53 protein-coding genes and 1 pseudogene are annotated in these 56968 nt (G+C 70.7%); 31 read left to right on the top strand and 23 right to left on the bottom strand.

Going from position 1 to position 56968, the window contains the following annotated elements; genetic code table 11:
* The 3 genes from ACWC0C_RS41885 to glgB form a co-directional block, all read left to right on the top strand.
* Window positions 1-459, top strand: a 459-nt coding sequence (locus tag ACWC0C_RS41885) for an alpha-glucosidase C-terminal domain-containing protein (RefSeq protein ID WP_450869931.1), incomplete at its 5' end; no start/stop codon positions are given.
* Between the two features lie 87 nt (window positions 460-546).
* Complete coding sequence (locus ACWC0C_RS41880) at window positions 547-1917, top strand: maltokinase N-terminal cap-like domain-containing protein (protein WP_450869929.1); 1371 nt, start codon at window positions 547-549, stop codon at window positions 1915-1917.
* Window positions 1918-1936: 19 nt separating this feature from the next.
* Window positions 1937-4156, top strand: a complete 2220-nt coding sequence (glgB, locus tag ACWC0C_RS41875) for a 1,4-alpha-glucan branching enzyme (protein WP_450869928.1) — start codon at window positions 1937-1939, stop codon at window positions 4154-4156.
* Window positions 4157-4289: 133 nt separating this feature from the next.
* Here glgB and ACWC0C_RS41870 read toward each other — a convergent pair whose 3' ends face one another.
* From ACWC0C_RS41870 to ACWC0C_RS41855, 4 genes are all read right to left on the bottom strand, one after another.
* Window positions 4290-6569, bottom strand: a complete 2280-nt coding sequence (locus ACWC0C_RS41870) for a HelD family protein (protein ID WP_450869934.1) — start codon at window positions 6567-6569, stop codon at window positions 4290-4292.
* Window positions 6570-6689: 120 nt separating this feature from the next.
* Window positions 6690-7022: a thioredoxin family protein gene (locus tag ACWC0C_RS41865; RefSeq protein ID WP_449197171.1), complete on the bottom strand. Its 333-nt coding sequence runs from the start codon at window positions 7020-7022 to the stop codon at window positions 6690-6692.
* Complete coding sequence (locus tag ACWC0C_RS41860) at window positions 7019-7447, bottom strand: MerR family transcriptional regulator (RefSeq protein ID WP_450869926.1); 429 nt, start codon at window positions 7445-7447, stop codon at window positions 7019-7021. Before ACWC0C_RS41860 ends, ACWC0C_RS41865 begins: the two co-directional genes overlap by 4 nt.
* Before the next feature lie 29 nt (window positions 7448-7476).
* Window positions 7477-7998 carry an Lrp/AsnC family transcriptional regulator gene (locus tag ACWC0C_RS41855; RefSeq protein ID WP_450869924.1) on the bottom strand — a complete coding sequence of 174 codons (522 nt, stop codon included), beginning with the start codon at window positions 7996-7998 and terminating at the stop codon, window positions 7477-7479.
* A 45-nt stretch (window positions 7999-8043) separates the two neighbouring features.
* Between ACWC0C_RS41855 and ACWC0C_RS41850 the strand changes: the two genes are divergently transcribed.
* On the top strand, window positions 8044-8952 hold the full coding sequence (locus ACWC0C_RS41850; RefSeq protein ID WP_450869923.1) for an NAD-dependent epimerase/dehydratase family protein: 909 nt from the start codon (window positions 8044-8046) through the stop codon (window positions 8950-8952).
* Window position 8953: 1 nt separating this feature from the next.
* On the top strand, window positions 8954-9829 hold the full coding sequence (locus ACWC0C_RS41845) for an aldo/keto reductase (RefSeq protein WP_450869921.1): 876 nt from the start codon (window positions 8954-8956) through the stop codon (window positions 9827-9829).
* On the opposite strand, the gene ACWC0C_RS41840 is transcribed toward ACWC0C_RS41845, so the two are convergent.
* Window positions 9826-10590 (bottom strand): DUF2127 domain-containing protein, encoded by a 765-nt coding sequence (locus ACWC0C_RS41840; protein ID WP_450869919.1) that lies wholly within the window; start codon window positions 10588-10590, stop codon window positions 9826-9828. The genes ACWC0C_RS41845 and ACWC0C_RS41840 overlap by 4 nt on opposite strands.
* A gap of 110 nt (window positions 10591-10700) precedes the next feature.
* Window positions 10701-12383 (bottom strand): MFS transporter, encoded by a 1683-nt coding sequence (locus tag ACWC0C_RS41835; RefSeq protein ID WP_450869917.1) that lies wholly within the window; start codon window positions 12381-12383, stop codon window positions 10701-10703.
* 136 nt (window positions 12384-12519) lie between these two features.
* On the opposite strand from ACWC0C_RS41835, the gene ACWC0C_RS41830 reads away from it, so the two are divergent.
* Entirely contained in the window at window positions 12520-13170 is a 651-nt protein-coding gene (locus ACWC0C_RS41830) for a TetR/AcrR family transcriptional regulator (RefSeq protein WP_450869915.1), read from the top strand.
* Window positions 13171-13261: 91 nt separating this feature from the next.
* Here the strand turns inward: ACWC0C_RS41830 and ACWC0C_RS41825 are convergent, their stop codons facing one another.
* Window positions 13262-14671, bottom strand: a complete 1410-nt coding sequence (locus ACWC0C_RS41825; protein ID WP_450869933.1) for a cation:dicarboxylate symporter family transporter — start codon at window positions 14669-14671, stop codon at window positions 13262-13264.
* 121 nt (window positions 14672-14792) lie between these two features.
* Here ACWC0C_RS41825 and ACWC0C_RS41820 point away from each other — a divergent pair, with 121 nt between their 5' ends.
* From ACWC0C_RS41820 to ACWC0C_RS41795, 6 genes are all read left to right on the top strand, one after another.
* Window positions 14793-16421: an ATP-binding protein gene (locus tag ACWC0C_RS41820; protein ID WP_450869913.1), complete on the top strand. Its 1629-nt coding sequence runs from the start codon at window positions 14793-14795 to the stop codon at window positions 16419-16421.
* A complete protein-coding gene (locus ACWC0C_RS41815) occupies window positions 16418-17128 on the top strand; it encodes a response regulator (RefSeq protein ID WP_449197180.1) in 711 nt (236 codons plus the stop codon). The genes ACWC0C_RS41820 and ACWC0C_RS41815 overlap by 4 nt, the downstream gene beginning before the upstream one ends.
* A gap of 119 nt (window positions 17129-17247) precedes the next feature.
* A complete protein-coding gene (locus ACWC0C_RS41810; protein ID WP_450869912.1) occupies window positions 17248-18615 on the top strand; it encodes an extracellular solute-binding protein in 1368 nt (455 codons plus the stop codon).
* Window positions 18612-19475, top strand: coding sequence for a carbohydrate ABC transporter permease (locus ACWC0C_RS41805; RefSeq protein WP_450869910.1), 864 nt, complete (start codon window positions 18612-18614; stop codon window positions 19473-19475). Before ACWC0C_RS41810 ends, ACWC0C_RS41805 begins: the two co-directional genes overlap by 4 nt.
* A 7-nt stretch (window positions 19476-19482) precedes the next feature.
* Window positions 19483-20310, top strand: coding sequence for a carbohydrate ABC transporter permease (locus tag ACWC0C_RS41800; RefSeq protein WP_450869909.1), 828 nt, complete (start codon window positions 19483-19485; stop codon window positions 20308-20310).
* A 119-nt stretch (window positions 20311-20429) separates the two neighbouring features.
* Window positions 20430-21119 carry an XRE family transcriptional regulator gene (locus ACWC0C_RS41795; protein WP_449197184.1) on the top strand — a complete coding sequence of 230 codons (690 nt, stop codon included), beginning with the start codon at window positions 20430-20432 and terminating at the stop codon, window positions 21117-21119.
* On the opposite strand, the gene ACWC0C_RS41790 is transcribed toward ACWC0C_RS41795, so the two are convergent.
* Complete coding sequence (locus tag ACWC0C_RS41790) at window positions 21116-22141, bottom strand: ATP-dependent 6-phosphofructokinase (protein ID WP_449197185.1); 1026 nt, start codon at window positions 22139-22141, stop codon at window positions 21116-21118. The genes ACWC0C_RS41795 and ACWC0C_RS41790 overlap by 4 nt on opposite strands.
* 207 nt (window positions 22142-22348) lie before the next feature.
* Between ACWC0C_RS41790 and pta the strand changes: the two genes are divergently transcribed.
* The 3 genes from pta to pyk all read left to right on the top strand — a co-directional run bounded on the left by pta (window position 22349) and on the right by pyk (window position 27174).
* Complete coding sequence (gene pta / locus ACWC0C_RS41785; protein ID WP_450869907.1) at window positions 22349-24418, top strand: phosphate acetyltransferase; 2070 nt, start codon at window positions 22349-22351, stop codon at window positions 24416-24418.
* A gap of 23 nt (window positions 24419-24441) precedes the next feature.
* Window positions 24442-25662, top strand: a complete 1221-nt coding sequence (locus ACWC0C_RS41780) for an acetate kinase (RefSeq protein WP_449197187.1) — start codon at window positions 24442-24444, stop codon at window positions 25660-25662.
* 84 nt (window positions 25663-25746) lie between these two features.
* Window positions 25747-27174, top strand: a complete 1428-nt coding sequence (pyk, locus tag ACWC0C_RS41775; protein ID WP_449197188.1) for a pyruvate kinase — start codon at window positions 25747-25749, stop codon at window positions 27172-27174.
* A 98-nt stretch (window positions 27175-27272) separates the two neighbouring features.
* Here the strand turns inward: pyk and ACWC0C_RS41770 are convergent, their stop codons facing one another.
* The 4 genes from ACWC0C_RS41770 to ACWC0C_RS41755 form a co-directional block, all read right to left on the bottom strand.
* Window positions 27273-28658: a hypothetical protein gene (locus tag ACWC0C_RS41770; RefSeq protein WP_450869906.1), complete on the bottom strand. Its 1386-nt coding sequence runs from the start codon at window positions 28656-28658 to the stop codon at window positions 27273-27275.
* Complete coding sequence (locus ACWC0C_RS41765) at window positions 28648-29202, bottom strand: DUF6114 domain-containing protein (protein ID WP_449197190.1); 555 nt, start codon at window positions 29200-29202, stop codon at window positions 28648-28650. The genes ACWC0C_RS41770 and ACWC0C_RS41765 overlap by 11 nt, the downstream gene beginning before the upstream one ends.
* Before the next feature lie 116 nt (window positions 29203-29318).
* Complete coding sequence (locus ACWC0C_RS41760; RefSeq protein WP_449197191.1) at window positions 29319-29951, bottom strand: DUF6230 family protein; 633 nt, start codon at window positions 29949-29951, stop codon at window positions 29319-29321.
* 624 nt (window positions 29952-30575) lie between these two features.
* On the bottom strand, window positions 30576-31544 hold the full coding sequence (locus tag ACWC0C_RS41755; RefSeq protein WP_450869904.1) for a tetratricopeptide repeat protein: 969 nt from the start codon (window positions 31542-31544) through the stop codon (window positions 30576-30578).
* A gap of 233 nt (window positions 31545-31777) precedes the next feature.
* Between ACWC0C_RS41755 and ACWC0C_RS41750 the strand changes: the two genes are divergently transcribed.
* Window positions 31778-32395, top strand: a complete 618-nt coding sequence (locus ACWC0C_RS41750) for a TetR/AcrR family transcriptional regulator (RefSeq protein ID WP_449197193.1) — start codon at window positions 31778-31780, stop codon at window positions 32393-32395.
* A 25-nt stretch (window positions 32396-32420) separates the two neighbouring features.
* Here ACWC0C_RS41750 and ACWC0C_RS41745 read toward each other — a convergent pair whose 3' ends face one another.
* From ACWC0C_RS41745 to ACWC0C_RS41735, 3 genes are all read right to left on the bottom strand, one after another.
* Window positions 32421-34121 (bottom strand): acyl-CoA mutase large subunit family protein, encoded by a 1701-nt coding sequence (locus ACWC0C_RS41745; RefSeq protein WP_449197194.1) that lies wholly within the window; start codon window positions 34119-34121, stop codon window positions 32421-32423.
* An 87-nt stretch (window positions 34122-34208) separates the two neighbouring features.
* Window positions 34209-34547: a DUF3817 domain-containing protein gene (locus tag ACWC0C_RS41740; protein WP_450869902.1), complete on the bottom strand. Its 339-nt coding sequence runs from the start codon at window positions 34545-34547 to the stop codon at window positions 34209-34211.
* A gap of 130 nt (window positions 34548-34677) precedes the next feature.
* The gene (locus ACWC0C_RS41735; RefSeq protein ID WP_450869901.1) at window positions 34678-35187 is read right to left on the bottom strand and encodes a MarR family winged helix-turn-helix transcriptional regulator; all 510 of its coding nucleotides are present in this window, start codon (window positions 35185-35187) and stop codon (window positions 34678-34680) included.
* Window positions 35188-35343: 156 nt separating this feature from the next.
* On the opposite strand from ACWC0C_RS41735, the pseudogene ACWC0C_RS41730 reads away from it, so the two are divergent.
* Window positions 35344-35547: pseudogene (locus ACWC0C_RS41730) on the top strand (transcriptional regulator); the annotation flags it as partial.
* A 104-nt stretch (window positions 35548-35651) separates the two neighbouring features.
* On the opposite strand, the gene ACWC0C_RS41725 reads toward ACWC0C_RS41730, so the two are convergent.
* The 3 genes from ACWC0C_RS41725 to ACWC0C_RS41715 all read right to left on the bottom strand — a co-directional run bounded on the left by ACWC0C_RS41725 (window position 35652) and on the right by ACWC0C_RS41715 (window position 37153).
* Window positions 35652-36410: a hypothetical protein gene (locus tag ACWC0C_RS41725; protein WP_450869899.1), complete on the bottom strand. Its 759-nt coding sequence runs from the start codon at window positions 36408-36410 to the stop codon at window positions 35652-35654.
* 108 nt (window positions 36411-36518) lie between these two features.
* The gene (locus tag ACWC0C_RS41720) at window positions 36519-36812 is read right to left on the bottom strand and encodes an MTH1187 family thiamine-binding protein (RefSeq protein WP_449197200.1); all 294 of its coding nucleotides are present in this window, start codon (window positions 36810-36812) and stop codon (window positions 36519-36521) included.
* Window positions 36809-37153, bottom strand: a complete 345-nt coding sequence (locus ACWC0C_RS41715; RefSeq protein ID WP_449197201.1) for a DUF3817 domain-containing protein — start codon at window positions 37151-37153, stop codon at window positions 36809-36811. The genes ACWC0C_RS41720 and ACWC0C_RS41715 overlap by 4 nt, the downstream gene beginning before the upstream one ends.
* 160 nt (window positions 37154-37313) lie before the next feature.
* Here ACWC0C_RS41715 and ACWC0C_RS41710 point away from each other — a divergent pair, with 160 nt between their 5' ends.
* From ACWC0C_RS41710 to ACWC0C_RS41695, 4 genes are all read left to right on the top strand, one after another.
* Window positions 37314-37946, top strand: a complete 633-nt coding sequence (locus ACWC0C_RS41710) for an AIM24 family protein (RefSeq protein ID WP_449197332.1) — start codon at window positions 37314-37316, stop codon at window positions 37944-37946.
* Between the two features lie 2 nt (window positions 37947-37948).
* Entirely contained in the window at window positions 37949-38599 is a 651-nt protein-coding gene (locus ACWC0C_RS41705) for an AIM24 family protein (protein WP_449197202.1), read from the top strand.
* A complete protein-coding gene (locus tag ACWC0C_RS41700; RefSeq protein WP_450869896.1) occupies window positions 38596-39405 on the top strand; it encodes an AIM24 family protein in 810 nt (269 codons plus the stop codon). Before ACWC0C_RS41705 ends, ACWC0C_RS41700 begins: the two co-directional genes overlap by 4 nt.
* Window positions 39406-39497: 92 nt before the next feature.
* Entirely contained in the window at window positions 39498-39974 is a 477-nt protein-coding gene (locus ACWC0C_RS41695) for a MarR family winged helix-turn-helix transcriptional regulator (protein WP_449197204.1), read from the top strand.
* Window positions 39975-40021: 47 nt separating this feature from the next.
* Here the strand turns inward: ACWC0C_RS41695 and ACWC0C_RS41690 are convergent, their stop codons facing one another.
* From ACWC0C_RS41690 to ACWC0C_RS41680, 3 genes are all read right to left on the bottom strand, one after another.
* Complete coding sequence (locus ACWC0C_RS41690) at window positions 40022-41221, bottom strand: MFS transporter (RefSeq protein WP_450869894.1); 1200 nt, start codon at window positions 41219-41221, stop codon at window positions 40022-40024.
* A gap of 149 nt (window positions 41222-41370) precedes the next feature.
* Entirely contained in the window at window positions 41371-42327 is a 957-nt protein-coding gene (gene meaB / locus ACWC0C_RS41685; protein ID WP_449197206.1) for a methylmalonyl Co-A mutase-associated GTPase MeaB, read from the bottom strand.
* Window positions 42328-42364: 37 nt separating this feature from the next.
* On the bottom strand, window positions 42365-43564 hold the full coding sequence (locus ACWC0C_RS41680) for an acetyl-CoA C-acetyltransferase (protein WP_449197207.1): 1200 nt from the start codon (window positions 43562-43564) through the stop codon (window positions 42365-42367).
* A 149-nt stretch (window positions 43565-43713) separates the two neighbouring features.
* Here ACWC0C_RS41680 and mce point away from each other — a divergent pair, with 149 nt between their 5' ends.
* The 8 genes from mce (at window position 43714) to ACWC0C_RS41640 (ending at window position 53783) form a co-directional block, all read left to right on the top strand.
* The gene (gene mce / locus ACWC0C_RS41675) at window positions 43714-44154 is read left to right on the top strand and encodes a methylmalonyl-CoA epimerase (protein ID WP_449197208.1); all 441 of its coding nucleotides are present in this window, start codon (window positions 43714-43716) and stop codon (window positions 44152-44154) included.
* Between the two features lie 205 nt (window positions 44155-44359).
* Window positions 44360-48274, top strand: a complete 3915-nt coding sequence (gene scy / locus ACWC0C_RS41670; protein ID WP_450869893.1) for a polarized growth protein Scy — start codon at window positions 44360-44362, stop codon at window positions 48272-48274.
* Window positions 48275-48457: 183 nt separating this feature from the next.
* Window positions 48458-49393 carry a cellulose-binding protein gene (locus ACWC0C_RS41665; RefSeq protein WP_449197210.1) on the top strand — a complete coding sequence of 312 codons (936 nt, stop codon included), beginning with the start codon at window positions 48458-48460 and terminating at the stop codon, window positions 49391-49393.
* Between the two features lie 113 nt (window positions 49394-49506).
* The gene (locus tag ACWC0C_RS41660; protein ID WP_450869892.1) at window positions 49507-49662 is read left to right on the top strand and encodes a hypothetical protein; all 156 of its coding nucleotides are present in this window, start codon (window positions 49507-49509) and stop codon (window positions 49660-49662) included.
* A 9-nt stretch (window positions 49663-49671) separates the two neighbouring features.
* Window positions 49672-50625 (top strand): ABC transporter ATP-binding protein, encoded by a 954-nt coding sequence (locus tag ACWC0C_RS41655; RefSeq protein ID WP_449197212.1) that lies wholly within the window; start codon window positions 49672-49674, stop codon window positions 50623-50625.
* 4 nt (window positions 50626-50629) lie between these two features.
* The gene (locus ACWC0C_RS41650; protein ID WP_449197213.1) at window positions 50630-51403 is read left to right on the top strand and encodes an ABC transporter permease; all 774 of its coding nucleotides are present in this window, start codon (window positions 50630-50632) and stop codon (window positions 51401-51403) included.
* 131 nt (window positions 51404-51534) lie between these two features.
* Window positions 51535-52905 (top strand): ABC transporter ATP-binding protein, encoded by a 1371-nt coding sequence (locus tag ACWC0C_RS41645; protein ID WP_450869889.1) that lies wholly within the window; start codon window positions 51535-51537, stop codon window positions 52903-52905.
* Window positions 52902-53783, top strand: a complete 882-nt coding sequence (locus ACWC0C_RS41640; protein ID WP_450869887.1) for an ABC transporter permease — start codon at window positions 52902-52904, stop codon at window positions 53781-53783. Before ACWC0C_RS41645 ends, ACWC0C_RS41640 begins: the two co-directional genes overlap by 4 nt.
* A 7-nt stretch (window positions 53784-53790) precedes the next feature.
* Here ACWC0C_RS41640 and ACWC0C_RS41635 read toward each other — a convergent pair whose 3' ends face one another.
* Window positions 53791-54123 (bottom strand): ATP/GTP-binding protein, encoded by a 333-nt coding sequence (locus ACWC0C_RS41635; protein WP_449197216.1) that lies wholly within the window; start codon window positions 54121-54123, stop codon window positions 53791-53793.
* Window positions 54124-54345: 222 nt separating this feature from the next.
* Between ACWC0C_RS41635 and ACWC0C_RS41630 the strand changes: the two genes are divergently transcribed.
* Window positions 54346-55374, top strand: coding sequence for an LLM class flavin-dependent oxidoreductase (locus ACWC0C_RS41630; protein WP_449197217.1), 1029 nt, complete (start codon window positions 54346-54348; stop codon window positions 55372-55374).
* Between the two features lie 117 nt (window positions 55375-55491).
* Here ACWC0C_RS41630 and ACWC0C_RS41625 read toward each other — a convergent pair whose 3' ends face one another.
* Window positions 55492-55884, bottom strand: a complete 393-nt coding sequence (locus ACWC0C_RS41625) for an SCO5389 family protein (RefSeq protein WP_190188623.1) — start codon at window positions 55882-55884, stop codon at window positions 55492-55494.
* Between the two features lie 275 nt (window positions 55885-56159).
* Here ACWC0C_RS41625 and nucS point away from each other — a divergent pair, with 275 nt between their 5' ends.
* Window positions 56160-56831 (top strand): endonuclease NucS, encoded by a 672-nt coding sequence (gene nucS / locus ACWC0C_RS41620; RefSeq protein WP_449197218.1) that lies wholly within the window; start codon window positions 56160-56162, stop codon window positions 56829-56831.
* The last annotated feature ends 137 nt before the right edge of the window (window positions 56832-56968 follow it).

Genomic DNA, 56968 nt, shown 5'->3' with positions numbered 1-56968 from the left:
CCCATGCAGTGGACCCCCGACCGCAACGCGGGCTTCTCCTCCAGCGACCCGGGACGCCTCTTCCTGCCCACGATCATGGACCCGGTCTACGGCTACCAGGTCACCAACGTCGAGGCCTCCATGTCCTCGCCGTCCTCGCTGCTGCACTGGACGCGGCGCATGATCGAGATCCGCAAGCAGAATCCTGCCTTCGGACTGGGGTCCTACACCGAACTGCAGTCCACGAACCCGGCGGTGCTGGCGTTCCTGCGGGAGTACGAGGACGACCTCGTGCTGTGCGTCCACAACTTCTCCCGCTTCGCGCAGCCCACCGAGCTGGACCTGAGCCGGTTCGGCGGGCGGCACCCGGTCGAGCTGTTCGGCGGGGTCCGCTTCCCGGCCATCGGCGAGCTGCCGTACCTGCTCACCCTCGCGGGGCACGGCTTCTACTGGTTCCGCCTGCGCCGGGACGTGGCCTAGAACCCCGTGGGTGGGGCGGTTTCCGCCGTCCCACCCGGGGCACGCATCAGTAACACCCCGACGATCCGGGGAAAGGACATGACGCCCATGGCGGAAACGGTCACCACCCCCTCGTTCCTCGCCTCCCTCGACCCCTTGTTGCGCGACTGGCTGCCGAGGCAGCGCTGGTTCGCCGGCAAGGGTCGCCCGGTCACCGGGTTCACGCCCGTGGCCGCCACCGAGCTGCTGCCGCCCGACGGCCGGCTGGGCCTGTACCACCTGCTGCTGCGCGTCCACCAGCCGTCCGTGCTGGGCGCCGAGCCCCACGCGGGCGACTGCTACCAGCTGCTCATAGGCGTGCGCGAGGCGCTGCCGCCCCGACTGGCGCCCGCGCTGATCGGACATGTGGAGGACGGGCCGCTCGCCGGACGCACGGTGTACGAGGCCCTGTACGACCCCCGGCCCGCCGAAGTGCTCCTGGAAGCCCTGCGCACCCAGGCCCGCATCGGCGGGCTGCGTTTCGAGCGGGACCCGAGCCAGGAGATCCGCGAGGGCCTCGTGGCCAGGCTGATGACCGCCGAGCAGTCCAACTCCTCGGTGGTCTACGGCGATACGTTCATCCTGAAACTGCTGCGCCGGGTGGTGCCCGGTGTCAACCCCGACCTGGAGATACCCCTGGCGCTGGCCCGCGAGGGCTGCCCCCGGGTGCCCGCGCCGACCGCCTGGCTGCACGCCGAGCTGGACGGCGAACCGGACGCGGCCTACGTCCTGGCGGTGCTCCAGCCCTTCGTCAGCGGTGCGAGCGACGGCTGGGAGCTGGCGCTGCGCGAGCTGGCCAAGGGCGAGGACTTCGCCGCCGAGGCGCGGGCCCTGGGGCGGGCCACCGCCGAGGTGCACACCGCGCTCGCCCGCGCCCTGCCTACGGTCACCCTCGGCCATGTGCAGCTGGGGGCGCTGGCCGACGGGATGACACAGCGGCTGGCGGCGGCCGTGCAGGCGGTGCCGGCGCTGCGGCCGTACGAGAGCGGGCTGCGCTCGGCGTATCGGGCGCTGGCCGGTCTCGCCACGGAGGGCCGCACCTGGACCGCCCAGCGGATCCACGGCGATCTGCACCTGGGCCAGTGCCTGCGCTCGCCCTCCGGGGAGTGGACGCTGATCGACTTCGAGGGCGAGCCGGCCCGGCCGCCGGCCGAGCGGCGTCTGCCGCAGCCACCGGTGCGGGACATCGCGGGGATGCTCCGCTCCTTCGACTACGCGGCCCACACCGTGAGCCCGCCCGCACCGGACTGGGCGCGCCTGTGCCGGGCCGCCTACTGCTCCGGGTACGCGGAGGTGGCCGGCCGCGATCCGCGCACCGACGCGGTGCTGCTGCGGGCCTACGAGACCGACAAGGCGGTCTACGAGGTCGTCTACGAGGCCCGCCACCGCCCCGACTGGCTCCCCGTACCGCTCTCGGCGATCCGTCGCCTCGCCGCGTGAAGACCAGGAGGCTCCGTTCGTGACGACCAAGAAGCCGGCCACCTCGAGGACCACCCCGGCTGTCACCGTTCCCCTCGCCGAGCGCGAACGGCTGCTGCACGGCACCCACCACGACCCGCACTCGGTGCTGGGCGCGCATCCGGTGCCCGGCGGCGTCGCCTTCCGGGCCTTCCGGCCGTACGCGCTGTCCGTCACGGTCGTCACCGGTGACCTGCGGGCCGAGCTGCACGACGACGGCGACGGGTTCTTCTCGGGGTCGCTGCCGCTCAGGGGCGTGCCGGACTACCGGCTGCTGGTGGCGTACGAGGGGAGCGTCCTGGACATCCAGGACGCCTACGGTTTCCTGCCCACCCTCGGGGAGCTGGACCTGCATCTGATCGGCGAGGGCCGGCACGAGCAGCTGTGGCGGGCGCTCGGCTCGCACGTCACCACCCATCAGGGTGTGCCCGGCACCCGGTTCGCGGTGTGGGCGCCCAACGCGCGGGGGGTGCGGATCGCGGGCGGCTTCAACTTCTGGGACGGGACGGGCTTTCCGATGCGCTCGCTGGGCTCCAGTGGGGTGTGGGAGCTGTTCGTGCCGGGGATCGGCGCGGGCGAGGCGTACAAGTTCGAGATCACCCGCCCGGACGGCTCGCGCACCCTGCGCGCCGATCCGCTGGCCCGCCGTACCGAGGCCCCGCCCGCCACCGCGTCGATCGTGCACGTCCCGCACCACGAGTGGGCCGACGCCGAGTGGATGGCCCACCGGGGCGACACCCCGGTGCACGAGGCGCCCCTCTCCGTCTACGAGGTCCACCTGCCCTCGTGGCGGCCGCTCACCTATCGCCAACTGGCCGATCAACTACCCGGCTACGTCAGGGAGATGGGCTTCACCCACGTGGAGCTGATGCCGGTCGCCGAGCACCCCTTCGGCGGCTCCTGGGGTTACCAGGTCACCGGCTTCTACGCCCCGACGGCCCGGCTCGGTACCCCGGACGACTTCAAGTACCTGGTGGACAAGCTGCACCAGGCCGGTATCGGTGTGCTGATGGACTGGGTGCCGGCGCACTTCCCGCGCGACGACTGGGCGCTGGCCGAGTTCGACGGGCGCCCGCTGTACGAGCACCACGATCCGCTGCGGGCCGCCCATCCCGACTGGGGCACCCTGGAGTTCGACTTCGGCCGCCGTGAGGTGCGCAACTTCCTGGTGGCGAACGCCGTGTACTGGTGCGAGGAGTTCCACATCGACGGGCTGCGCGTGGACGCGGTGGCCTCCATGCTCTACCTGGACTACTCGCGCGAGCCGGGCCAGTGGACGCCGAACGAGCACGGCGGCCGGGAGAACCTGGACGCGGTCGCGTTCCTGCAGGAGATGAACGCCACCGTGTACCGGCGCTGCCCGGGCGTGGTGACCATCGCCGAGGAGTCGACGGCCTGGGACGGCGTCACCCGCCCCACCCACCACGGGGGCCCGAGCGGCTTCGGCGGGCTCGGCTTCGGCCTGAAGTGGAACATGGGCTGGATGCACGACTCGCTGGAGTACATGGCCCACGAGCCGGTGCACCGCAAGTACCACCACCACGAGATGACCTTCTCGATGGTGTACGCGTACAGCGAGAACTACGTCCTGCCGATCTCCCACGACGAGGTCGTGCACGGCAAGCGGTCCCTGGTGTCGAAGATGCCCGGCGACTGGTGGCAGCAGCGCGCGAACCACCGCGCCTACCTGGGCTTCATGTGGGCCCATCCCGGCAAGCAACTCCTCTTCATGGGGCAGGAGTTCGCGCAGGGCGCCGAGTGGTCCGAGGCGCACGGCCCCGACTGGTGGCTGCTCGACCCGTCCTACGGTGCCGAGGCCGACCACCGGGGCGTACGGGATCTCGTACGGGACCTGAACGCGCTGTACCGGGCGACGCCTGCGCTGTGGCAGCGGGACACCGACCCGGCGGGCTTCCAGTGGATCACCGGCGACGCGGCGGACGACAACGTCTTCGCCTTCCTGCGCCTGGACGCCGACGGCACCCCGCTCCTCGCGGTCTGCCACATGTCCCCGGTGGTCCGGCACGACTACCGGCTCGGGGTCCCCGAGGACGTACCGGCCTGGCACGAGTCGTTGAACACGGACGCCGCGCGGTACGGCGGCGGCGATGTCGCCAACCCCGACGTCATCAAGCCGGAGCCCCAGGGGTGGCACGGCCGCCCGGCGAGCATCCGGCTGACCCTGCCCCCGCTGGCGACGGTGTGGCTGAGGCCTGCCTGACCGGCCGATCAGCGCGCGCCTTAGGGGGCGGCTCCCACGGAGACCGGGCCGATCCCGTGGACCCTCTTCGAGCCCTCCTCGCTGCACCCGAGCTGCCCGCCGCCGTCGGCGACGGGCAGCTCCTCGCCGAGCGCTACGGCCCGGTGACGCCCGTGGCCAGCGGCTGAGGCAGCCGGTCCGTGTACAGCACCCCGAGCCGCTGGGTGGCGCGGGTCAGGGCGACGTACAGGTCGCTCGTGCCGTAGCGGACCGGCTCCACCACCAGCACCGAGTCGAATTCGAGGCCCTTGGCCTGGCGGGGGTCGAGCAGAACGACCGTACGGGTCAGGTCGGGCTCGCCGCCCGCCGTGACGCCGTCCAGCCGGGCGGCCAGCGCGCGGTGCAGCTCGCGCGGGGCGATGACCGCGAGGCGGCCCTCGGCCGGGGTGAGTTCGGCGACCGCCTTGGCCACCGCCTCCGGCAGGTCGCCGCCGGCCTGCCGCACCCAGGGCCGTACCCCGGTCGTGCGGACCGAACTCGGCGGTTCGAAGTCCGGGTTCTCGGCGCGGACCACGGCCGCGGCCAGCTCCATGATCTCGGCCGGGGTGCGGTAGTTGACGCCGAGCCGGGTGTGGTCCCAGCGGTCCTCGACATAGGGGGCGAGGATGTCCGCCCAGGAGCCGACCCCGGCCGCCTCGGCGGTCTGGGCGGGGTCGCCGACCAGGGTCATCGAGCGGGTGGGGCTGCGCCGCATCAGCAGCCGCCAGGCCATCGGCGACAGCTCCTGCGCCTCGTCGACGATGATGTGCCCGAACGCCCAGGTGCGGTCGGCCGCCGCGCGCTCGGCGGCGCTGCGGTGGTCCGCCTCCTCCTGCCGCTCGGCGAAGCGTTCGGCGTCGATGATGTCGTGGGCCGACAGCACCTCCGACTCCTCATCGTGCTTGTCCTCGAACTCGTACGTCCGGGAGGCGTACGACACGTCCAGCACGCCCTGGGCGTAGGCGACCTGGGTCTCTCGTTCGCGCTCGGCACGGGCCCGTGCCGAGCGCTCGTCCTCGCCGAGGAGTTCGGCCGCCTCGTCCAGCAGGGGGACGTCGGCGACGGTCCATGCGCGGGTCACCGGACGCCGGATGGCGGCGGCGTCCTCCTCGCTGACGTACCCCTCGGGCTTCGCGAGGAAGTCCGCGACGAGCCGCTGCGGGGTGATCCGGGGCCACAACTGGTCGATGGCGCCCCAGACCTCGGGGTTCTCGGCGAGTTCATCGCGGATCTGCGTGATGTCGGAGGCGTCCAGCAGGCTGCTGCCGTCGTACGGGTCGGTGCCCACGCGTTCGGCGTACAGCTCGGTGAGGGTGTTGAGGATGTACCCCTCGAAGTACTCACGGGCGGCGTTGTGCGGCAGCTTGGCGGCGCGGGTGCGCTCGCGGGCGACGCCCACGAGCCCGTCGTCGAGCATCAGGACCTCGCGGTCGTGCTCGATCGCGATCACCGGGTCGGGCAGGGCCTGCCGGTCGCGTACGGCGGCGGCGAGCACGTCGGCCATGTCGGCGCGGCCCTTCACGGCGGCCGCCTGCGGGGTGTCGGTGGCGGTGGCCTTCACCCCGGGGAACAGCTCGCCGACCGTGGCCAGCAGCACCCCGGTCTCGCCGAGCGAGGGCAGCACCTCGCCGATATAGCCGAGGAACGCCGGGTTCGGGCCGACGATCAGCACGGCGCGGCGGGCCAGCAGCTCCCGGTACTCGTAGAGGAGATAGGCGGCGCGGTGCAGCGCGACCGCGGTCTTTCCGGTGCCGGGGCCGCCCTCGACCACCAGCACCCCCCGGTACGGCGCCCGGATGATCTCGTCCTGCTCGGCCTGGATGGTCTGCACGATGTCGCTCATGCGGCCGGTGCGCGCCGAGTTCAGCGCGGCCAGCAGCACGGCATCGCCGTTGTGGTCCTCGTACCCGGTGCGGGTGGCGTCGCCGAGGTCGAGGATCTCGTCGTGCAGGGAGGTCACGCTCCGGCCCTGGGTGGTGATGTGCCGGCGGCGGCGCAGGCCCATCGGGGTGTGACCGGTGGCCAGGTAGAAGGGGCGGGCGACATCGGCCCGCCAGTCGATGAGGACCGGGGTGTGCTCGGCGTCGTCCTCGCGCAGCCCGATCCGGCCGATGTGGTGGCCGGTGCCGTCGGCGAGGTCGATCCGGCCGAAGCACAGCGAGCCGTCGACGGCGTTCAGCGCGGCGAGCAGCCCCGAGCGCTCGGCGACCAGGATGTCCCGCTCCAGCCGGGCCTGCATGGGCTTGTCGCCCTGGGCGAGCGCGTCCGCGACCGAGGACTGGGCCTCGCCGCGCAGCACGTCCACGCGCGCGTACAGTCCGTCGATGAATTCCTGCTCGCGGCGCAATTCATCGTCTGGAAATTCGGTGTTTGACAATTCCGCTCCCGCCCGGATATACTGTGCCAGTGAACTTCCCCGCGACTTGTTCAAAATGAAGTCGCGAACCACTGAATATACGCACAGAAATCCCCCGAGCGCAATTGCTCAGGGGATTTTTTAGTGGGCGGCTCCGCCTCAGAGCACGTCGGCCAGCTCCTCCAGCAGCCGCCGCTTGGGCCGCGCCCCCACCATCGACCGCACCGGCTCACCGTCCCGGAAGACCATCAGGGTCGGCGTGGACAGCACCCCGTAGGCGACGGTCGTCCCCGGATTGCGGTCGACGTCGATCTGCACGATCCGCAGCCGGTCCCCCTCCTCGAAGGCGATGTCCTTCAGCACCGGCGCGAGCTGCCGGCACGGCCCGCACCAGTCGGCGGTGAACTGCACCAGCACCGGCAGCTCGGCCCCGATCACCTCCGCCTCGAAATCGGCGTCCGTCACCTGTGCCAGTCCGCTCACCAAGCTCATCGCGAAAGCCCTCCCAGCTCGCATACGGGCTCCGGACCCCCCGGAACCAGCGCCTCGGCGGCCAGCGCGTCCCGCGCCTGCTCGGCCCGCCGCAGCTGACCGGCGACCGTCTCCCGCACCGCCGACAGCTGCCCGATGAGCGCGTCCAGCTCCGCCAGCTTGCGCCGGTAGACCACGAGCGAGGCCGGGCAGGAGTCGCCCTCCGGGTGCCCGGCGCGCAGGCACTCCACGAAGGGCCGCGTCTCCTCCAGCTCGAACCCGAAGTCCCGCAGCGTCCGGATCTGCTCCAGCAGCCTCAGGTCGGCCTCGTCGTACGTGCGGTGTCCGTTGCCGTCGCGCCGGGCCGGCAGCAGCCCGCGTGCCTCGTAGTAGCGCAGGGTGCGGGTCGTGGTCCGGGCCCGTGCGGCCAGCTCGCCGATTCGCATGCCTACGACCGTAGGTGTTGACGTCGGCGTCAAGGCAAGGCGGGCGGCAGGAGCGGCTTGCCGCGCACCGGCGAGGACAGCACGATCGACGTCGTCGTCCGGCCCAGCGCCGAGGTCTGCTCCAGGACCTCCTCCAGATGCCCGGTGTCCGTGACGGCGACCTTGAGGATCCAGCAGTCCTCGCCGACCACGTGGTGCACCTCGGTGACCTCCGGGCGGTCGAGCAGCTCCAGGGTCCTCGGGTGCTTGAGGGTGTAACCGCCGTGCGGGTTCACCCGGATGAAGGCCTGGATGCCGTAGCCGAGCCGGGCGGGCGCGACCCGGGCGCCGTATCCCTCGACCGCGCCCGCCGCCTCCAGCCGGCGCACCCGCTCGGCCACGGCCGCCGGGCTCAGGCTGACCCGCCGCCCCAGCTCGCTGAGCTTGATCCGGCCGTCGGTCTGCAGCAGGTCCAGGAGCTGCCGGTCGACCGTGTCGAAGGCCACTGGTGTTTCGTTGGCGACGGCCCGCAGATGCCGTTGTTCTTTCGGTGCGGTGACCGCATCTCCCATGTCTCCCCCTTCAGGAACGGCTGTGACGCCCGGAGAATTATGGGCATGCGAAAGGCACGAGAGGTACTGGTCATCGGCGGCAACCGCTATTTCGGCAAGCGGCTGATCGGGCGGCTGGTGGCGGCCGGCGACCGGGTCACGGTCCTGAATCGGGGTTCGTCGGCGCCACCGCCGGGTGTGGCGCACCTGGTGGCCGACCGTGACGACGAGAAGGCCCTTGCCGAGGCCGTCGGCACCCGCGAGTTCGACGTCGTCCTCGACCAGGTCTGCTACACCCCGCGCCAGGCGGCGATCGCCCGCCGCGTCTTCGCGGGGCGCACCGGCCGCTATGTGATGACCTCGACGGTGGAGGTGTACGAGCACGAGGACTCCGAGGTGCTCGTGGGGGAGGGCGCGGTGGACCCGGGCACGGTCGCCGTGGACCTGGAACTGCCGTGGGACGACCCCGGGTTCCTGGAGTCCCATTACGGCGAGGGGAAGCGGCAGGCGGAAGCGGTGTTCGAGGGCTCCGGTCTTCCGTTCGCGTCCGTGCGGGTGGCCCATGTGCTGGGCGGTGACGACGACTTCACGGGCCGCCTCGACCACTACGCCGACCGTATCCGCACCGGCGCACGCATCGCCGTACCGCCGCTCGTGCACCCGGCGACGTACATCCACGTCGAGGAGATCGCGGACTTCCTGTTCTGGGCGGCCGGCGCGGACTTCACCGGCCCGGTGAACGCCGCCTCCCACGGCCTGCTGACCCTCGACGAGCTGTGCACCGCGGTGGCGGCACAACTCCCGGGGGGCGAGGTACGGTTCGCGGCGACCGAGTCCGCCGAGGTCTCCCCCTTCGCCTTCCGCCGCCGCTACGGCATGGACAACTCCCGGGCCCAGCGGCTCGGTTTCACCTTCGGGGACGTACGGCAGTGGCTGCCGAAGGCCGTCGCCGAGACGCTCGGAAAGGACCACTGACGTGCACTACCGCATTCTTGGCGGACTGAAGGCCGGCGCGGTCGGGCTCGGCGCCATGCCGCTGTCCATCGAGGGCCGGCCGGACGAGTCCCGTGCGCTGGCCACGATCCATGCCGCCCTGGACGCGGGCGTGACCCTGCTGGACACGGCCGACTCCTACCACCTGCCCGGCCAGGACCCCGGCCACAACGAGCTCCTCCTCGCCCGCGCGCTCGCGGCCTACGGCGGCGACACGGACGGCGTGCTGGTGGCCACCAAGGGCGGCCGGGGCCGGCCGGCCGACGGCAGCTGGACGGTGACGGGCACGCCCCGGCACCTCAAGGCGGCTGCGGAGGCCTCCCTGCGGCGGCTCGGTGTCGAGGCGATCGGCCTCTACCAGCTCCACAAGCCCGACCCCGCCGTCCCGTTCGAGGAGTCCGTCGGCGCCCTGCGCGACCTGCTCGACGAGGGCAAGATCCGCCTGGCGGGCCTGTCGAACGTGACCTGCGACCAGATCCTGCGGGCCCGTACGATCCTCGGCGACCGCCTGGTCTCGGTCCAGAACCGCTACTCCCCCGAGGTCCGCGACAGCGAACCCGAGCTGCGGCTGTGCGCGGAACTCGGCCTGGCGTTCCTGCCCTGGAGCCCGCTCGGCGGAATCTCGCGCAGCTCGCTGGACGGCCCGTCGGGCCTGGTGGACGACGGCCGCTTCGCCGCCTTCCACCAGGTGGCGGGAGAGCGCGGGGTGACCCCCCAGCAGGTCTGCCTGGCCTGGCTGCTGTCGCTCTCCCCGACCGTGATCCCGATCCCGGGCGCGAGCCGTCCGCAGACGATCCGGGACTCGGCGGGGGCGGCGGACCTGACCCTGACGCAGGAGGAACTCGCGCGGCTGCCCTAGACCGCGACCCCCGCCGACTCCTCCACCTCCATCAGGGAGGCGCTGTGCCGCTCCTCCTCGAACTTGCGGCGGCCGCCGCGCAGGCCGAACAGGCGCTTGGCCAGGGCGATGTAGAGGACCGCGAGGATGTTCAGGACGAGCGTGACGATCTTCAGATAGCTGACCTTCTCGCTGAGCTCGTAGATCTCCAGCGGGAGGAACGCGGCGGTCGCGACCACGGTCAGGTACTCGGCCCAGCGCTTGGCGTACCAGAGGCCGACCGCCTCGACCAGCTCGATCAGCGCGTAGGCCAGGAGAAGGGCGGCGACCAGCAACAGCGTGGAGTGCTTGTAGCCGAACGCCTTCTGGATGGAGCCGACGACCGGTGAGTGATCGAGGTCGTAGTGGAAGTGCCTGAAGACCGGGCGGAAGACGTCCAGGTTCTCGTTGAAGAGCCGGCGCACCGAGTCCTGGCTGTTGCTGAACTTCCACACGGCCACCGCGACCAGCACGATGAACACCCCGCGCACGGCCCGCTCGATCGAGAGGAAGCGCAGGATGAACAGATCCCGCAGCACCTTCCCGCGCGGCACCAGCGGGGCATCGGCGGCCGGCCCCGAGCCGTGCGGCTCACCCAGCACGAAGTCACCGCAGCGCAGGCAACGCCAGACGTCGCCCAGCGCGGTCTCGGCGTGCAGCCGCATCCGCAGCCGGGGGTCGTCGGGTGCGTAGGTGACATGCCCCTTGCGCGCGCAGGTCCGCCGGTCCCAGTCGATCTTCATTTCCCCCGTGCCTCCATCTTCACGTACTGACATCCGTACTGACGCCACGCACGAACGTGCCGTTCCGGTTGATCCGAAGCGGCACGCTAGTGGACGGGAGTGAAGAGTGCTCAGTCGGCCGCGCTGTGCGCCAGTTCCTTCGCCTCGGTCTCCTCGGTCTTCACCTGTGGGGAGGTCTTTTCACGGCGTGGCAGCAGAACCGCCACCAGGACCGTGCCGATGCCGAGGATCAGCGCGCCGACCAGGCTGGTGTGGGCGACGGCGTCGGAGAAGGAGGAGCCGACCGCGTGGGCCATCCGGCTGGCGCCGGCGGCGAGTTCGGTGGCCTGCTGCTTGAGCTGGGCGGCCTGGTGGGGGTCCTTGGCCTGGGCCGCCTGCGCGGCCAGCGCGTGGGCCTTGTCGCCGATGCCCTGGGCGACCGCGTATCCGGCGCCGACCGAGTCCTGCGCCGTCTCCAGGGCGCTCGCCGGGAGCTTGCTGCCCGCGGTGGCGTCGCTGAGGTGGTTGCCGTACGACGTCGCGAGCAGCGAGCCGAGGATGGCGATGCCGAGCGAGCCGCCCAGTTCGAGCGAGGTGTCGTTGACCGCGCCGCCGACGCCCAGCTCGGACTCCGGGAAGGCGCCCATGATGGCGTCGGTGCAGGGCGAGAGGGCGAGGCCGATGGCCAGGCCGAGGATGATCAGGGGGGCCAGGAAGTCGTTGTACGTCGAGCCCGCGTCGACCCGGGTCAGCAGCGCGAGGGCCGTCGTACCGCCGACCATGCCCGCGGTGACCGTCCACTTCATGCCGACGCGCGGGGTGAGCACGCCGGTCAGCGCGGAGCCGGCGAAGACCGCGCCGGCCAGCGGCAGCATGCGTACGCCGGTCTCCAGGGCGTCGTAGCCGAGGACGAACTGCAGGTGCTGGGTGAGGTAGTAGAAGGCGCCGAAGACGGCGAGGAAGAAGAGGGCGACGGCGAGGTTGGAGCCGGCGAACCGGCGGTGCGCGAAGCGGCGTACGTCGAGGATGGGGCGCGGGTGGCGCAGCTCCCAGAGGACGAAGGCGATCAGGCCGGCGCCCGCGGTCACGGCCGCGGTCACGGCCTTGACGCCCCAGCCGAAGTGCGGGCCCTCGATGATCATGTAGACCAGGGAGCCGGTCCAGATCACCGACAGCAGTCCGCCGACGTAGTCGATGCGGTCGTGGTGTCCGGCCTTGGACGGCGGGACCAGGACGAGGGCCGTGATGATCGCGACGGCCGCGATGGGCACGTTGATCAGGAAGGTCGAGGACCAGCCGTGGTCGCGCAGCAGGGCGCCCGCGACGACGGGTCCGGCGGCGATGGCGAGCCCGGCCGTCGCCGTCCACAGGGTGATGGCCTTGGCCCGTTCGCCGCGCGGGAAGGTCGCGGCGAGCAGGGAGAGGGTGGCGGGCATGATCAGCGCCGCGCCGACGCCCATCACGGCGCGGGCGGCGATGACGGTCGCCGCGCTGTCGGCGAGGTATCCGAAGACGGCGCCCCCGCCGAACACCACCAGCCCGAGGACGAGCGCCCCGCGCCGGCTGTACTTGTCGCCGATCGCGCCGAGCAGCAGCATCAGCGCGGCGTAGGGAACGGTGTAGCCGTCGATCACCCACTGCAGGTCGGCGCTGGACAGGCCGAGGTCCCGGGTCATGTCGGGTGCGGCGACCGTCAGCGCGGTGTTGGCCATCACGATGATCAGCAGGCTCAGGCAGAGCACGAGCAGTGCCCACCAGCGCCGGGCGTACGGGCGCTCCATCTTTTCGACCGGTTCGGTCATGACGAGTCGCATGGCAGGGGTCGCCTTCCTCAGGTGTGCGACGGGACGTGCTGCGCTGCGCGAATTTGCACAGCGGCGTGCAATTGCACAACCATGTGCAATGTACGCCCGTTGCACAGCACTGTGCAAGTTGGCGGAGGGAGGCAGAATGACCGCCATGACCACGGGTAACAGCAGCCGCGCCGACGCCAACCGGCGCCGCATCCTCGACGTCGCCCTCGCCGAACTGCTGCGCGATCCCGACGCCGCCATGGACCAGATCGCGCGCGCCGCGGGAGTCGTACGGCGGACGGTGTACGGCCATTTCCCCAGCCGTGAGGCGCTGATCAGCACCCTCGTGGACGAGGCCGTGCAGTCACTGGCGGACGCGGATGCGGAGGTACGCGCCGGGGTGGACGACCCCGCGGAGGCGGTGGCCCGCTCGGTGCTCGCAATCTGGGAGGTCGCCGACCGCTACCGGCTGCTGATCGCGCTGGCCCAGCGCACGGTCACCATCCAGGGCATCCGCGAACGCCTCGCCCCGCTGCGCGAGAACAAGATCCGTATGCTCCAACGGGGCCTGGACGAGGGCGTGTTCAGCTCACCGCTGCCCGCTGCGGCGCTCGCGTATGTGCACGAGCAGATGATGTTCGCGCTGATGGAGGCGGTGAACGACGGCCTCCTGGCAGCACGGGAGGCGGGCCGCTCGGCCGCGGTCACGATCCTGACCGCGGCGGGCGTACCCGCCTCGCCGGCCACCGCGCTGGTGGCCAGGGTGAGTGAGGAGGAAGAGGAGAAAGCAGAGAAGCCGGGCGGCTGAGGCACGGGGAGACCCAGCCGCCCGGCGGTGGTACCGGACGCCCAGCCCGGGTTCAGGCGGGGCCGGACGTCCGGAGTTTCCTTTCGGTGGATCAGGCCTTGGCCAGCTCCCCCTCACGAGGCTCGGGAACGTCGGTGACCGTGACCCGGCCCTCGTCCATCAGCGTGGTCTCGTCGAACGGCAGCTCACCCGCGAGCACCTGCCGCACCCGCTCCTTGTCGATCTCCTTCGTCCACGTGCCCACCAGCACGGTGGCGACGGCGTTGCCCGCGAAGTTCGTCAGCGCACGGGCCTCGCTCATGAACCGGTCGATGCCGACGATCAGCCCGACCCCGTCGACCAGCGCCGGCTTGTGCGACTGCAGACCGCCGGCCAGGGTGGCGAGACCGGCGCCGCTGACCCCCGCCGCACCCTTGGACGCCAGCAGCAGGAAGAGCAGCAGCGGGATCTGCTCGCCGACGGACATCGGCGTACCCAGGGCGTCCGCGATGTACAGCGACGCCATGGTCATGTAGATCATCGTGCCGTCGAGATTGAAGGAGTAACCGGTCGGCACGGTGATGCCGACGACCGGCTTGCTGACGCCCAGGTGCTCCATCTTCGCGATCAGCCGCGGCAGCGCGGACTCGGAGGAGGAGGTGGACAGGATCAGCAGGAACTCCCGACCCAGGTACTTGAACAGTGAGAAGACGTTCAGGCCCGCGACGAGGCGGAGGATCGTGCCGAGCACCACGAAGATGAACAGCACACAGGTGAGGTAGAACCCGAGCATCAGCACGGCGAGGCTCTTCAGCGCGTCCACACCGGCCGAACCGGTGACGGCCGCGATCGCACCGAAGGCGCCGACCGGCGCGGCCCACATGACCATCGACAGGATGCGGAAGACGAGCCGCTGGATGTGCTCGATGCCCCGCAGCACCGGCTGCCCGACCGAGCCCATGGACTGCAGCGCGAACCCGGCGAGCAGGGCCACCAGCAGCGTCTGGAGGACCTGCTCCCCCGTGAAAGCGGAGACGAACGTGGTCGGGATGATCGACAGCACGAAGTCGACGGGCGGCAGCGCCTTGCTGTCCACCTGGGCGTGACCGGCCTGCTTGATCGCGTTCGTCAGGTGCAGCCCGTCACCGGGGTGCAGCACGTTGCCGACGACGAGCCCGATGGAGAGCGCGACCAGCGACATCACCAGGAAGTAGCCGAGGGCGATACCGCCGACGGTACCGACCTTGGCGGCCTTCCGTACGGACCCGATGCCCAGCACGATGGTGCAGAAGATGATCGGCGAGATCATCATCTTGATCAGGCTGACGAAACCGGTACCGAGCGGCTTCAGCTGGACCGCCGCGTCGGGCCAGATGAGTCCCACGGCGATGCCGAGCGCGACCGCCACGATGACGGCGATGTACAGGTAATGGGTGCGGTCCCGCTTCACGCGGGGTACGGCAGGTGCCGTATCGGGGGTGCTGGCGGCCACGGCTGCCCTCCTTGACGTCTTCGTCGGCATCACCGGCGTGCGGCTCACGTCCGGGGGTTGTGGGGGATGCCGTGACTATCTCCCGCCGTGTGAGGGCGGTCACCCTTCCGTTCATTTAGTTCACGCTTAACCGGAGAGGCACACTGCTGACATGCGCGTCCCCCGTCTCCCCCGGCCCCGCAGCCTGGCCGGCCAGCTGTTCGCCATGCAGGCCGTGCTGATAGCGGTGGTCGTGGCCGGGTACGCGCTGTTCACCTACGTCAGCGACCAGCGGCAGGCCCAGGACTCCGCCGCCCGCCAGGCCACGGCGGTGGCCCGCTCGATCGCGGACGCCCCCTCGGTGCGCGCGGCGATCCGCACCCCGGACCCCTCCGCCCGTCTTGAGCCGTACGCCCTCGAGGTCATCCGGGACGCGAACGTCGACTTCGTCACGATCATGAACCCGTCCGGCATCCGCTGGACCCACCCCGACAGGAAGCAGATCGGCAAACGCTTCCTCGGCAACATCGGCCCCGCCCTGCACGGCCGTACCTTCACCGAGACCTACACCGGCACCCTCGGCCCCTCCGTCCGCGCGGTGACCCCCATCAGGGACGACGGCCGGATCGTCGGCCTGGTCAGCGCCGGCATCACGGTGGAGACGATCAGCGCCCGGGTCCAGGACCAGGTCACGGCGCTGCTCGGGGTGGCCGGCGGCGCCCTGCTGCTCGGCGCGGTCGGCGCATACGTCGTCAACGCCCGGCTGCGCCGCCACACCCACGGCATGAACGCCACCGAGCTGAGCCGGATGCATGACTACCACCAGGCGGCGCTGCACGCCGTCCGCGAGGGCCTGCTGATGCTGGACGGGCAGTACCGGGTGGCGCTGATCAACGACGGCGGGCACGAGCTGCTCGGTGTGGGCGCGGAGGGCGAGGTGGTCGGCCGCTCGGTCGCGGACCTGGGCCTGCCCGCCCCGCTGACGGGCGCCCTGCTGTCCTCCGAGCCCCGGGTGGACGAGGTGCATCTGACGGCGTCCCGGGTGCTTGTGGTCAACACGTCCCCGGTGTCGGGCGGAGAGCGCCGGGGAACGGTGGTGACCTTGCGCGATGTCACCGAACTCCAGTCACTGATGGGCGAGTTGGACTCGGAGCGGGGCTTCACCCAGGCCCTTCGCTCGCAGGCGCACGAGGCGGCGAACCGCCTGCACACGGTGGTGTCGCTGATCGAGCTGGGCCGGGCCGAGGAGGCGGTGGAGTTCGCGACGGCGGAGCTGGAGCTGGCCCAGGCCCTGACCGACCAGGTGGTGGCGGCGGTGAGCGAGCCGGTCCTCGCCGCGCTCCTGCTGGGCAAGACGGCACAGGCGAACGAGCGGGGCGTGGAGCTGGTGGTGTCGCCCGACAGCCGCCTGGACGACGGCCTGCTCCCTGCGAGCCTGCCCGCCCGCGACCTGGTGACGATCCTGGGCAACCTGATCGACAACGCGGTGGACGCGGCGCAGGGCAGCATCCGGGCGCGGGTGACCGTGACGGCGTACGCCTCGGACGCCGAACTGGTGCTGCGGGTGTCCGACACGGGCCCCGGGGTCGACCCGGCCCACGCCGACCTGGTATTCCAGCGGGGGTTCTCGACGAAGCCGGCCGGGCCGGGCGGGCGAGGCCTCGGGCTGGCCCTGGCCCGGCAGGCGGTGACCCGTCACGAGGGCACGTTGACGGTGGCGGAGTCGGACGAGGACGGCGAGGGCGGAGCGGTGTTCGAGGTGCGATTGCCGCTGCGGTCGGCGGTGGGTGACGGCGGATGACACAGGAGAAGCGGGACCGGCAGCCGATCCGCGTCCTGGTGGTCGAGGACGACCCGGTCGCCGCCGACGCCCATGTGATGTACGTCGGCCGGGTACCGGGATTCGTCGCGGTCGGCAAGGCACACACCGGCGCCGAGGCCCGCCGCATCCTGGACCGTACGGCCGTGGACCTGCTGCTCCTCGACCTCCATCTCCCGGACGTGCACGGCCTGCAGTTCGCCCGCTCCCTGCGCGCGGCCGGCCATCACGCGGACGTCATAGCGGTCACGTCGGCCCGCGATCTGGCGGTGGTCCGCGAGGGTGTCTCGCTCGGGGTCGTCCAGTACGTCCTGAAGCCCTTCACCTTCGCCACGCTCCGCGACCGCCTGGTCCGCTACGCCGAGTTCCACGCGGCGGTCGGCGAGGCGAGCGGCCAGGACGAGGTCGACCGCGCGCTCGCGGTGCTCCGCGCACCGTCGCCCGCGGCCCTGCCGAAGGGGCTGAGCGGGCCGACGCTGGAGCGGGTGACGGGGGCACTGCGGGAGGTGCCGGAGGGGGTGACCGCGGCGGGGGTGGCCGAGACCGTGGGCATCTCCCGGATCACCGCGCGCCGCTATCTGGAGCACCTGGTGGAGTCCGGGCGGGCCGCGCGGAAGCCGGTGTACGGGCAGGTGGGGAGGCCGGAGCTGGTGTACCGGTGGGTGCGGGGAGCCGCGCCGGGGCGCTAGCGGAACACCGGGGAGACCGGCCCGATCCCGCGCACACTCATTGACCTGACTAGACCACTCCTCTTACGTTCACACGGCAGGGATCTCCACGTCACAACGAAGTGAGCCCGTAGGAGGTAGTGCCCGTGCGCCCCACCGCCGCCGCCCTCGTCGCCCTCACCCTCGCCGCAGCGACCCTCACCGCCTGCGGCAACGGCTCCGGAAGCAGCCCGAACACGCTCAAGGTGTCCTACAAGCAGTCGACGGACAACTCCGTCAAGGTGATGGACACCTACCTCGCCGGGATCAAGAAGGAGTTCGAGAAGAAGTACCCGGGGAAGAAAGTGGAGTTCGTGCCGATCAAGGCCCCGGACTCCGAGTACTACACCAAGCTCCAGCAGATGCTGCGGTCGCCGAGAACCGCCCCCGACCTCGTCTACGAGGACACCTTCCTCATCAACTCCGACATCACCAGCGGGTACCTGAAGCCGCTCGACCCGTACCTGGCCAAGTGGCCGGACTGGGGGCAGTTCATCGACACCGCGAAGGCGGCGGCCAGGGGCCAGGACGGGAAGACGTACGGCGTTCCGGACGGCACCGACACCCGCGGGCTGTGGTTCGACAAGCGGGTGTTCAGGAAGGCGGGGCTGCCGGCGAACTGGCAGCCGAAGACCTGGGACGACGTCCTCGCCGCAGCCCGGACCATCAAGCGGAAGGTCCCCGGCGTCACCCCGCTCAACGTCTACACCGGCAAGCCGGCGGGTGAGCGGGCCACCATGCAGGGCATGGAGATGCTGCTCTACGGCACCGGCGACGGCAAGGCCGATCCCCTGTACGACAGCGGCAGCAAGAAGTGGATCGCCGGGAGCCAGGGGTTCACGGACTCGCTGAAGTTCGTCGAAACGGTGTTCAAGGAGAAGCTCGGCCCCGACGTCTCCGACGCCCTCGATCCCAACTTCGCCACCACCGTCATGGGTGAGCTGCTCCCCCAGGGCAGGATCGGCATCGATCTGGACGGCTCCTGGCTTCCGCAGACCTGGCTCCCGGGCAGCGGGCATGAGTGGCCCGACTGGTCCACACAGCTGGGGCTCGCGTACATGCCGACGCAAGCCGGGCAGGCGCCGGGCAAGGTGAGCATGTCCGGCGGCTGGACCTGGGCCGTTCCGGCCAAGGCCGGCAACCCCGGCCTCGCCTTCGACTTCATCAGGACGATGCAGACCGAGGCGAACGCCAAGAAGTGGTACATCGCCAACTCCGGCATCTCGGTGCGCAAGGACGTGGCCGCCGACCCCTCGTACGCCGGCGCGCAGCCCGGCATCAAGTTCTTCACCGACCTGGTCTCCAGCACCCACTACCGGCCCGCCTATCCGGCGTACCCGAAGGTGTCGACCGCCATCCAGGAGGCCATGGAGAGCGTGACGACCGGCGACCAGTCCGCGCAGAAGGCGGCGAGCGGCTACGACTCCGCCCTCGAGGACGTCACCGGCGGGCAAGTGGTCCGCAGGTGAGCCCTCGCCGCCGGTTCGTCCGTGCCCTGCCCCTCGCCCCCGCGGTGGTCCTGATCCTGCTCTTCCTCGCCGGGCCGATCGCCTACTGCGTCTACATCGCCTTCACCGACCTGCAGTTGACCGGCCAGGCGCACGCGTCGTTCGTCGGGTTCGCCAACTTCCGCCACGCCTTCGAGGACGACGCGTTCCTGAACGCCGTATGGCTGACCCTGGTGTTCACCGTGCTGTCCTCGCTGATCGGGCAGAACACCCTGGGGCTCGCCCTGGCCGCGCTGATGAAACGGGCCTCGAAGCCGGTGCGCACGCTCACCGGCGGGGTCGTCGTGACCGGCTGGGTGCTGCCGGAGGTGGTGGCCGGCTTCCTGCTGTACGCCTTCTTCCGGCGGGAGGGGACGCTGAACGCCATCCTGGACCGGCTCCATCTGCCCGGCCAGAACTGGCTGTTCACGCTGCCCATCCTGGCCGTGTCCTTCGCCAACGTCTGGCGCGGTACGGCCTTCTCGATGCTCGTGTACTCCGCCGCGCTGGACGAGATCCCCGCCGAGATCACGGAGGCGGCCGAGGTGGACGGGGCCGGGGGATGGCGACGGATGTGGCACATCACGCTGCCGATGATCCGCCGGTCCATCGGCACCAACCTGATGCTCAACACCCTGCAGACGCTGTCCGTCTTCGGGCTGATCTGGGTGATGACCCGGGGCGGCCCCGGCAACCGGAGCCAGACGCTGCCGTTGTTCATGTACGAACAGGCCTTCCAGAACAGCATGATCGGGTACGGCACCGCGGTCGCCCTGCTCCTGCTGCTCGTCGGGTCCCTGTTCTCCGTGGTCTACCTGCGGCTGCTGCGGACGGAGGTGTGACCCGGGCATGCCTCGCAAGCGCACCTCCCGCCGGCTCGCCGCCGATGCGGCCCTGCTGGTCGTGGCCCTCGCCTTCGCGCTGCCCCTCGCCTGGGTGGTGCTGTCCTCCGTGGATCCGCACGCCGGTCTGCGGGTCAGGGTCCCGGACGGGGTCACCCTGGGCAACTTCGACGCGATCCTGACCCCGGACATCACCTACACCCCGCTGCTCAACAGCCTGGTCCTGTGCGGCGGGGCCACCGCGCTGACCGTCGGCTGCGCCGCCCTCGCCGCCTATCCGCTCTCCCGGTTCCGCTCGCGGCTCAACCGGCCGTTTCTGCTGACGATCCTGTTCGCGACGAGCCTGCCGATCACCGCGATCATGGTGCCGGTGTACGCGCTGTTCGTGCGGGTGAACCTGATCGACACCCTGCAGGGCACGATCCTCTTCTTCGCCGCCTCCCAGCTCCCCTTCGCCATCTGGCTGATGAAGAACTTCATGGACGGGGTGCCGAAGGAGCTGGAGGAGGCCGCCTGGACGGACGGGGCGAACGCGCCGCAGTCCCTGGTCCGGATCGTGCTGCCGCTGATGGGGCCGGGGCTCGCCGTCGTCACGGTGTTCTCGTTCGTGATGATGTGGGGGAACTTCTTCGTCCCGTTCATGCTGCTGCTCACCCCGGACCAGATGCCGGCCTCGGTCAGCATCAACGACTTCTTCGGCAACCGGGGCATGGTGGCGTACGGCCAGCTCGCCGCGTTCTCCGTCATCTACTCCACGCCCGTGATCCTGCTCTACGTCCTGGTGGCCCGCAGACTGGGCGGCGGCTTCGCGCTGGGCGGGGCGGTCAAGGGGTGAGCGGGAAGGGTGTTCCGTCCGTTACATACCGAACGGCCGGAACTGTACATTCCGACAATCCGTGATCCTGTCCGAACAGACCGTAGCCATCCCCTCATGGCGCGCCTAGCTTGTGCGAGGTGCGCCAACCCTCAGCTCCCCCCTTCAACGCCCCGGCGGCCCGCCGGCTGCGCGCCGCGCTCGGTATGGGCCCCGAGCACGTCGCCTACGGCATGCGGGCCTCGTACGGTCTGCCGTACGTCACACCCGATCTGGTGATCGCCTGGGAACGCGGCTCCGCCGCCCCCAGCCACCCGGAACTCACCGCGCTGGCCGGTGTGCTGTGGTGTTCCCCGGGCGAACTCCTCGGCCGGCCGCAGACCCTGCGCGAGCACCGCATCGCCCGCGCCGTCGCGCCCGAGGACGTCGCCCGCGCCGTGGACATGGACCTGCGCGCCTATCTGCGCATGGAGGACAGCGGGCAGTGGCGGGGCAACGAACGCCAGTCGGCCGCGCTCGCCCGGGTACTGGATCTCGCCCTGCCCGACTTCGTCGCCGTCACCGGCCGTGAGGCGAAACTCGCCGATCTGCTGCACAGCGCGGTGACCACCCGCTGGCAGGCCTATGTGCGGCCGGTGCGCAAGCTGGCGCCCCTGGACACGGGCGTCCTCGAAGGGGTGCTGGAGGAGCTCTACGAGGACTACCAGGGGCACATGGCCGCCACCCTCAGCTGGGGCGGCGGCAGCAGGAGCGCGAGCGAGTCCGGCCGGGAGTTCCTCGACCGGATCGTGGAGAACTTCTGGAAGGGCGTGGCGGACAGGACGGCCTAGAAGACCGACTCGGCCTCGTCCATCCGGTCCTTCGGCACCGTCTTCAGCTCGGTGACCGCCTCCGCGAGCGGCACCATCTGGATGTCGGTACCGCGCAGCGCGGTCATCCTGCCGAACTCGCCGCGGTGCGCGGCCTCGACGGCGTGCCAGCCGAAGCGGGTGGCGAGGACGCGGTCGTAGGCGGTGGGTACGCCGCCGCGCTGGACGTGGCCGAGGATGACCGGCTTGGCCTCCTTGCCGAGGCGCCGCTCCAGCTCGTACGCCAGCGCGGTGCCGATGCCCTGGAAGCGCTCGTGGCCGTACTGGTCGATCTCGCCCTTGCCGTAGTCCATGGTGCCCTCGGCGGGGTGGGCGCCCTCGGCGACGCAGATGACGGCGAACTTCTTGCCGCGGGCGAACCGCTCCTCGACCATCTTGACCAGGTCGGCGGGGTCGAAGGGGCGCTCGGGCAGGCAGATGCCGTGGGCGCCGGCGGACATGCCGGACTCCAGGGCGATCCAGCCGGCGTGCCGGCCCATGACCTCGACGACCATCACCCGCTGGTGGGACTCGGCGGTGGTCTTCAGCCGGTCCATGGCCTCGGTGGCGACGCCCACGGCGGTGTCGAAGCCGAAGGTGCGGTCGGTGGAGGAGATGTCGTTGTCGATGGTCTTGGGGACGCCGACGACCGGGAGGCCCGCGTCGGAGAGCATGCGGGCCGCGGTCAGGGTGCCCTCGCCGCCGATCGGGATCAGCGCGTCGATGCCGAACTCCTCGACCATGTCGGTGGCCTTGTCGCAGGCCTCGCGCAGCCGGTCGCGCTCCAGCCGGGAGGAGCCGAGGATGGTGCCGCCGCGGGCCAGGATGCCGCTGACCGCGTCCAGGTCGAGGGTGCGGTAGTGGCGGTCGAGCAGACCCCGGTAGCCGTCCTCGAAGCCGATGACCTCGTCGCCGTACTGCGCAACCGCCCGGTGCACGACCGACCGGATCACGGCGTTCAGGCCGGGGCAGTCGCCGCCTGCGGTGAGAACTCCGATGCGCATCGTGCTGTGTCTCCTGCTCGCTGTCGGTGCCGGTGAGCCAGTGTCGATTGTTCCACGTCCACCGGGACGGCGAGTCACCTGACGGGCGCCTTATCCGGGGCCAGGGGTATTGTCAAGAGGGTTCTGCTCACCTTGGTGGGCGATTTTTATGCCGCAGATTTTATGCCGCAGACGAGACAAGAACAGACAAAGGGACGGAGTGGACGCGTGACGCGCAGCGTGTACGTGACCGGGATCGACCGCGGTGACGGCCGCCAGGTCGTGGAGCTGGGAGTCATGGAGCTGCTGACCCGGCAGGTCGACCGGGTGGGCGTCTTCCGTCCGCTCGTGCACGACGGTCCCGATCGGCTGTTCGAGCTGCTGCGGGCGCGGTACCGCCTCTCGCAGGACCCGGCGACCGTCTACGGCATGGACTACCACGCGGCGTCCGCACTCCAGGCCGAGCAGGGCACCGACGAGCTGGTGTCCACGCTCGTCGACCGCTTCCACCTGGTGGCGCGCGACTACGACGTCGTCCTCGTCCTCGGCACCGACTTCGCCGACACCCAGCTCCCGGACGAGCTGTCCCTCAACGCCCGCCTCGCCAACGAGTTCGGCGCCTCGGTCATCCCGGTGGTCGGTGGCCGCAAGCAGACCACCGAGTCGGTGCTCGCCGAGACCCGCAACGCCTACCGCGCCTATGACGGCCTCGGCTGCGACGTCCTCGCCATGGTCACCAACCGGGTGGCCCGCGAGGACCGCGACGAGATCGCCGAGCGGCTCGCCACCCGGCTGCCGGTGCCCTGTTACGTCGTCCCCGACGAGCCCGCGCTGTCCGCGCCGACCGTCTCCCAGATCGCCCACGCCCTCGACGCGAAGGTCCTGCTCGGCGACGACTCCGGCCTCGCCCGGGACGCGCTGGACTTCGTCTTCGGCGGCGCCATGCTGCCCAACCTCCTCGGCGCACTGACCCCGGGCTGCCTGGTCGTCACCCCGGGCGACCGCGCCGACCTGGTCGTCGGCTCGCTGGCCGCGCACAGCGCCGGGACCCCGCCGATAGCCGGCGTCCTGCTCACCCTGAACGAGGTCCCGAGCCACGAGATCCTCACCCTCGCCGCCCGCCTCGCCCCGGGCACCCCGGTGCTCTCCGTGACCGGCAACAGCTTCCCCACCGCCGAGCAGCTGTTCTCCCTGGAGGGCAAGCTCAACGCGGCCACCCCGCGCAAGGCGGAGACCGCCCTCGGCCTGTTCGAGCGGTACGCCGACACCGCCGACCTGGCCCGCCGGGTCTCGGCACCGAGCAGCGACCGGGTCACCCCGATGATGTTCGAGCACAAGCTGCTGGAGCAGGCCCGCTCCGACAAGCGCCGGGTCGTGCTGCCCGAGGGCACCGAGGAGCGGGTGCTGCACGCGGCCGAGGTGCTGCTGCGCCGGGGCGTGTGCGACCTGACCCTGCTCGGGCCCGAGGACCAGATCCGCAAGAAGGCCGCCGACCTGGGCATCGACCTCGGCGACACCCAGCTGATCGACCCGGCCACCTCCGAGCTGCGCGACTCCTTCGCCCAGCAGTACGCCGCGCTGCGCGCCCACAAGGGCGTCACGGTCGAGCTGGCCTACGACGTCGTATCGGACGTCAACTACTTCGGCACCCTGATGGTCCAGGAGGGCCTGGCCGACGGCATGGTGTCCGGGTCGGTGCACTCCACGGCCGCCACGATCCGACCCGCCTTCGAGATCATCAAGACCAAGCCCGAGTCGTCGATCGTCTCGTCCGTCTTCTTCATGTGCCTGGCCGACAAGGTGCTGGTCTACGGCGATTGCGCGGTCAACCCGGACCCGAACGCCGAGCAGCTCGCCGACATCGCCACACAGTCCGCCGGTACGGCCGCGCAGTTCGGCGTGGAGCCCAGGATCGCGATGCTGTCGTACTCCACCGGTACGTCCGGCACCGGCGCCGATGTCGACAAGGTGCGTGAGGCCACCGAGCTGGCCCGCTCGCGGCGGCCCGACCTGAAGATCGAGGGGCCGATCCAGTACGACGCGGCGGTGGAGCCGTCCGTCGCCGCCACCAAGCTGCCGGACTCCGACGTCGCCGGGCAGGCAACGGTTCTGATCTTCCCGGACCTCAACACAGGCAACAACACCTACAAGGCCGTGCAGCGCTCGGCCGGCGCGATCGCGGTGGGCCCGGTCCTGCAGGGTCTGCGCAAGCCGGTCAACGACCTGTCCCGGGGCGCGCTCGTCCAGGACATCGTCAACACCGTCGCCATCACGGCGATCCAGGCCCAGACCCACTGAATACAGAGAGCATTCGAATCACCGTGGCAGCAACCCGCGCAGCGACTCGCGTCCTCGTCCTCAACTCCGGCTCCTCGTCGGTGAAGTACCAGCTCCTCGACATGCGTGACGCCGGCCGGCTCGCCGTCGGCCTGGTGGAGCGCATCGGCGAGCAGACCTCCCGGCTCAAGCACTCCTGCCTCACCACCGGCGACACCCGCGAGCACACCGCGCCGATCGCCGACCACGACGCCGCGCTGAAGGCGGTCGCCGAGGAGCTGAGCCGGGACGGGCTGGGCCTCGACTCGCCGGAGCTGGCCGCGATCGGGCACCGGGTGGTGCACGGCGGCATGTTCTTCACCGAGCCGACCGTCATCGACGACGAGGTGCTCGCCGAGATCGAGCGGCTGATCCCGGTCGCCCCGCTGCACAACCCGGCCAACCTGACCGGCATCCGCACCGCGCGGGCGCTGCGCCCCGACCTGCCCCAGGTGGCCGTCTTCGACACCGCGTTCCACACGACGATGCCGGAGTCCGCGGCGCGCTACGCGATCGACCCGAAGATCGCCGACCGGTACCGCATCCGCCGCTACGGCTTCCACGGCACCTCGCACGCGTACGTCGCCCGGGAGACGGCGCGGCTGCTGGGCAAGGACCCCTCCGAGGTCAACGTCATCGTGCTGCACCTGGGCAACGGCGCCTCGGCGTCCGCGGTGGAGCGGGGCCGGTGCGTGGACACCTCCATGGGACTGACGCCTTTGGAGGGGCTGGTGATGGGTACGCGCTCCGGTGATCTGGATCCGGCCGTCATCTTCCATTTGGCCCGGGTTGGGGATATGTCCATGGACGAGATCGACACTCTTCTCAACAAGAGGAGCGGCCTGTTCGGTCTGTGCGGGGACAACGACATGCGGGAGATCCGCCGCCGGATCGACGAGGGTGACGAAGAGGCCGCTCTCGCGTTCGACATTTACATTCACCGGCTCAAGAAGTACATCGGCGCCTATTACGCCGTGCTCGGGACGGTGGACGCGGTCGCGTTCACGGCCGGGGTCGGCGAGAACGCGGCGCCCGTGCGGGAGGCGGCGATCGCGGGCCTGCGGGGCCTGGGCCTGGCGGTGGACCCGGAGCTGAACGCGGTGCGCTCCGGCGAGCCCCGGCTGATCTCTCCGGAGGGTGCGCGGGTGGCGGTGGCCGTGGTGCCGACGGATGAAGAACTGGAGATCGCGACGCAGACCTACGCACTGGTCGGAAAGAACAACTGAATAGCACCTGAGCGGTGTGGCACTCATTTGTATCTTCCGCCAGACGGAATATTCCGTAGCGAAACAAACCGATAGGATCGCCCCATGCGCCGTTCGAAAATCGTCTGTACTCTCGGCCCCGCGGTCGACTCCCACGAGATGCTCGTCGCCATGATCGAGGCGGGCATGAATGTGGCCCGGTTCAACTTCAGCCACGGCTCCCACGCCGAGCACCAGGCGCGGTACGACCGCGTCCGGGCCGCGTCCAAGGAGACCGGCCGGGCCATCGGCGTCCTCGCCGACCTGCAGGGCCCGAAGATCCGCCTGGAGACCTTCGCCGAGGGTCCGGTCGAGCTCGAGCGCGGTGACGAGTTCGTCATCACGACCGAGGACGTACCGGGCGACCGGCACATCTGCGGTACGACGTACAAGGGGCTGCCGGGCGATGTCTCGCGCGGCGACCAGGTCCTGATCAACGACGGCAACGTCGAGCTGAAGGTCCTGGACGTCGAGGGCCCCCGGGTCAAGACGATCGTCATCGAGGGCGGTGTCGTCTCCGACCACAAAGGCATCAACCTGCCCGGCGCGGCCGTCAACGTGCCCGCGCTGAGCGAGAAGGACATCGAGGACCTGCGCTTCGCCCTCCGCATGGGCTGTGACCTGGTCGCGCTGTCCTTCGTCCGGGACGCCAAGGACATCCACGACGTGCACCGCGTCATGGACGAGGAGGGCCGCCGGGTCCCGGTCATCGCCAAGGTGGAGAAGCCGCAGGCGGTGGAGAACATGGAGGACGTCGTGCTGGCGTTCGACGGTGTGATGGTCGCCCGTGGTGACCTCGCCGTCGAGTACCCGCTCGAGAAGGTCCCCATGGTGCAGAAGCGCCTGATCGAGCTGTGCCGGCGCAACGCCAAGCCGGTGATCGTGGCGACCCAGATGATGGAGTCGATGATCACCAACTCCCGTCCGACCCGCGCCGAGGCCTCCGACGTGGCCAACGCGATCCTGGACGGCGCGGACGCGGTCATGCTGTCGGCGGAGTCCTCGGTCGGCGCCTACCCGGTCGAGACGGTCAAGACGATGTCGAAGATCGTCCAGGCGGCCGAGGAGGAGCTGCTCTCCAAGGGGCTGCAGCCGCTGGTGCCGGGCAAGAAGCCGCGCACGCAGGGCGGTTCGGTGGCCCGCGCGGCCTGCGAGATCGCCGACTTCCTCGGCGGCCGGGGCCTGATCGCCTTCACCCAGTCCGGTGACACCGCGCGTCGTCTGTCCCGCTACCGGGCGACCCAGCCGATCATCGCCTTCACCACGGACGAGGCCACCCGCAACCAGCTCACCCTGAGCTGGGGCGTGGAGTCGCACATCGTGCCGTTCGTGAACACCACCGACGAGATGGTCGACCTGGTGGACCAGGAGATCGCCCGGCTGGGCCGCTTCGAGGCGGGCGACACGGTCATCATCACCGCCGGCTCGCCCCCCGGCGTCCCCGGCACCACCAACATGCTCCGCGTCCACCACCTGGGCACGCAGAACAACTGACAAGCCCCGTAAGGGCCTTGTACGGCACTGAGGGCGCCCCCTGGACCAGGGGGCGCCCTCAGCTGTGTGCGGCTCCCGAACGGGCTTTGCAGGACCGGTCAGTCGGTCGTGTACACGTGCATGCCGGGCACGTGCAGGTTGCCGCCGAACTGGGCGGCCTGGACCACCTTCACATTGGTGAAGTAGATCAGCGGGAGGTTGAGCGGGGGCGGGCTGTCGGGCGTGAACTTCATCGGGATCAGGCCGAAGAGGTTGCCCGAGATGCTCTCGGTGTACATCGTGGTGGCGCCGCCCCGGATGGTGGACGTCGAGCCCTTGGCCGCCTGCACGTGGTAGGTCTTGCCCGAGAGCTTGTCCTTCACCGTCTGGTGCAGGTCGCCGATGTCCGTGCCGTCGGAGATGACGTACTTCAGCACCTTCTTGGTGGTGCCGGACGCCGTCTTCACCTCGACGATGCCCTGGTAGTCGGCGCCCTTGAGCAGCAGCGAGCTGGCGTCCAGGTACCAGGGGTCGTCCGCCACCGGCACCTTGTTGTCGACGCCGCCCTGGTCGGTCGTGGCCGCCGGGCAGTTCTCCGCCGAGGCGCTGGAGCTCGCGGACGGGCTCGGCGTGGCCGACCCGGCCGCGTCCGTGGCCTTCTTGGTGGTGTCCCCGGCCGTCTTGGAGACCGTGTCGGTCGTCTTCTTCACCGTGTCGCCGACCGTCTTGGTGGTCTTGGAGACGGTGTCGTCGACGGTGTCCGTGACCTTGGAACCGGACGACGACGTACCCGACGGGGACGAGGAGTCCGAGGACGCGCTCGCCGACGGGGTCGCGGACGGCGTCGCGGACGGCGTGGGGCTCGCGGACGAACCGCCGGAGTCCTTGCCGCCGCCGGTGAGGATGCCGCCCAGCGTGTCGCCGATGGTGTCCAGCAGACCGCCGCCGCTCTTGGACGCCGACGGGGTGGGCGTGGCCGTGTCACCGCCGGAGGGCGACGACGAACCCGACGAGCCGGAGCCCGAGTCCGAGCCGGAGGAACCGGAGGTCGCGGTCGGCTTGGGCGAGGCCGTGTCGCCGGAACCCGAATCCGACGAAGAGGTCTTGCCCGAGTCGCCGGACGTCGTGTCCTTGGCACTGTCGCTCGCCGAGGGCGACGGCGTGGCCGTGTCGGCGGACTTGCTCGCCGAGGCCGAGGGCGACGGCGACGCCGAGGCGTCCTTGGAGCTGTCCAGCGCCTTGACACAGTCCTTGTACTCGTCGGCCGTCAGGCTCTTGGACGTGGTCGACGGGGACGGACTGCTGCCACTGTCGGCCAGGGCGAGCGTCGACGTGAAGCCCATGCCCATCAGCACCGCCGTCGGCATGGCCACAGACGCTATCGCCTTGCCGGCCGGCATGTGGAACCTGGTGAACAACGGTTTTCTGGGGGCCGCGTGGCGGGGCCCGGTTCTCCCGCGGGACCCGTCCTCGTCGGTCCCGCGGGTCACCTCGTCAGCCGGCACTGTGCCTCCCGTTCGCCCCGTTGGCCGGGTTCGTTCCTGACAGGTCGTTCCCCCCGAGCATGTCCATGTGCTGCTCCGGCAGCGGTGCGGCCTGCGGGGCACCACCCTCGCCCGGGGCCTCCCCGGCGGGCGGCTGCACCTGCGGAGGCACGCCCGGCGACCAGGCCACGGCCATGGCTCCGCCGATCATCGAGGACAGGAAGCCGACGATGAAGCCGCCGATGTTGGACATCGGAATGGACACCAGCGCCAGCAGAATCGCCGCGACACCCCCGAAGACACGGATGTGCTGCTGGAACCAGAGGCTGATCCCGATGACGACGAGCAGCACACCGATGATCAGGGAACCGGAACCACCGGGGGTCCCCATCGTCATCGTGAGATGGCCCAGCTGCAGGTGTGCGTAAGGGAAGTACAAGATGAGAAAGCCGCCGAGCATGACCAACAGGCCGGCCCAGAACGGACGGGTGCCCCGCCAGGCGCGGAACTGCAGCCTCCGGCGGGTGAACTGGCCGGGCGCGGCGGCAGAAGTCTCGGCGCTCATGGAAAACAGCTCCCTGGTGCGGCGTTACTGTGGTGGAGATGTGTGCCGCGTGTGAAACGCGGCCGGAGAGTGGACAGGCGGGGGCGCCACCGGCTCCCCCGCCCGTCAACGCGTGCTCAGTAGCACTCGTGCGTACCCGTCTGCACCGACATGTGCAGCCCGCTGAGCCGGAAAGTTCCGGCCGTGGTCGCCCAGGCCGTCTGCTTCACGTCGGTCAGCGTGGCCGAGTCGGCCTGCTGCGCGAAGCCGTACGGGTTGGACTGCTCCTTCCCGCCCTTCATGCCCGGACCCTTGCCGGCGTCCTTGGCGGCAACACCGATGTCGATGTTGTTGAAGGTGGCGTCGGCACCGAGGTCGTCGACGTCGATGTAGAGATTGTCGGCCTCGACCGGCTTGTCGCCGCCCGCCTTCAGCACCAGGCTCACCGAGCCCAGCACCGGAATGTTCGGCGTGACGACCGACTGGCACATGTTGCTGATCGAGGCGCTCTTGAAGGCCGAGACCGCAACCGGGTGAGCGGTCTGCTGGCCGCTCAGGGTGTAGCCGTTGTCGATCGCGCCGTACTGCTCGAAGCCCTGACCGACCAGCTTGTCCGCGGTCACCTTGAAGGACTGACCGGACACGCTGAACGAGGCGGCGAGAGCGCCCTGCGCGAGGGCGACACCTATGCACGCCGTGGCGGCCACGCTGGGCACCATGACCACAGCGAACCGCTTCCATCTGGTCCCGCCACGCACCTGGGACTCCATATTTCCTCCTTCTCGGACGTACATCTCCTGGCCCGGACTCGCCGCCAGCCGGCGGCTCAGCCAGGCAGGGATGGGAGAAGTGCTACGTCCTCGGGAAGGAGAGCGCCCGCGCTCGGAGGCGCGAACCGCGCCCGAATCACCGGCGATCACCCCCGAGCGACAACCACTGGTCGCGCCTGACACGCATCACGCACAACCTTGCTGGACAGGCTTCGCCGGATGGGCGAAGACCCCCCTGTCCAAGAGCCGGCGCCACTGCCGCCGGCTCTGCTCGGTGGGGACCCAGAATCTCCCACGACCCGACCGGCTGTCGGGCTACGGGAAAGGACCGAGCGTCGCCGATCGTGGTGCATTCTCGGCCCGGACACAAGGGGGTTCGTTACTGGCTAGTAACGGCCGGATAACCGGAGGACGACCGACCGGTCTCGGAGTGCGACGCTGGGTGGCATCCATGGGCAGAGCAAAGCCGTTGATCCCTGGATGAAACCAGACAGATCAACGGCTCTGACTTACTCCGAGTAACAGATTCCGCGATTACCAAGATTTGGCAAAACGGAGTCGCTCTGACGCCTCGTCGGCAAATCTTTCACCTCGGCATCACAAGCCGTGGCGTTTAGCAACTGGTCAGAACAACGCCCGGGCGAGCGCCCTTCGTGCCCCGACCACACGCGGGTCCTCGGGGCCCACGACCTCGAAGAGCTCCAGCAGCCGGCGCCGTACCGCGTCACGGTCGTCACCGACGGTGCGCTGCACGGTCTCGATCAGCCGCCCGAAGGCGTCCTCGACATGTCCGCCCACCAGGTCCAGATCCGCGGCGGCGATCTGCGCCTCGGCGTCCTTCGGCTTCTCGGCGGCCTCCTGGCGGACCTTCTGCGGGTCGAAGTCCTGCACCCGCTGCAGCAACTCGGCCTGCGCGAGACCCAGTTTCGCCTCGGGGTGGGCCGGGTCGTCGGCCAGCACGTTCTGATAGGCCCGGATGGCCCCGCCCAGGTCCCCCGCATCCAGCGCCTCGGCGGCGGCGTTCAGCGCCGCGTCGTACGGCCCCACCCGCTCCTGCACGGCCGCGCCGCCCGGCTGCGCGTCCGGGTCGACGGTCAGGCCGGTGATCCCGAACCGCTGCTCGGCGACCTGCACCAGCTGGTCCAGGGTCTCCCGGATCTGCTGCTCGCCGGCCGCCCCCTGGAAGAGCGGCAGCGCCTGTCCGGCCACGACGGCGAACACGGCCGGGATGCCCTGCACCCCGAACTGCTGCATCAGCATCTGGTTGGCGTCGACGTCGATCTTGGCGAGGAGGAAGCGCCCGTTGTACTCGACGGCCAGCCGCTCCAGGACCGGGCTCAGCTGCTTGCAGGGCTGGCACCACTCGGCCCAGAAGTCGATGACGACAGGTACTTCGGCGGAGCGCTGGAGGACGTCGCCCTCGAACCCCGCCTCATCGACGTCGATGACGAGATCGGCCGGGGCCACCGCCCCCGCGCCGCCCTGCCGGGCGGTCTCGGCGCGCGTCTGCTCGGCCTTGGCCTTGGCCTCCTGGGCCGCCTTCACCGCGGCGAGGTCGACGACGCCGCTCATGGACATGTTCCGTGGCTGCATACGTCTATCCTCCCCCGTTACCGCGTCGGAATGAAAAAGTGTCGTGCGCGGGCGCCGGGTCCCCACCCCACGCCCCCGTGGTCACCGCTCGCGTACGCCTCGTGAACGTCCATCACGAGCCCTCGCGAGCTTTCGCTACGACTCGTAGCGTAATGCCATGCGGACCCCGCGCGACACCACCCCCCGGTGATCTCCCTCACGAGCGCACAGTTCCCGCCGGTTATGGTCGAGGGATGCAGAGCCGCACTCCCGCCAGCCGTACCGGACGCCCGCGCAGCGCCGCCGCGGACACCGCGATCCTGGCCGCGACTCGGGAGGCGCTCGTGGAACTGGGCTGGTCAAAGCTCACGCTGGGAGACGTGGCGACACGGGCCGGGGTCGCGAAGACGACGCTGTACCGCCGCTGGGCGGGCAAGCCGGAGCTGGTGTGCGACGCGGTGGCGGAGCTGTTCGACGAACTGGAACTGCCCGACCGCGGCAGCCTCGCGGCCGACATCGAGGGCGTGGTCCTGCAGTTCGCGGCGATCCTGGCCCGCCCGGAGGCCAAGAGTGGCCTGATGGCGGTGGTCGCCGAGTCCACCCGCGACGACGCCCTGCGCGAACGCATCCGGGCCTCCATCGTGGACCGCCAGATGCGCCTGGTCCTGGAGGGCCGCGCCCGCGCCCAGAGCCGCGGCGAGCTCCCCCCGGAACCCGACCCGGAGGAGTCCGCGCGCACGGTCGACCTCATCTTCGACGTGGTGGCGGGTGCGGTGGTCCACCGCACCCTGGTGAGCGGCAAGCCGGCGGACGAGGAATGGGTACGCAGTTTCACCCGGGTACTGCTGATGGGGCTGACTTCACAGCCATAGCTACGGGCGTACCGGGGAACGGCACCTAGAAACCGGCGGGCTCCGTGTACACCCCCCACTCGTCCCGCAGCACGCCGCAGATCTCACCCAGCGTCGCCTCGGCCCGCACCGCGTCCAACATCGGCTCGATCATGTTGGAGCCGTCCCGAGCCGCACCCAGCATCGCCTCCAGCGCGGAGCGCACCGCGGACTCGTCCCGCCCCGCCCTCCGCTCGGAGAGCACCCGCACCTGCTCCCGCTCCACCTCATGGCTGACCCGCAGGATCTCCAGGTCGCCGGTCACGGACCCGGTGTGGACGTTGACGCCGACGACCCTCTTGTCGCCCTTCTCCAGGGCTCGCTGGTAGCGGAACGCGGACTCGGCGATCTCGCCGGTGAACCAGCCGTCCTCTATGCCGCGCAGAATCCCGGAGGTGATCGGCCCGATCGGGTGCCGCCCGTCCGGGTGCGCCCTGAGCCCCCGCTCCTTGATCTGCTCGAAGATCTTCTCCGCGTCCGCCTCGATCCGGTCCGTCAGCTGCTCGACGTACCACGAACCGCCCAGCGGATCCGCCACGTTGGCGACGCCGGTCTCCTCCATCAGCACCTGCTGCGTGCGCAGCGCGATCTCGGCCGCCTGCTCGCTCGGCAGCGCGAGGGTCTCGTCGAGCGCGTTGGTGTGCAGGGAGTTGGTTCCGCCGAGGACGGCCGCCAGCGCCTCCACGGCCGTACGGACCACGTTGTTGTACGGCTGCTGCGCGGTCAGCGACACCCCCGCGGTCTGCGTGTGGAAGCGCAGCCACTGCGCCTTCTCGCTCTTCGCGCCGTACACGTCCCGCATCCAGCGCGCCCAGATGCGGCGCGCGGCACGGAACTTGGCGATCTCCTCGAAGAAATCGACGTGGGCGTCGAAGAAGAAGGAGAGGCCGGGCGCGAACACATCCACGTCCAGACCGCGCGAGAGCCCCAGCTCCACGTACCCGAACCCGTCCGCGAGGGTGTACGCCAGCTCCTGCGCGGCCGTGGCGCCCGCCTCCCGGATGTGGTAGCCGGAGACGGACAGCGGCTTGTAAGCGGGAATACCGGCCGCGCAGTACTCCATGAGGTCGCCGATGAGGCGCAGATGCGGCTCGGGCTGGAAGAGCCACTCCTTCTGGGCGATGTACTCCTTGAAGATGTCGGTCTGGAGGGTCCCGTTGAGCACCCCCGGATCGACCCCCTGCCGCTCGGCGGCCACGAGGTACATGCAGAAGACGGGGACGGCGGGCCCGCTGATCGTCATCGACGTCGTGACGTCCCCGAGCGGGATGTCCTTGAACAGGACCTCCATGTCGGCGGCCGAGTCGATGGCGACCCCGCAGTGCCCGACCTCGCCGAGCGAGCGCGGGTCGTCGGAGTCGCGGCCCATGAGCGTCGGCATGTCGAAGGCGACGGAGAGCCCGCCACCGCCGTGGCCGAGGATCATCTTGTACCGCTCGTTGGTCTGCTCGGCGTTGCCGAACCCGGCGAACTGCCGGATCGTCCAGGTACGCCCGCGGTAGCCGGTCGGATGGAGCCCGCGCGTGAAGGGGTACTCCCCGGGCCAGCCGATCCGCTCGAATCCCTCGTACGTATCCCCTGGCCGGGGCCCGTACACCGGCTCCACGGGATCGCCGGAGAGCGTGGTGAAGTCAGCGTCGCGCTTGCGCGCGGAGTCGTAGCGGGCCTGCCAGCGCCGGCGGCCGTCCTCGATGGCGTGAGCGTCCATACCCTCGAATTTACTAGGACGTCCTAGTAAATGTCGATGGCCGACCGCCGCACGGCGTCCGTACGGCGGTGCCGGCGGCGACTGCGGCTACGCCTTGGCGACGGCCGGGGCCTGGTCGGCGACCTCGGCCTCCAGCTCGCGGCTGATCCTCCGCTCGACAAAGAAGGCGGCGGTGGGAATCGTCCCCGCCAGCAGGACCCACAACTGCCGGCCGACCGGCATCTTCGCCTTGGAACCCAGGTCGAAGGCGACCACGAGGTAGACGACGTACAGCCAGCCGTGGGCGATGGCGACGACCCGGGTGAAGTCGGCGGCACCGCTGATGTCCAGCCCGTACTTCGCGATCATGCTCAGGCACAGCAGAACCAGCAGGACACCGGTGGTGTAGGCCATGACGCGGTAGCGGGTCAGCACGCTTCGTTTCATGCAGACGAGCGTAAACCGCCCGAAAAACCCCCGCGGCAGCGGGGAGCACTACGCCGTCACGCGACAGCGTGTCAGGACGCTCGGATCACCTCCGCGGCAGCGGAGAGCAGCGCGCTGACCCGCGGAAACACTACTCCTCGTCGAAGTCCCGCGCAGCGATCCGCAGCGGGCGCAGCATCGCGAAGATCTCCGCGCACTCCTCGGCGTCGTACACCCCGAGGCCGAAGTCCATCGCCATCAGGTCGCGGGTGGCCGCGTCGACCACCTCGCGGCCCTTGTCGGTGATGACGGCGAGGGTGCCGCGGCCGTCGTTGGGGTTGGGCCGCTTGGCCACCAGCCCCGACTTCACCAGCCGGTCCACGGTGTTCGTCACCGACGTGGGATGCACCATGAGCCGCTCACCGATCTTGGACATGGGCAGCTCGCCGGCCTTGGAGAAGGTGAGCAGCACCAGCGCCTCGTACCGCGCGAACGTGAGTCCGTACGGCTTGACCACCGCGTCCACCTCGGCGAGCAGGATCTGCTGGGCCCGCATGATCGAGGTGATCGCGGCCATGGACGGCACGTTTCCCCAGCGCTGCTTCCAGAGCTCGTCGGCACGGGCGATGGGGTCGAAGGGGAGACTGAGTGGCTTCGGCACGTCATCAGACCCTACCGGCCGGTCATATTCAGGGAACCCCCGTCTCGGCTTTCGGTCGCCTCCGGGGCATCGGCCGCCTCCCGGCCCCCTGTCGCCCGGGCCGCCACAGCCAGCCCGCAGCAGCACAGCACACCCGCCACACCGGCCCCGGCCACCGCCGTGGTCTACCGGGCCCGGGGCATCGCCGGCCTGTGGACCGAGCCGGGCGAACGGACTCCGGAGGCTTTGGTACGACTGCTGGGCCGCAACCGGGCGGCGGTCCTGTCCGCCCTGACCGAACCCGCGACGAGCCGCAGGTACGGCCACCAGGTGCTGTACGAGAGGACACCCCTGGGGGTAGCACTGACAGGCGCAGGGTAAGCCGACCAACCCAAGGGGCGCGGGGCTGTATCGATATGCGGCTCCGCCGCGCGGGCACGATCAACCACAGCCCACCCGCACCCGGCAACGCACCGAACCGCCCCTCACGTGACCCGAACCGCCTCAAGCCGGCGCAGCACCCGCGGCGCACGAGCCTGGGTGACCGGCGCCCGCACGCACCGCCGAGCCGCGGGCGTCCCGGCGAGCGGCGCCTTGAAGATCGCCAGCGCCCCGGCGACCACCAGGACCAGCGGACACAGATAGGCCACGGTGTCGGCGAAGGAGCCGAAGAGCCGCAGCAGCGACTCCAGCCCCAGCCCGGTCAGACACACGGTGAGGACGAGCGCACGGACCGCCAGCTCGATGAGCCAGTTGGCCAGGGCCCGCTCGGGGGTGACCCCCCGCTCCAGCCACAGCCGAAGCCGGTCGAAGGACCACCCCGTCGCCCAGCCCGTCAGCGGCCGCAGCAGCAGCCGGTCGGCCACCGCGCCGAAGGCGCCCCCGCGGGGGCGGTAGTCGTACCCGGTGACGAGCCGCACGCCGTGGGCGTCGGGCACGTAACGCCAGTAGGCGCAGGCCTCGGCGATCGGGGACAGGGGGTGTGGGGAGGAGAAGCGCACGGCGCAGACGCGGGTGCCGTCGGGGCGGTCCCTCTCACCGGCCGCTACGCCGGTGCCGGGCACGGTGAGCAACGGCAGCACGCGCCAGGCGCAGCGGAAGCGCCGCGGCTCCCCCTCCACGCCCGGGAGGGGGTCGATCGCGCTGAAGCGGAGGTCCCAGCGCAGGCGCATAACGGGGTCCTGGGTGTACGCCCACAGCTCGTCGAGGTCGGCGCGTACGTGTGTCTCTCGGTAGAGACGCATGGTGTGTTCCCCCAGGCCAGAATGTGATTTGAGCAATGGCTCAAAACATCAGGAGGGGAACGTACACCGCCTCGAGAGATCACTCAAAAGCGGGACATCCGTCAAAAGCTATTGCGCCAGGTGCCGTTCGACGGTCTCCACCTTGGAGGTGAGTCCGTCGGTCACGCTGGGGCGGATGTCGGCCTTGAGGACGAGCGAGACGCGCGGGGCGCGCGCCTCCACGGCGGCGACGGCGCGCTTGACGACGTCCATGACCTCGTCCCACTCGCCCTCGACGGAGGTGAACATGGCGTCGGTGCGGTTGGGCAGGCCCGACTCGCGGACCACGCGGACGGCATCGGCGACGTACTCCCCCACGTCCTCGCCGACGCCCAGCGGCGTCACGGAGAAGGCGACGATCATGCGTTCACGATTCCTTCCTTGCGGGCGCGGGCCGCGATGACCTCGTCCTCGGCGGCGCGCTTCAGCTTGCGCTCGGCGAAGAAGCCGCCGGTGGGCAGCACGGAGAGGACGAAGTACAGGAGGCCGGTCTTCAGCGGCCACTTGGTGCGGTTCCAGGCGTCCGCCCAGAAGATCACGTAGAGGATGAACAGGACGCCGTGGATCCCGCCCATGACGGGGACCGCGTTGAAGTCCGTGGTCCGCTTCAGCACCGAGCAGACGAGCAGGATCAGGAAGGACACGGCTTCCGGGGCCGAGACCAGGCGGAGGCGGCGGAGGGCGGTGGCGGTCTTGATGTCCACGGGTCACCTTCGGTGGGGGAGACGTCCACGGTTTGTGAACGCAAGCACAAGCGTCCGCCCATTGTGGCAAACGGCCGCCCTGGGGGTCGGCTCAGGGTGGGTATCCACCCACGGGCCCTGTTCCGTCCACCCGCGGCGCCGCTACGTTCGCCGGGTGGCGATGTTCCGACTGCAAGACAGCAAGGTGCTCGCCGTCGAGATGACCGGGGACGCCGTGAAGGCGAAGAACGGCTCGATGGTCGCGTACGACGGGCAGATGAGTTTCAAGAAGCTCACCGGTGGCGGCGAAGGGCTGCGCGGGATGGTGACCCGGCGGCTCACCGGCGAGCAGATGACGGTGATGGAGGTGAAGGGGCACGGCACCTGCTGGTTCGCGGATCGGGCCTCGGAGATCAACCTGGTGAGCCTCCAGGGGGACAAGCTCTATGTGGAGTCGAGCAACCTGCTCGCGACCGACGCGGGGCTCAGGACGGGCACGACGTTCACCGGGCTGCGCGGCGCCTCGCAGGGCAACGGTCTGTTCACGACGACCGTCGAGGGGCACGGGCAGGCGGCGATCATGTCCGACGGGCCGGCGGTCGTACTCCGGGTCAGCCCGCAGTACCCGCTGATCGTCGACCCGGGTGCGTACATCGCCCACCAGGGCGATGTCCGGCAGTCCTTCCAGTCCGGCGTGACGTTCCGCACGTTCTTCGGGGAGGGCGGCGGCGAGGCCTTCCAGATCCGCTTCGAGGGCGACGGAGTGGTGTACGTGCAGCCGAGCGAGCGGAACACGATCGCGGGGGATCTGTAGAGATGGCGTTCCGGGAGATCAACTCCAAGATGGTCGAGGCGACCGTGCTGCCCGGGCAGCGGCTGTTCAGCCAGCGCGGCGCGATGCTCGCCTACAAGGGGGACGTGTCCTTCACCCCGAACATCCAGGGCGGCCAGGGCGGCCTGAGGTCCATGATCGGGCGCCGGGTGACGGGTGAGGCGACACCGCTGATGAGCGTGGAGGGCAGCGGCACCGTCTTCTTCGGGCACGGCGGTCACCACGTCCACGTCATCAACCTCACCGGCGACACGCTCTACGTCGAGGCGGACCGGCTGCTCGCCTTCGAGGGCACGCTCCGGCAGGGCACGATGTTCATGGGTTCGCAGGGCGGGGTGATGGGCCTGGTCCGGGGGCAGGTCACCGGTCAGGGCCTGTTCACCACGACACTGCAGGGCCAGGGCTCGGTCGCCGTGATGGCACACGGCGGCGTCTTCGAGATCCCGATCACCCCCCAGCGCCCGGTCCACGTCGACCCGCAGGCCTACGTCGCCCACCACGGCGACGTACGCAACAAGCTGTCCGCCGCGCTCGGCTGGCGCGAGATGGTGGGCCGCGGCTCCGGCGAGGCCTTCCAGCTGGAGCTGAGCGGCAGCGGCACGGTGTACGTCCAGGCGTCGGAGGAGAAGCTGTGAGCACCTACGGAACCCCGGGCGCCGGACCGGTGGTGTACGACCCGATGACCCTGCCCGCGGACGACAACGTGAACAAGTACACGTTCTGCGTCGAGCTCAAGAGCGGGCAGTGGTTCCTGCAGAAGGGGAAGATGATCGCCTACTACGGGGCGATCGAGTTCAACGGCGTCGGGCACGGGCGACTCGACCGACTTGTCCGTACGTCGTTCCATTCGCCACTGCACGCGAGCGACTGGGTCGTGGCGGCGGGCTCGGGCAAGATGCTGCTCGCCGACCGGGCCTTCGACGTCAATTCCTATGACCTGGACGACGGGAACTTGACCATTCGCGCGGGCAACCTGCTCGCTTTTCAGCCAAGTCTCGCGCTCAAGCAATCGATCGTGCCGGGTTTTCTGACCCTTATCGGAACCGGAAAGTTTGTCGCGGCGTCTAACGGCCCGGTGGTGTTCTTGGAACCTCCGATCCGGGTCGACCCGCAGGCGCTCGTCGGGTGGGCCGACTGCCCGTCGCCGTGCCATCACTACGACCACGGCTATCTGACGGGCGTACTGGGCGGTCTACGTGCGATGACGGGCCTGGGCGGGGCGTCCGGGGAGGAGCACCAGTTCGAGTTCGTGGGCGCCGGGACGGTACTGCTGCAGTCGACGGAGACCCTCATGGACGAGACGGCGACGGGGGCCGTTCCGTCCGAGCCGGGGGTTCCTGGAGGTGGCATTCCGGGGTCGGTCGGACACGGTCCGCAATCGTCGGGTGCACCGCGCCTTCCCGGACAGCTGGGGGACCTCCAGCGTCGCTTCGGGCTGTGAGCGGTAGTCTGCGGAGTGTGACGTCGAACGCGTGCGCACTGTCACACCACCCGAAGTAGTTCGTCATTCAACTTCTTAGGTAGACTTCATTCATGGAGACCGAAACGGCCACGCGCTGGCTGACCGATGCGGAGCAGTGCGCCTGGCGCACCCACCTGGAGGTCAACAGGCTGTTGACGTACCAGCTGGAGAAGGATCTGCAGCCGTTCGGCCTGACTATGAACGACTACGAGATCCTCGTGAACTTGTCCGAATCGGATGATCTACGCATGCGGATGAGCGACCTCGCTTCCGCGACCCTGCAGTCCAAGAGCCGGCTGTCGCACCAGATCACGCGGATGGAGAACGCGAATCTGGTGCGCCGTGAGAACTGCGAGTCGGACCGGCGGGGGTTGTACGCCGTGCTGACCGAGCACGGCATGGAGACGATGAAGAAGGTGGCGCCCCATCATGTCGCCTCCGTGCGGCGGCACTTCATCGATCTGCTCTCGCCGGAGGCGCTGACGGAGCTGGACAAGGCGCTGAAGCCGATCGCCGAGCACCTCAGAGGGCAGCGGGGGCGTCCCTAGGTTGGCTTGCCGGCTCGGGGTGCTGTAGCCGGGCGGGGTGGGCGCGATCAGCCCGCCACGGCCCGCACCCGGCGACGGCGACAGGCGGCCACGGCGGGAAGCAGGGCCGCCCCACCCGACAGCAGAAAGCACACCCCGAGCGGCACCCGCCCGATCAGCGCCCCCGTCACCACCGCTCCCCCCGAACTCCCCGCGTTCACCGCCATGTTCACCCACGCCCCCGCCTGAGTACGCGACCCCTCCCCGGCCGTCTCGTCGGCCAGCAGATACGCCGTCGTCAGCGCGGGAGCGACCACCGCACCGGCACAAGCCACCGCCGCCGTCAGCGTCCACAGCCCCGGGGCCAGGCCGGCCACCGCGATGGCCATGCCGAGGGCCGCGGCGAAGCCGCAGAGGCGGACTCGGGCCGGGGCCCGCCACCGGACCGCTCCGTTGGCCAGGCCGCCCACCGCGCTGCCCGCCGAGAGCGCGCCCAGCACCCAGGGCACCACGGAGGTGTCGTACGAGCGCTGGGTGGCGAAGGCCATCACCAGCAGGTCCACCCCGCTGAGGGCCAGTCCGACGCCCGCCGCCACCGCGACCGGCGGCAGGAGGCCGGAGATGCCACCGAGGTTCTGCCGGGGCGCGGCGGCGCGCGGGCCGGGCATCGCCGGGGACGTGACGAAGACACAGGTGCCGCCCACGATCAGCAGCGCGCTCAGCAGGATTCCGGCAGCCGGCGGCGCCCAGCCGGTCAGCACGCCGATCAGGGCCGGGCCGGAGACGTACAGGAGTTCCTCGGCGACGCCGTCCAGGCTGTAGGCGCGGGCCAGCATGCCGGGTTCCGGGGCCAGTTCGGCCCACAGGGCACGCATGGTCGGGCCCAGCGGCGGCGCGCACGCGCCCGCGAGGGCGGCAACCGCGGCGATGGCCGCCGCGGGTGCTCCGGAGCGCCAGGTGAGGGCGGCGAGGGCGCACAGCGAGGTGCCGTACAGGGTGGCCATGGGGAGCAGGGCACGGCGTGGCCCGTGGCGGTCGATCAGGGACGCCCTGAACGGCATCAGGAAGACCGTCGTGGCGCCGAACAGGGACAGCACGGCGCCGGAGACGGCGTAGGAGCCGGTGGCCCGGGTGACGGACAGCAGCACCGCCAGGGAGACCGTGCCGTAGGACAGGCGGGCGATCAGGGCGGAGGCGAAGGTGCGGCGCGCGTAGGGAAGGCGCAGCACGGCGGCGTACGAGGGCCGCGAAGGGGCATGCGTGGACATGCTGATGTTCCTCTGGTGGAGGCGGAAGAGGGGACACCGAAGGACGCGAGGGCCGGCTCGTCGGCCTCGCGGTCCGGTGTGCGCTCTACGCCAAGGTGAGGAACATGCCCGTCAACCTAGCAGCAAGATCGCCGAGTTGGCGACCCCTCTCAGCTCTGCGTCAGGCCCGCTACCAGCTCGTCCGCCGCGCGGTACGGGTCCAGCTCGCCCGCGACGATGCGCTCCGCGAGCGCGCTGAGACGGCGGTCGCCGTGCAGGTCGCCGATGCGTTCGCGCAGGGCGGTGACGGCGATGGTCTCCACCTCACGGGCCGCGCGGGCCCTGCGGCGCTCGGCGAGGACGCCGCGCTCCTCCATCCACGCGCGGTGCTTCTCCAGGGCCTCCACGACCTCGTCGACGCCCTCGGCGCGGGCCGCGACCGTCTTGACGATCGGCGGGCGCCAGTCGCCGGGACCGCGGGACTCGCCGAGGCCCAGCATGTGGTTCAGCTCGCGGGCCGTGGCGTCGGCGCCGTCCCGGTCCGCCTTGTTGACGACGTACACGTCGCCGATCTCCAGGATGCCCGCCTTCGCCGCCTGGATGCCGTCGCCCATGCCGGGCGCCAGGAGGACCACGCTGGTGTCGGCCTGGGAGGCGATCTCGACCTCGGACTGGCCGACGCCGACCGTCTCGACCAGGATCACGTCGCAGCCCGCCGCGTCCAGCACCCGGATCGCCTGCGGCGCCGCCCAGGCCAGGCCGCCCAGGTGACCCCGGGTTGCCATCGAGCGGATGTAGACACCGGGGTCGGAGGCGTGCTCCGACATGCGGACGCGGTCGCCGAGCAGGGCACCGCCCGAGAACGGGGAGGACGGGTCGACGGCCAGGACACCGACCCGTTTGCCCTGTTTGCGATAGGCCGTGACGAGCGCGGAGGTCGAGGTCGACTTACCGACTCCCGGTGAGCCCGTCAGGCCCACCACATAGGCGTTGCCGGTCAGCGGGGCCAGCGCCGCCATGACCTCCCTGAGCTGTGGGGACGCCCCCTCCACGAGGGAGATGAGCCGGGCCACGGCCCGCGGCCGGCCTTCCCTGGCCCGGGCCACCAGAGAGGAGACGTCCTGCATCAAACAGCTCCGTTCACTTCAGCGACGTACAGAGAACTCAGGCCTTCGGTACACGCACGATCAGGGCGTCACCCTGACCGCCGCCGCCGCACAGCGCGGCCGCGCCGGTGCCGCCGCCGCGGCGCTTGAGCTCGAGCGCCAAGTGGAGCACGAGCCGGGCGCCGGACATGCCGATCGGGTGACCCAGGGCGATCGCACCACCGTTCACGTTCACCTTTTCGGTGGACACGCCGAGGTCCTTCATTGACTGCACGGCAACCGCGGCGAAGGCCTCGTTGATCTCGATGAGGTCGAGGTCGGAGACCTCCAGGCCGTCCTTCTTCAGGGCGTGCAGTATCGCGTTGGAGGGCTGCGACTGCAGGGAGTTGTCCGGGCCCGCCACATTGCCGTGCGCGCCGATCTCCGCCAGCCACTCCAGGCCCAGCTCCTCGGCCTTGGCCTTGCTCATCACGACCACGGCCGCCGCACCGTCCGAGATCTGCGAGGAGGTGCCGGCGGTGATCGTGCCCTCGCGGGAGAAGGCGGGGCGGAGCTTGCCGAGGGACTCCACGGTGGTGTCGCCGCGGATGCCCTCGTCCTTGCTGAACAGGACCGGGTCGCCCTTGCGCTGCGGGATCTCCACCGGGGTGATCTCGGCCTCGAACAGGCCGTTCTTCTGCGCGGCGGCGGCCCGCTGGTGGGACAGGGCGGCGATCTCGTCCTGCTCGGGGCGGCCGATGCCGAGGCGGGTGTTGTGCTTCTCCGTGGACTCGCCCATGGCGACGCCCTCGAAGGAGTCGGTCAGACCGTCGTACGCCATGGCGTCGAGCATCTGCACCGCGCCGTACTTGAAGCCCTCGCGGGACTTCGGCAGCAGGTGCGGGGCGTTGGTCATGGACTCCTGGCCGCCCGCCACGACGATGTCGAACTCGCCGGCGCGGATCAGCTGGTCGGCCAGCGCGATGGCGTCGAGGCCGGAGAGGCAGACCTTGTTGATGGTGAGCGCCGGGACGCCCATCGGGATGCCGGCCTTCACGGCGGCCTGCCGGGCCGGGATCTGGCCGGCGCCGGCCTGCAGCACCTGTCCCATGATCACGTACTGCACCTGGTCGCCGCCGATCCCCGCACGGTCGAGGGCGGCCTTGATCGCGAAGCCGCCCAGGTCGGCGCCGGAGAAGGACTTGAGGGAGCCTAGGAGTCGCCCCATGGGCGTGCGCGCGCCCGCGACGATCACCGAGGTTGTCGTTCCAGATGGCATGAGCTGCGATCCCCTTACCGGCCTGCCCAGGCCGAGGAGTGAACGAGGGTTTACTTCGAATGTACTGATGGCACTCGGTGCCGTCATCGGCCCGTCGGTGTGATCGCGCGCACGTTGCGTAACCACCGCCGTAGCGCTGCACTGAGTCCATGCTGACGCGAATCGACCACATCGGGATCGCCTGCCACGACCTCGACGCCACCGTCGAGTTCTACCGGGCCACATACGGCTTCGAGGTGTTCCACACCGAGGTCAACGAGGAGCAGGGCGTGCGCGAGGCCATGCTCAAGATCAACGAGACCTCGGACGGCGGCGCCTCCTACCTCCAGCTGCTGGAGCCGACCCGCGAGGACTCGGCGGTCGGCAAGTGGCTGGCCAAGAACGGGGAGGGCGTCCACCACATCGCCTTCGGCACGGCGGACGTGGACGGGGACGCCGCCGACATCCGCGACAAGGGCGTACGCGTGCTGTACGACCAGCCCCGGCGCGGCTCCATGGGCTCGCGGATCACCTTCCTGCACCCGAAGGACTGCCATGGCGTCCTCACAGAACTGGTCACTTCGGCCCCTGTTGAGTCGCCCGAGCACTGACCCCCGTACATAAGGGCCGGTAGGGTTGGGGGCGGTCGTCCCTGAAAGCGGGGGACGGCCGTTCCGGGGTCCGGGTTTCGGGGGATGAGCGTCGGGGCAGCAGCCCGTGCTCCGCCGTTGATCTGACACCATTCCCCGGGGGCCCCGTTCGGCGGAGGACGAGGCTCGTTGGAGAAGCTGACCAGGGGACGGATGGGACCGCGCAGTGCGGGGCTACGAGAGCCAGGAGCGAGAGCCGGCGGCTGACGTCGACCACCTCTCTCGGTTCGAGGCCGAGATGAAACGGCTGAGGACCGAGCGGGAGAAGGCGATCCAGCACGCCGAGGACCTCGGCTACCAGGTCGAGGTGCTGCGCGCCAAGCTGCACGAGGCGCGCCGCACCCTGATGACCCGGCCCGCCTTCGACGGCGGTGACATCGGCTACCAGGCCGAACAGTTGCTCCGTAATGCCCAGATCCAGGCCGACCAGCTGCGCCAGGAAGCCGAGCGGATGGCCGCGGAGGCCCGCGCGCAGACCCAGCGGATCCTGCAGGAGCACGCCGAGCAGGCCGCCCGGCTCCAGGCGGAGCTGCACCAGGAGGCGGTGACCCGGCGCCAGCAGCTCGACCAGGAGCTGGCCGAGCGCCGCGCGACCGTCGAGTCGCACGTCAACGAGAACGTGGCCTGGGCGGAGCAGCTGCGCGCCCGCACCGAGCAGCAGGCCCGCCGGCTGCTGGACGAGTCCCGCGCCGAGGCCGAGCAGGCGATGGCCGCCGCCCGCACGGAGGCCGAGCGGCTGACCCGGGAGGCCCGGGAGCGGCTGCAGAACGACGCCGAGGCGGCCCGCACGGAGGCCGAGCAGATCCTGCGCCGCGCCCGCACGGACGCCGAGCGCCTGCTGAACGCCGCCTCCACGCAGGCCCAGGAGGCCACCGACCACGCCGAGCAGCTGCGCACCAGCACGGCCAGCGAGTCGGACGCCGCCCGCCGGCAGGCCGCCGAGCTGAGCCGGGCCGCCGAGGAGCGGATGACGGCGGCCGAGGAGGCGCTGCGCAAGGCGCAGGCCGAGGCCGAGAAGCTGGTCACCGAGGCCGAGCAGGCGGCCACCAAGACGCTGGCGAGCGCCGAGGCCGCGGGCGAGGCGCGTACGCGCACGGCGAAGGAGCAGGTCGCCCGGCTGGTCGAGGAGGCCACCAAGGAGGCCGAGAACACCCGGTCCGAGGCCGAGCAGCTGGTCGCCGACGCGCGTGCCGAGGCCGAGAAGATCGTCGCCGAGGCCGCCGAGAAGGCCCGTACGGTCACCGCCGAGGAGAGCGCGACCCAGCTCTCCAAGGCCGCCAAGACCGCCGAGGACGTCCTGAACAAGGCGTCCGAGGAAGCCAAGAACACCACCAAGGCCGCCGCAGAGGAGGCCGAGCGGATCCGCACCGAGGCCGAGGCCGAGGCGGACCGGTTGCGCGCCGAGGCGCACGACATCGCCGAGCAGCTCAAGGGTGCGGCGAAGGACGACACCAAGGAGTACCGCGCCAAGACGGTCGAGCTGCAGGAGGAGGCCCGCCGGCTGCGCGGCGAGGCCGAGCAGCTGCGCGCCGACGCGGTCGCCGAGGGCGAGTCGATCCGCGCGGAGGCCCGCCGGGAGGCGGTCGCGCAGATCGAGGAGGCGGCCAGGTCCGCCGAGGAGCTGCTGGCCAAGGCCAAGGCGGACGCCGACGAGCTGCGGCAGACCGCGACCACCGACAGCGAGAGGGTCCGCACCGAGGCCATCGAGCGGGCCACGGCCCTGCGCCGGCAGGCCGAGGAGACCCTGGACCGCGCCCGCAAGGAGGCCGAGCGGCTGCGCGCCGAGGCCGACGAGCAGGTCGAGACGGTCCGGACGGACGCCGAGACCGCCGCGCGCGAGCTGCGCGAGGAGACCGAGCGGATCATCGAGGCCCGGCGCGCCGAGGCCGCCGAGGACCTGGCGCGGCTGCAGACCGAGGCGCAGGACCGGCTGGCGTCGGCCGAGCAGGCGCTGACCGAGGCCCGCGAGGAGGCCGCCGGGATCCGCCGGGAGGCCGTCGAGGAGACCGAGCGGCTGCGCGCCGAGGCGGCGGAACGCATCCGCACCCTCCAGCAGCAGGCCGAGGCCGAGGCCGAACGGCTGCGCACCGAGGCCGCGTCCGACGCGTCGGCCTCCCGCGCCGAGGGCGAGGCCGTCGCCGTACGGCTGCGCAGCGAGGCCGCGGCCGAGGCCGAGCGGCTGAAGATGGAGGCGCAGGACACCGCCGACCGGGTGCGCTCGGAGGCGCAGGCCGCCGCCGAGCGGCTCGGCGCGGAGGCGTCCGAGACGCTGGCCGCCGCTCAGGAGGAGGCCGCCCGGCGCCGCCGCGAGGCCGAGGAGACCCTCGGTGCCGCGCGGGCCGAGGCCGACCAGGAGCGCGAGCGGGCCCGCGAGCAGAGCGAGGAACTGCTGGCCTCCGCCCGCAAGCGGGTCGAGGAGGCACAGGCCGAGGCGACCCGGCTGGTGGAGGAGGCCGACCGGCGCGCGAACGAGATGGTCTCCGCCGCCGAGCAGCACGCCCAGCAGGTACGGGAATCCGTCGCCGGGCTGCACGAGCAGGCGCAGGAGGAGATCACCGGGCTGCGCTCGGCCGCCGAGCACGCGGCGGACCGTACGAAGCGGGAGGCCGAGGAGGAGGCGGACCGGGTCCGCACCGACGCCTACGCCGAGCGGGAGCGGGCGAGCGAGGACGCGAGCCGGATCCGGCGCCAGGCGAACGAGGAGACGGAGGCCGCGAAGTCGCTGGCCGAGCGTACGGTCGCGGAGGCGATCGCCGAGGCCGAGCGGCTGCGCGCGGACGCGGGCGAGTACGCGCAGCGGGTGCGCACCGAGGCGTCGGACGCGCTGGCCGAGGCCGACCAGGCGGCGGCCCGTACCCGGGCGGACGCCCGCGAGGACGCCAACCGGATCCGCTCGGACGCGGCGACCCAGGCGGACACCCTCATCACCGAGGCCCGCAACGAGGCCGAGCGGCTGCAGACCGAGACGGTCGCCGAGGCCGAGCGGCTCCAGACGGAGACCGCCGCCGAGGCCGAGCGGGTGCGCACGGAGTCGCTCGCCGAGGCGGACCGGGTGCGTGCGGAGGCCCTGGCGGCCGCCGAGCAGCTCGTCGGGGACGCCACCGGCGAGGCCGAGCGGCTGCGCGCCGAGGCCGCCGAGACGGTCGGCTCGGCCCAGCAGCACGCCGAGCGGCTGCGGGCCGAGGCGGAACAGGTCCAGGCGGACGCGCAGGCGGCGGCCGAGCGGCTCGTCAACTCCGCGCGCGAGGAGGCCCAGCGGGCCCTGGACGAGGCCCGCAAGGAGGCCAACAAGCGGCGTTCGGAGGCGGCCGAGCAGGTCGACACGCTCATCACGGAGACCACGGCCGAGGTCGACAAGCTGCTCAGCGAGGCGCAGGAGCAGGCGCTGAAGACCACCGCGGACGCCGAGTCGCAGGCCGACACGATGGTCGGCGCGGCCCGCAGCGAGGCCGAGCGGATCGTCTCCGAGGCGACCGTCGAGGGCAACTCGCTGGTGGAGAAGTCCCGTACGGACGCCGACGAGCTGCTGGTCGGTGCGCGCCGGGACGCGACCGCGATCCGGGAGCGCGCGGAGGAGCTGCGCGACCGGATCACCACGGAGATCGAGGAGCTGCACGAGCGGGCCCGCCGCGAGGCCGCCGAGACGATGAAGTCGACCGGCGACCGCTGCGACGCGCTCATCAAGGCCGCCGAGGAGCAGCTGGAGAAGGCGGAGGCGAAGGCCAAGGAGCTGGTGTCGGACGCCAACTCCGAGGCGGGCAAGGTGCGCATCGCCGCCGTCAAGAAGGCGGAGGGGCTGCTGAAGGAGGCCGAGCAGAAGAAGGCCAGCCTGATCAAGGAGGCCGAGGAGCTGAAGGCCGAGGCGATCCGCGAGGCCCGGCGCACGGTCGAGGAGGGCAAGCGCGAGCTGGAGGTCCTGGTGCGCCGGCGCGAGGACATCAACGCCGAGATCTCCCGGGTCCAGGACGTCCTGGAGGCGCTGGAATCCTTCGAGGCGCCGGCGTCCGGCAAGGAGGGCGGGGTCAAGGCCGGCGCGACGGTCGGCGCCCCCCGTTCGGGTGGCAAGACGTCAGACGGCTAGCGTAGGAGGTCCATTCGGGTGTCTCCTGGGGGCTTTGCCCGAGTCCTTGGCAAGCCGTCCGACGGTCCGCCACCCAAAAGAGGTGTCATTCTCCAGATCAAACACGTATCCGCTCGATGACACACCGCTTCGGCCCCTAGGATTCCCCCTATCACCTCACCGGTCTCACTCGACAGGAACCCCATGAGCGACACTTCCCCCTACGGCTTCGAGCTTGTGCGGCGTGGGTACGACCGCGCTCAGGTGGACGAACGTATCTCCAAGCTCGTCTCCGACCGTGACAGCGCTCTCTCCCGTATCACCGCCCTGGAAAAGCGCATCGAGGAGCTCCACCTCGAGACGCAGAACGCCCAGGCCCAGGTCACCGACGCCGAGCCGTCGTACGCGGGTCTCGGCGCGCGGGTCGAGAAGATCCTGCGGCTGGCCGAGGAAGAGGCCAAGGAGCTGCGTGAGGAGGCCCGGCGGGCGGCCGAACAGCACCGTGACCTGGCCGAGTCGGCGGCCCAGCAGGTCCGCAACGACGCCGAGTCCTACGCCGCGGAGCGCAAGGCCAAGTCCGAGGACGAGGGCGTCCGGATCGTCGAGAAGGCGAAGGCCGACGCCGCCGGGCTGCGTGCCGAGGCGCAGAAGGACGCGCAGTCCAAGCGCGAGGAGGCGGACGCCCTCTTCGAGGAGACCCGCGCCAAGGCCGCGCAGGCCGCCGCCGATTTCGAGACGAACCTGGCCAAGCGCCGCGAGCAGTCCGAGCGCGACCTGGCCTCGCGTCAGCAGAAGGCGGAGAAGCGGCTGGCGGAGATCGAGCACCGCGCCGAGCAGCTGCGCCTGGAGGCGGAGAAGCTGCGCACCGACGCCGAGCGCCGCGCCCGCCAGACGGTGGAGACGGCCCAGCGCCAGGCCGAGGACATCGTGGCCGACGCCAACGCCAAGGCCGACCGCATCCGTTCGGAATCCGAGCGCGAGCTGGCGGCGCTCACCAACCGCCGCGACAGCATCAACGCCCAGCTGACGAACGTCCGCGAGATGCTCGCCACGCTGACCGGCGCCGCGGTGGCCGCGGCCGGCACGACGACCGACGACGAGCCGATCTCCCGGGGTGTGCCGGCTCAGCAGTCCCGGTAACCGGCAGCGCGTTCAGGGGCCCGCGCCTTCTCCCCCGAAAGGCGCGGGTCTTTGGCGTACCAGGGGCAGGAACAGCTCGTCGACGATCCGCGATCGGCTCCTTCGGTACGGCCGTGCTCGCCGTGCTGCTGCGGCGCGGCGGCGGCACCCGGGCGGCCTTCGCACACACCTCCGCCTGGACGACCCTGTTCACTTTCCTCGCCACCGGTCTCGCCCTGCTGCTGCCCGCCCCGGACGCTCAAGTGGCACAGGCCCGGAGCCGGTCATAGCGTGACCGCATGATCGAGCTGGAGGGGCTGACCAAGCGGTACGGCGAGAAGGTGGCGGTGGACCACCTCACCTTCGCGGTCCGGCCCGGCATCGTGACCGGGTTCCTCGGGCCCAACGGTGCCGGGAAGTCCACGACCATGCGGATGATCCTCGGGCTCGATCACCCCACCGCCGGCGACGTCCGTATCGACGGCAAGCACTACCGGCAGCTGAAGGACCCGCTGACGTACATCGGCGCGCTGCTGGACGCCAAGGCCGTGCACGGCGGGCGCAGTGCCTACAACCACCTGCTGTGTCTCGCGCAGAGCAACGGCATCGCGCGGCGCCGGGTCGGCGAGGTGCTGGACACCGTGGGGCTCACCGCCGTCGCGGGCAAGAAGGCCAAGGGGTTCTCGTACGGCATGGGGCAGCGGCTGGGGATCGCCGCGGCGCTGCTCGGGGATCCGCGGATCCTGATGTTCGACGAGCCGGTCAACGGGCTGGACCCGGAGGGCATCCACTGGATCCGGAACCTGATGAAATCGCTGGCCGCGCAGGGGCGGACGGTGTTCGTGTCCAGTCACCTGATGAGCGAGATGGCGCTGACCGCCGATCATCTGGTCGTCATCGGGCAGGGGCGGCTGCTCGCGGACACCTCCATGGCCGACTTCATCCGGGCCAACGCGCGGTCGTACGTGCGGGTCCGCTCCCCGCAGCGCGAGCGGCTGCTCGATGTGCTGCACGGGGACGGGATCACCGTCGTGGAGGCGGGCGGCGGCGTGCTGGAGGTGGACGGCGGCAAGGCCGAGCGGATCGGGGAGCTAGCGGCGCGGCACGGGATCGTGCTGCACGAGCTGAGCCCGCAGCAGGCCTCGCTGGAGGAGGCGTTCATGCAGCTGACCGCCCAGGCGGTGGAGTACCACGCCCATGCCGGGCCGGGGCCCGTCCCGCAGGACTGGGGCGCCGACTGGAAGGGAGCCTGACGCCATGGCGACCGTGCAGGTCATCCGGTCCGAGTGGACCAAGATCCGGTCGGTGGCGTCCACGGTGTGGACACTGTCCGTGGCCGTGGTGGTCACCATCGCCCTCGGAATGCTCATTTCCGCGCTGTCGAGGAGCCAGTTCGACTCGATGCCGGTGCGGGACCGGCTGACGTTCGATCCCACCTATGTGTCCTTCACGGGCATGAGCCTGGGGCAGCTCGCCATGATCGTGTTCGGGGTGCTGGTCGTCTCGAACGAGTACAGCACCGGCATGATCCGGGTCTCGCTGGCCGCCGTACCGCAGCGCGCGACCTTCCTGTTCGGCAAGATCGCGGTGGCCACCGCGCTCGCGCTGGTGGTCGCGATGTGCACGAGCTTCGCCGCGTTCTTCCTCGGGCAGGCGATGCTCGGCCCCCACGGGGCTCGGATCGGCGACCCCGGGGTGCTGCGCGCGGTGCTCGGCGGCGGGCTGTACATGACGCTGATCGCGGTGTTCTCCATGGGCGTCGCCACGATGCTGCGCTCGCCGTTGCTGTCGCTGGGCATCCTGATGCCGTTCTTCTTCCTGATCTCCGGCATCCTCGGCAACGTCGACGCCACGAAGAAGATCGGCCGGTTCCTGCCGGACCAGGCGGGCAGCCGGATCATGCAGGTGGTGCCGCCGGTCGGCGACGACAGGCCGTACGGGCCCTGGGGCGGGCTGGGGATCATGGTGCTGTGGGTGATCGCGGCACTGGCGGGCGGGTACGTCCTCCTCAAGCGCAGGGACGCCCAGTAGACCCTTGTGCCACGCACCGTAGTGTTCTCGCTTTACCGTCTCTTGGGCGGAACCGTCAGCGCCTCGATATCCTCCTAACCCTTACGGGGGCGTGTGCCCCGCTGTCCTGAACCTTTCGATGGGTGCGGAGCATGATCGAGGCTGTCGGCCTGACCAAGCGCTACGGCGACAAGACCGCCGTGTACAACCTTTCCTTCCAGGTGCGGCCGGGTGCCGTCACCGGCTTCCTCGGGCCGAACGGCTCGGGCAAGTCGACGACGATGCGGATGGTCCTCGGGCTGGACAACCCGACGTCCGGCTCGGTGACGATCGGCGGCTACCCGTACCGCAAGCTGCCCAACGCCCCCCGCCAGGTCGGCGCGCTGCTCGACGCCAAGGCCGTGCACGGCGGCCGGACCGCCCGCAACCACCTGCTGAGCCTCGCCCAGCTGTCCGGCATCCCGGCCCGGCGGGTGGACGAGGTGCTCGGCGTCGTCGGGCTGCAGAACGTGGCGAAAAAGCGCTCCAAGGGCTTCTCGCTCGGCATGGGACAGCGCCTCGGCATCGCCGCCGCGCTGCTCGGCGACCCGCAGGTGCTGCTGTTCGACGAGCCGGTCAACGGCCTCGACCCCGAGGGCATCCTCTGGGTCCGCAACCTGATGAAGGCGCTCGCGGCCGAGGGCCGTACGGTCTTCGTCTCCTCGCACCTGATGAGCGAGATGGCGCTGACCGCCGACCACCTCATCGTCATCGGGCGCGGCCAGCTGCTCGCCGACATGAGCGTGAAGGACTTCATCTCGGCCAATTCCGCCGACTTCGCGCGCGTGCGCACCCCGGACACCGAACCGCAGCTGCGCGAGAAGCTGAGCGGCGCGCTCACCGAGGCGGGCGGCCACGTCCTGCCGGAGCAGGACGGCGCGCTGCGCGTGACCGGGCTGCCGCTGCCCCGGATCAGTGACCTCGCGCACGAGGCGGGCGTACGGCTGTGGGAGCTGTCGCCGCACCAGGCCTCGCTGGAGGAGGCGTACATGCGGATGACGCAGGGCGCCGTGGACTACCGCTCGACCGTCGACCAGAAGGCGGGCCTGCAGCAGCCGCTGCCGCCGGGTGCCCAGCCGCCCGTGCCGGTGCCGGGCCAGGGCCAGCCCGGCTGGTACGCCCCGCCGCCGCCCCAGCAGGGCGGCCAGCCGTTCGCGATGCCGCAGACTCCGGCGGGGCCGTACGGCGGCGCCCAGGCGGGCGCGTACGGCGCCCCGGGTGCGCCCGGTGCACCCGCGGCTCCGGTCGCTCCGGCCGCCGGCGCCCCCAACCCGTACGCCCAGCAGGCGGCACAGCAGCCGGCCCCGGCCCCGCAGGCCCAGACGCCGGCCTCCGCCCCGCAGGCTTCGCAGGCGCAGCCGCAGGCCGCCCCGCAGGCCCCGGCCGCCCCGCCCGCCCCGCAGCAGGCGCCCTCCGCCGCTCCCCCGGCCCCCGCCGCCGCCCCCGCTCCCGCCGACCTGACCAAGCCCGAGGACGCCCGATGAGCACCCATCAGCCCCCGATGCCGCAGGCCCCCGCCGCCTCGCCCGAGTGGCAGGCGGCGCTCGGCGGCTCCTACCCCGGTTACACCTCACCGATCCCGGTCGTGCGCACCCACCTCGGGCATGCGCTGGCCTCCGAGTGGACGAAGATCAAGTCGGTGCGCTCGACGATGTGGACGCTCGGCGTGTTCGTGGCGCTCGTCGTCGGCATCGGCCTGCTGGCCGGCGCGGTGGTCAGCCGCTCCTCCTCGCAGATGGAGGACCAGAGCCCGCTGCAGCTGGGCTTCTTCGGACTGCTGCTCGGCAGCATGTGCATCATGACCCTCGGCGTGCTGACCACGGCGTCCGAGTACGGCACCGGCATGATCCGTACGACGATGACGGCGTGCCCGAGCCGCGGCCGGGTGCTGGCCGCGAAGGCGATCGTGTTCTTCGCCGTCGCCTTCGTGATCTCACTGGCCGCCTCGTCCTTCGTGGCCATGGTGCAGAACTCCATGGTCCAGGGCCATGGCGCGCGCACCCCCAGCGGCACCGAGTGGTTCAAGGCCACCGTCGGGGTGAGCCTCTACATCGCCCTGCTCGGGCTGGTCTCGCTGCTCATCGGCTCGATGATCCGGCACTCGGCGGGCGCCATCACCATCATGATCGGCACGCTGCTCGCCCCGCTGGTGATCGCGCTGTTCATGTTCTCCGAGTCACTGCACAAGCTCCGCGAGTGGCTGCTGGAGTACTCGATCCCGAACCAGCTGAGCGTCTTCTACGCCAACTCCCTGAGCGGCGCCTCCGGCCCGTCCGGCTGGGACCCCCTGTGGATCATGCTGGGCATCACGGCGGCGGCGGGGGCGGGCGCCTTCGCCCTGCTGCGCAGCCGGGACGTGTAGGGGGCTTTCAGAACCTCGGCGCGTTACGGGACCGCCGCACCCTCGTGGTGCGGCGGTCCTTCGCGTTCCAGCAGGCCTTGTGCCAGTGGCGGCGGTCGTCGACGCCCGCGTGCTCCGGCCAGGCCACCACGTGCGGGACGCCGGAGTGGATCAGCTGGTCGCAGCCGGGGCAGCGGTAGGTCTTGCCCTCGGCGCTCGCCCCGGCGACATGGCGCACGCTCCACTCCTCGCCCTGCCAGCTCTCGGTCGACTGCCAGCCGCCGTACCGGCCGGCCGGGTCGTCCTCGGCGCTCCGGCCCGACGATCCGGCTGCCTTCGGTCGGTTGCGACGCGGGGACACGGGACACCTCTCGGGGCTATACAGAAAGCACGGGCTGCATCCAGCCTACGCGCCGCCGACCGGGGTACGCGTACGGAACCAATCCGCACAACTCCCCCTCCACGACGACCCATTCTGCAGACAATCCGCAAATCTCTCCGCCAGGCCGTGTCCTGGGCACGTGTCAGACGGTTATGCCGGGTGGGGGAGCTCCGGGTCGGAGCCAAGGAAGCAGGAAATGCGATGTACGTAGGAAGTTTTGTGCTGGGCGCCCAGTTCCCGGGCCAGGGCCCCGGGGAGGCCCTGCACCGGGCGGTCCGCTCGGCGGAGGTCACCGAGGAGGCCGGTCTTGACGCCGTGTGGCTGGCCGAGCACCACTTCGTGCCGTACGGCACATGCCCGTCCGCCGTCACCCTGGCCGCCCTGCTGCTCGGCCGCACCCGCCGCATCCGGATCGGCACGGCGGTCAGCGTACTGCCCACCGCCCACCCGGTCGCACTCGGCGAGCAGGCCGCGCTGCTGCACCTGACGAGCGGCGGACGGTTCACGCTGGGCGTGGGCCGCGGCGGCCCCTGGGTGGACCTGGAGGTCTTCGGCACGGGTCTCGCGGCGTACGAACACGGATTCCCGGAGTCACTCGATCTGCTGCTGCGCTGGCTGCGCGAGCCACGGGTGTCGGCGTCCGGCGAAAGGTTCAGCTTCCGCGAGGTGCCGGTCGTACCCCGCCCGTCGGAGGCGCTGACGGAGACCCCGGGGCCCGAGGTCGTCGTCGCCTGCACCTCCCCGGCGAGCGTACGGCTGGCCGCCGAGCGCGGGCTGCCGATGCTGCTCGGCATGCACGTCGGGGACGAGGAGAAGGCCGAGATGGTCGCCCTGTGGCAGCGCTGCGCCCGCGCGGCGGGCCGGCCGGCCGAGGAGATCGCGGGCGCCGCGCATGTCTCGGCCGGGGTGTGCCAGCTCGCCGACCGGCGCACGGACGCGGCGGAGACCCTGATGAAGGCGATGCCGGGCTGGCTGAAGCAAGGCCTCGAGGCGCATGTGACGGTCGACGGCCGGGCGCGCGCCATGCGCGACCCTTACGCCTACACCGAATTGCTCTGCGGCCTGCACCCGGTCGGCACCCCGCGGCTCGCCGCCGACCGGCTCGCGGCCACCTCGGAGCGTACCGGCATCTCCCGCTTCGCCCTGCTCGTGGAGGGCTCGGGCGATCTCGCCGCGACCGAGGAGAACCTGCGGCGGCTGGGCGCCGAGGTGTTGCCCCAGCTGCGCTGAGCCGGCCTCCGACTCCCCGGCCGCCTTGGGGGCTTGCCGCCCCAGTGGTCAATGCACCTCCCCCGGGTGGAGCGGCAAGCAAGCGGCTCGCTGCCGCCGCCGTACCAGGGCTGCCCGTCAGCAGTCCCGAAGCTCCGGCGACTGGTTCAGCAACTGACTGCGCACCGAGGTGAAGCGGGCCAGCGTCTCGTCCACCGAGGCGTCCAGCGGGAACACCGCCACCCGGTGGCAGTTCTGGAAGGCAAGCCGCACACCGAAGTGCCGCTGGAGGGCGCCGCGGATGGCGTCACTCGCGAGCGCACGCAGCAGCTGTCCGCGTGCCTGCTCGTCCGGCGGGGGCGTCTGGTTGTCGGCGAACGCTCCGCCGTCGACCTTCAGCTGGGCCACCAGGGAGCTGATCATCTCCCATGCGTAGGGCAGGGAGGTCCGGACGCAGTCGACGAATGCTGCTTCGTCGACCTCGCCTCGCTCGGCCTGTTCGAGTAGGGCCGGTGAGACGTCGAGCGACATGGGTTCTCCTCTCGCACCCCCGAAGAGCAGGGGTTGCCGGACAGGTAAGGGAGTTCGCTATATCGAACACGCTCAGTACATATGCGGCGACCTCCCGTTCCTACGGTAGGCAACCGTCGGTGACCACACCAGCAGAATGCGTATATGGAACGGTCCCGTTACGGGCACAATCGGCCAGGGATGAACAAGAGTTTCCAGGGACAATTGGGGCGATCGTTCGGGAGCGGGACGGGCGAATCGCGCGCACCGAGGGGCGTCGAGTAGCGTTGCCGACCATGCGTCTCGTCATTGCCCGATGCTCGGTCGACTACGCCGGCCGGCTCACCGCCCACCTCCCCTCGGCGCCCCGCCTGATCCTGGTCAAGGCGGACGGCAGCGTCTCCATCCACGCCGACGACCGGGCCTACAAGCCGCTCAACTGGATGTCGCCGCCCTGCACGCTGAAGGAGGGCGCCGGTGACGAAGACGGCGTCTGGACGGTCGTCAACAAGACGGGCGAGAAACTGATCATCACGATGGAGGAGATCCTCCACGATTCCTCGCACGAACTCGGCGTGGACCCGGGCCTGATCAAGGACGGCGTGGAAGCGCACCTCCAGGAGCTGCTCGCCGACCGCATCGAAACGCTGGGCGAGGGCTACACGCTGATCCGCCGCGAGTACATGACGGCCATCGGGCCGGTGGACATCCTCTGCCGCGACGCCGAAGGCCGCACGGTGGCGATCGAGATCAAACGCCGGGGCGAGATCGACGGCGTGGAACAACTCACCCGCTACCTGGACCTCTTGAACCGCGACCCCCATCTGGCCCCGGTCCGCGGCATCTTCGCCGCCCAGGAGATCAAGCCCCAGGCCCGTGTCCTCGCCACCGACCGCGGCATCGACTGCCAGATCCTCGACTACGACGCCCTGCGAGGCATCGAGGACGACAAGCTCCGCTTGTTCTGAGCGGTTCCCTGAACTGCCCCATCTCCCGTGTGGCGGCGCTCGGACCCGACTACCGTCACCGAGGTGATCCGCGCACACGAAGGACTCGATCAACCGTGGGACATTACCGGCCTGTACAAGCTGCTGAAGGAACTGGA

The sequence above is a fragment of the Streptomyces sp. NPDC001709 genome, from assembly GCF_053596375.1.
The sequence above is the reverse complement of the archived record's forward strand: the minus strand, read 5'-3'. Positions and strand labels throughout refer to the sequence as shown.

Coding starts and splice junctions, on each gene's coding strand:
- ACWC0C_RS41860 (WP_450869926.1), bottom strand. CDS start 7,447: ATGCGAATCGGCGAGCTGGCCGCACGGGCCCGGACCACGACCCGCACC.
- ACWC0C_RS41695 (WP_449197204.1), top strand. CDS start 39,498: ATGGAGACCGAAACGGCCACGCGCTGGCTGACCGATGCGGAGCAGTGC.
- ACWC0C_RS41750 (WP_449197193.1), top strand. CDS start 31,778: ATGCAGAGCCGCACTCCCGCCAGCCGTACCGGACGCCCGCGCAGCGCC.
- ACWC0C_RS41850 (WP_450869923.1), top strand. CDS start 8,044: ATGCGAAAGGCACGAGAGGTACTGGTCATCGGCGGCAACCGCTATTTC.
- ACWC0C_RS41830 (WP_450869915.1), top strand. CDS start 12,520: ATGACCGCCATGACCACGGGTAACAGCAGCCGCGCCGACGCCAACCGG.
- ACWC0C_RS41880 (WP_450869929.1), top strand. CDS start 547: ATGGCGGAAACGGTCACCACCCCCTCGTTCCTCGCCTCCCTCGACCCC.
- ACWC0C_RS41840 (WP_450869919.1), bottom strand. CDS start 10,590: ATGAAGATCGACTGGGACCGGCGGACCTGCGCGCGCAAGGGGCATGTC.
- ACWC0C_RS41745 (WP_449197194.1), bottom strand. CDS start 34,121: ATGGACGCTCACGCCATCGAGGACGGCCGCCGGCGCTGGCAGGCCCGC.
- ACWC0C_RS41625 (WP_190188623.1), bottom strand. CDS start 55,884: ATGTCGCTCGACGTCTCACCGGCCCTACTCGAACAGGCCGAGCGAGGC.
- ACWC0C_RS41765 (WP_449197190.1), bottom strand. CDS start 29,202: ATGAGCGCCGAGACTTCTGCCGCCGCGCCCGGCCAGTTCACCCGCCGG.
- nucS (WP_449197218.1), top strand. CDS start 56,160: ATGCGTCTCGTCATTGCCCGATGCTCGGTCGACTACGCCGGCCGGCTC.
- ACWC0C_RS41665 (WP_449197210.1), top strand. CDS start 48,458: ATGAGCGACACTTCCCCCTACGGCTTCGAGCTTGTGCGGCGTGGGTAC.
- ACWC0C_RS41630 (WP_449197217.1), top strand. CDS start 54,346: ATGTACGTAGGAAGTTTTGTGCTGGGCGCCCAGTTCCCGGGCCAGGGC.
- ACWC0C_RS41655 (WP_449197212.1), top strand. CDS start 49,672: ATGATCGAGCTGGAGGGGCTGACCAAGCGGTACGGCGAGAAGGTGGCG.
- ACWC0C_RS41865 (WP_449197171.1), bottom strand. CDS start 7,022: ATGAGCTTGGTGAGCGGACTGGCACAGGTGACGGACGCCGATTTCGAG.
- ACWC0C_RS41710 (WP_449197332.1), top strand. CDS start 37,314: ATGTTCCGACTGCAAGACAGCAAGGTGCTCGCCGTCGAGATGACCGGG.
- ACWC0C_RS41825 (WP_450869933.1), bottom strand. CDS start 14,671: ATGCCGACGAAGACGTCAAGGAGGGCAGCCGTGGCCGCCAGCACCCCC.
- mce (WP_449197208.1), top strand. CDS start 43,714: ATGCTGACGCGAATCGACCACATCGGGATCGCCTGCCACGACCTCGAC.
- ACWC0C_RS41680 (WP_449197207.1), bottom strand. CDS start 43,564: ATGCCATCTGGAACGACAACCTCGGTGATCGTCGCGGGCGCGCGCACG.
- ACWC0C_RS41815 (WP_449197180.1), top strand. CDS start 16,418: ATGACACAGGAGAAGCGGGACCGGCAGCCGATCCGCGTCCTGGTGGTC.
- ACWC0C_RS41835 (WP_450869917.1), bottom strand. CDS start 12,383: ATGCGACTCGTCATGACCGAACCGGTCGAAAAGATGGAGCGCCCGTAC.
- ACWC0C_RS41640 (WP_450869887.1), top strand. CDS start 52,902: ATGAGCACCCATCAGCCCCCGATGCCGCAGGCCCCCGCCGCCTCGCCC.
- meaB (WP_449197206.1), bottom strand. CDS start 42,327: ATGCAGGACGTCTCCTCTCTGGTGGCCCGGGCCAGGGAAGGCCGGCCG.
- pyk (WP_449197188.1), top strand. CDS start 25,747: ATGCGCCGTTCGAAAATCGTCTGTACTCTCGGCCCCGCGGTCGACTCC.
- ACWC0C_RS41720 (WP_449197200.1), bottom strand. CDS start 36,812: ATGATCGTCGCCTTCTCCGTGACGCCGCTGGGCGTCGGCGAGGACGTG.
- ACWC0C_RS41790 (WP_449197185.1), bottom strand. CDS start 22,141: ATGCGCATCGGAGTTCTCACCGCAGGCGGCGACTGCCCCGGCCTGAAC.
- ACWC0C_RS41650 (WP_449197213.1), top strand. CDS start 50,630: ATGGCGACCGTGCAGGTCATCCGGTCCGAGTGGACCAAGATCCGGTCG.
- ACWC0C_RS41820 (WP_450869913.1), top strand. CDS start 14,793: ATGCGCGTCCCCCGTCTCCCCCGGCCCCGCAGCCTGGCCGGCCAGCTG.
- ACWC0C_RS41800 (WP_450869909.1), top strand. CDS start 19,483: ATGCCTCGCAAGCGCACCTCCCGCCGGCTCGCCGCCGATGCGGCCCTG.
- ACWC0C_RS41725 (WP_450869899.1), bottom strand. CDS start 36,410: ATGCGTCTCTACCGAGAGACACACGTACGCGCCGACCTCGACGAGCTG.
- ACWC0C_RS41645 (WP_450869889.1), top strand. CDS start 51,535: ATGATCGAGGCTGTCGGCCTGACCAAGCGCTACGGCGACAAGACCGCC.
- ACWC0C_RS41740 (WP_450869902.1), bottom strand. CDS start 34,547: ATGAAACGAAGCGTGCTGACCCGCTACCGCGTCATGGCCTACACCACC.
- ACWC0C_RS41855 (WP_450869924.1), bottom strand. CDS start 7,998: ATGGGAGATGCGGTCACCGCACCGAAAGAACAACGGCATCTGCGGGCC.
- ACWC0C_RS41760 (WP_449197191.1), bottom strand. CDS start 29,951: ATGGAGTCCCAGGTGCGTGGCGGGACCAGATGGAAGCGGTTCGCTGTG.
- ACWC0C_RS41705 (WP_449197202.1), top strand. CDS start 37,949: ATGGCGTTCCGGGAGATCAACTCCAAGATGGTCGAGGCGACCGTGCTG.
- ACWC0C_RS41690 (WP_450869894.1), bottom strand. CDS start 41,221: ATGTCCACGCATGCCCCTTCGCGGCCCTCGTACGCCGCCGTGCTGCGC.
- ACWC0C_RS41755 (WP_450869904.1), bottom strand. CDS start 31,544: ATGCAGCCACGGAACATGTCCATGAGCGGCGTCGTCGACCTCGCCGCG.